Genomic DNA, 57,671 nt, shown 5'->3' with positions numbered 1-57,671 from the left:
CTCAACGGCGGCAAACACACCGTCATCGAACGCGCCGCCGCCGTCGAACAGTTCAGAATCCTCACCGTCGACGTTGGCGGCGACCTCACCCTCAACCACCTCACCATCACCGGCGGGCAAACCGACAGCGATGGCGGCGGAATCCTCGTCAACACCGGCGGGGCGCTCACCACCAAACACAGCACCATCACCCGTAACATCGCCGCGGACAACGGCGGTGGCATCGCCAACGAGGGCACCACCCTGGTCAAGCACTCCACGGTCAGCCGCAATACCTCTGGCATCCTCGGCGGTGGTATTTCCAGCTCCGGCGTGCTCGAAGTAACCGATTCCGGCGTACGCGCAAATGTCACCGCCGCTGGCGGTGGGGTGGCAACTTTGGGGAGTGCCCTGGTTCAGCGAAGCGCCATCTCCGACAATTCGGCCCAGGATGTTGTCGGTGGAATCATCGTGAACGGTGGTTCGGCGGTTGTCGAGGACAGTAGCGTTTCGGGCAACACGGCTAGCGGGTCGGTCGGTGGAATCCTTGCCAACGTAGGCACGCAGGTGTACCTCTCCTCGGTCACCCTCGCCGATAACGTCTCGGGCGAGCTGGCTGGCGCTCTGGCCACTGAGACCGGCGCCTCCATGTCTGTTGTGGACAGCGCCATCAAGGGCAACCGGGCGAGCACCAATGGTGGTGGAATCTACAACGCCGACGAGTTGACCCTACTGAACACGAAGATCGTCGGAAATCAGGCTGACCTGGGTGGCGGCATCTACAACGCCGCCACGGGGACGGCCGCGCTGTACAACACCAAGGTCATAAAGAACCTCGCGGTCACCGACGGCGGCGGCATCTTCAACGAGGCGGGTGGCACGGTCCTGCTGAACCCCGCCACCGGCACTGTGGTGATCAAGAACCGCCCGAACAACTGCTCCGGCATCGTGCCCAGCTGCGCCGGGTAGCGAATCGCGCACAACCCGATTCACGAGGGTCCCGTTTCGCCGTGTGCCGGCGACGCGGGACCCTCCGCCGTTCCCACCGTGGGTCCGTTCGCTCGGGGCGGCGGCTAGTCGAAGCTGTCCGGAAGCAGGCTCTGGCCCAGATGGATGTTGCGCACCGAATTGATAGCCACGTCGACTACCGACGGGCCGGGTTCGGCAAGCGCACGGGGGAGTACGTCGACCAGCTCCTCCTCGCTGGAGACCCGGTAGCCGTTCGCCCCGAACGACCGGGCATAGGCGGCGGAGTCGAGGAACCCCAGGTCAACACCGTAGTCGCGGCCATATTTGAGCCGCTCCTCGAAGCGGGTCATGTCGTAGGCGTCGTCCCGGAAGATGACATGCGTGAAGGTGAGGCCGAGGCGTACCGCGGTCTCGAGTTCCGCGCTGGAATACAGGAATCCGCCGTCGCCGGAGACCGACACCACCTGTCGTCCTGGCCGTACGAGGCAGGCGGCCATGGCCCAGGGCAGGCCGACGCCAAGGGTCTGTTGGCCATTGGAGAACAGCAGGTGTCTTGGCTCGTGCACGCGGAAGTGCTGCGCCATGTGCAGGTAGAACGAGCCAACGTCGCAGGCCACCGTGGCGTCGTCGGCCAGCAGCTCACGCAGTTTGAGGACGACCGCCGGCGGTTCGAGGCCGCGGGAGTCGTCCGAGGCGGAGCGCGCCTCCAGGTTGATCTCGGAGAGCGCACGCCGTTGGGCGTCCATCAGCTCCCTGAACTCGGGCTCCAGGCGGAGCCCGGCGAGCGGTCCGGCCAGCTGGCGGAGCGTGGCGGCCATGTCGCCCCGCAGTTCGAGCGTCGGTTGGTAGTGGTTGCCGAGTTCCGCGGGGATGGAGTCGATGTGCACGATGGTGCGCGTCGAATCGGTGTTCCATGCGGCGGAGGCGTACTCCACCTCGTCGTAGCCGACGGTCAGCAGCAGGTCCGCGTGCGCCATCACGACGTCGCCGGGCAGGTTGCGGAACACCCCGACTCGCCCGGCCCAGTGGTGGTCGAGTTCGCGGGGCAGCACCCCGGCGGCCTGAAAGGTCTCCACGACCGGAAGCTCTGTCTCGCCGATCAGGGCACGCAGGGCGTGGCTCGTCTCTGGTTCACCGGAGCGCATGCCCGCGAGCACAACCGGCCGTCGCGCCGAGCGGATGAGCCGTACCGCCTCGGCGACCGCCTCGGGCGGCGCCGCGTTCAGCCGGGGCATCGGCGCCGGCCGGTGCAGGGTCTGCGCGGTCGACGCGGCGAGTACGTCCTGGGGGAGCACCACCGCGGCGGCTCCTCGGGGCTCGGTGGTCGCCGTCCGGATGGCCTTGCTCAGCGCCTCGCACACGTTGTCCGGGTCGGAGACCTCGCCGGTGTATCTCGTCACCGTGGCGAGCAGGGCGGCGGAGTGGAATGACTGCTGCGCGCGTTTGAGCCGGTTGGCGCGGGACGCCGCGCCGCAGAGGGCGATGACCGGATCCTGCTCCGTCGACGCCGTCAGCAGGCCGGTGGCGAGGTTGGCGGTGCCGGGCCCGGACGTCACCAGCACGACACCGGGGGTGCCGGTGAGTCGGCCGACCGCCGCGGCCATGAACGCCGCGTTCTGCTCGTGTCGGCACACGATCAGCTGGGGCCCACCGTCCGCCAGCGCGTCGTACATCGCGTCGATCTTGGCTCCGGGGACTCCGAAGACGTACTGCACGCCGTACGCCTGCAACACCTCGACGACGCGCTGGGCAACGCGAGTCGGTTTCGATTCCGTCGTATCCACCGTCGGCCTGCTCCCCTCACCCGCCGTCTCAACGCCCACCCCAGACAAGTGCGTCGGAGACGTACCCGAAGTGAGTGCACCTACGCGGTCCGCGGAGTCAGAACTCCGGTGAACCCGGCAGTCGTACGGTGGCCGTCAGTCCCTGCCCGGGTGCCGAGTCCAGCGCCACGGTGCCGCCGTGCGCTTCGACGATGTCGCGGACGATGGCCAGGCCCAACCCGGTGCCGCCGGGTGCGGCCCGCCCGGGGTCGGCGCGCCAGAACCGGTCGAAGGCGTGCGCGAGCCCCGGGGCGTCGAGCCCGGGCCCCTCGTCGCGCACGACGAGAACGGCGTCCGCGTCGGCGCGGTGGACGCGAACCTCGACCGCCGTGCCGGGTGGGGTGTGCCGAACCGCGTTGCCGACCAGGTTCTGCACCACCTGGCGAAGTGCGGTCGCATCGCCGGTGACGGTGACCTCCTCGTCGGCGGTGAGGATGAGTCGATGGTGGGCGGCGGTGACCCGGAGGCTGTCCAGCACGTCCGCGCAGACGCGGCCGAGGTCGACCGCGGCGCGCGCCAGCGGCTGGTGCGCGTCCAGCCGGGCCAGGGTGAGTAGCTGCTCGACGAGGGCCCCCATCCGGGTGCTCTCGGTGCGGATCCGGCGCATCGCCTCGTCCACGCCGTCCCAGTCGGTGATGCCGTCGTTGAGGTAGAGGTCAGCCCAGCCGTGTACCGCGCTTAATGGGGTACGCAGCTCGTGCGAGGCGTCGGCGACGAAGGTCCGGGTCAACGCCTCGCTGCGTTCACGTTGGTCGAACGCCTCGTTCAGCGCGGTGGCGACGGTGCCGATCTCGGTGCGCGGGTCGCCCACGGGTACGCGTCGGCGCAGGTCGCCGCGGCCGATCTCCCGGGCGGTGTCCGCCACGGCGCGCAGCGGTCGTAGCCCGGTGGTGAGCACCAGCCGGGCCAGCGCCACCCCCAGGACGACGATGAGTAGCCCAGCGATCCCCTGGACCAGGACCAGCCGGCGCAGCGTCGCCGCGTTGTCCGCCAGGGACACCCCGACGACCAGCCCGGTCACCGAACGGACCTGCCCGTTTATCTCCACTGGGAGGGCCTGCTCGGGAGGTAGCAGCTCGCGGCGCACCCGCAGCGCCGTCTCCGGATCGGCGCCGATGGTCACCGGACCCGCCGGCAGTTCGTTGACCGGCGGCACCACGGGCGGCCGTGAGTCACCGTGCTGTAGTGGGAGCCGGGCCAGCACCAGGTCGCCCTCGGCGTCGTAGAGGGCCAGGTAGGCGTTGGCGGGTATGAGCTGTTCCATGCCGGCGGTGGGCATGGCCGGCCCGGCGAGGCGGGCGCGCGCCAAACCCCGGTCGAGGACCAGCTCGATGGTGTTGTCGACCCGTTCGTCGAGGAATCGCCGCAACGCCAGGTAGGCGGTGACATCGGCGGCGAGCAGCCCGACCACCAGCAGCGCGACCGTGCCCACCAGCAGCCGGCCGCGGAGGCTCCGCAGGGCCGGCCCCCTCATTCGGGCGGTTCCCGCAGGACGTAGCCGAAGCCGCGCACCGTGTGTAGCAACGGCGGGTCCGAGATGTTGATCTTGCGCCGGAGCTGGCTGACGAACTTCTCCACCACCCCCGGATCGCCGGGGAAGTCGTACTGCCAGACCTGGGCGAGGATCTGCTGCTTGGAAAGAACCCGGCCGGCGTTCTCCAGCAGGTGCCGCAGCAGCCGGAACTCGGTCGGCGACAGCTCGACCGGCGTGCCCGCCCGGGTGACCGTGTGCGCATCCTCATCGAGTTCCAGATCGGCGACGGCGAGCCGGTTGGCCGCACCGGGCCGCCCACCGAGGCGGCGCAGCACCGCGTTCACCCGGGCGACCACCTCCGCCACGCTGAACGGCTTGGTGATGTAGTCGTCGCCGCCGAGGTTCAGCCCGGTGAGTCGGTCCTCCAGCGAGTCCTTCGCGGTCAGGAAGACCACCGCGAGCTCCGGGAGCCCCCGGCGCAGGTCGTGGACCAGGTCGAAGCCGGAGCCGTCGGGCAGCATCACGTCCACGATCGCCAACTCCGGAGCCAGCTCACCGGCGACGGCCAGCGCCTCGGACCGGGAGCCGGCGGACCGGGCGTCGAACCCGGCGACCCGTAACGTGCGTAGCAGCAGCTCGGCCAGCGCCGGCTCGTCGTCCACCACCAGCACGCGGGCCCGCCAGACCGAGCTCAGCTCGGCGGTTGAGCCCGGCCGCGGTTGCCGGGCGGAGCGCCCTGTCGATCCAGCCATGGCGTCAGTATCTCCGGCGCGGGGACCGGGGAACCTGCCAATCGGCTGCCGAACGGCTGACGGTTTGCTGAAGGCCCGACGGACCACCCCGGGTGGAGGCCAGGTCCGGGTCGCCCGATTCGGATCGTCAGCAAACCGGAAGGTACGCCGGAGGGGACCGGCAGGTCGGTGCGGTTGCCTTGGGGCATGAGCCGGACTGATCTGCCGACCAAGGCCCGCCGACCGAGCCGGACCAGGCCCCGCCGTACCGACCGCTCGCTGGCCCGCCGGTTGCGGTTGCCGCTGGTGCTGGTCGTCGTCGCGCTGGTGCTCTCCTACGGCGCCGATCGGTTCCTCGCCGCCGCGGTCGAACGGCGGGTCTCCGCGGCGGTCGGTTGTCGCCTCGACGGCGCCGAGCTGACCACCTCGCTGCCCGGCCCGATCATCACTCCGCGACTACTCACCGGGGACCTGGGCGACGTGACCGTGCAGGGCTTCATCGACACCGAGGCCGGGTCGACCCACCTCCAGCTCTCCCTGCACGACGTGCACGCCCGGCCGTTCACGGACGAACCAGTTGACGTCGCCGGCGCCGAGGCGACGGTGACCCTGCCGTACGACCAACTGCCCGGCACCGAAGCGGGCCAGCAGCGGTTCGAGAACGCCGGTGACCAACTCGCCGTGGTCCGGCCGGGCGTGGTCCTGGGCGGCGACATCCGCGTACTCATGGATCTCGCGTTGGCCGGCGAGGAACTGGTGCTCACCCCGGCCACGGTGGAGGTGGCCGGGCAGCAGCTGCCAGTGGACCTGGTCGCCCCGCTGCTCGGCGTACGCGACCCGGCGCTCGCGGGGCAGCTGGAGCCGCGCCGCGTCGCCCTGCCGGGCCTCCCGAACGGTCTGACGCCCGACCACGTCGCCGTCGGCCCCGACGGCCTGACCCTGCAGGCCAGCCTCGACACCAACGAGCTCACCGCCGCGGGCGACTGCCGCGCGTGACGCCCCTCGATCCAGCGACCCAGGCCCACCCCACTCCTTTCGGAGGTTTCCTTGCGTACCGCTCTGTACTCGTACGGCCGGCTGGCTGCCCGCCGGCCCTGGCAGCTGCTCACCGCCTGGCTCCTGGTGGCCGCGGCCGTCGTCGGCACCTGGGTGATGGTGGGCACGAGCATCGACGACGGCATCACCATCCCGGGTAGTGACAGCAGCCGCGCGCAGGAGATCCAGAACGCGGTGTTCCCCGCCTCCGCGCTCGGCAACGGCACCCTGGTGTTCCACGACCCGGAGTCCTCGGTCACCGCGCCCGAGGGGCGGGCGGCGATCGAGGCTTCGCTGCTGGCGGTGCGGGACGTGGAAGGGGTGACGCAGGTGGTGCCCCCATTTCCGCAGGAGCCCGGCCAGCCCGCGCCGCGGATCAGCGCCGACGGGCACACCGCGTACGCGCAGGTCTACTTCGACGTGCCACCCGCCGCCCTCAGCGAGCAGGATGCCGACCGCGTGTTGGCCGCCGCCACCCCGGCCGTGGACGCCGGGCTGGAGGTGCTCCCCGGGGGGCAGCTCGCCCAGGCGGCGGCCGGCGATCCGGGGCACCGCAGCGAGTTGATCGGTCTGGCCGTGGCCGCCGTCGTCCTGCTGGTGGCCCTCGGCGCGGCCGCGGCGATGGCCCTACCCCTGCTCTCCGCGCTGGTCGGGCTGGTGCTCGGGCTCGCCGCCATCGGGCTGCTCAGCCAGGTAGGAGCGATCCCGGACATCGCGACGACGGTGGCGAGCATGATCTCGCTCGGGGTCGGTATCGACTACGCGCTCTTCATCGTCGTGCGGTACCGCACGGCCCGGCAGGAGGGGCAATCACACGAGCGGGCGTTGGGGGTCGCGGTGGCCACCGCGGGCGCGGCGGTGCTCTTCGCCGGCGCCACCGTTGCCGTTGGCCTGGGTGGCCTGCTGCTGGCCGGGCTGCCGCTGCTGACCTCGCTGGGCTGGACCGCCGCCGTGGCGGTCGGGCTGTCGGTGGTGGCCGCGGTCGGCGTGCTGCCGGCCGTCCTCGGGGTCGTCGGCTCGCGGCTCGACGTCGGGGCGCTGCCCCGGCGTCGCTCGAAGGAGGCATCGAAGGCGGGCTGGTGGCACCGGATCGGCGAGCGGACGGCCCGGCGGCCGTGGCTGGCGGTGGTCGGCTCGCTAATGGTGCTGGCGGTCTTCATCGCGCCGGTGGCGGACTTGGAGCTCGGCCAGCAGGACGGCGGCCACGACCCGGTCGGTACGCCCACCCGGCAGAGTTACGACCTGCTGGAGTCGGCGTTCGGCCCGGGCGTGAACGGGCCGTTGCTGGTCGTCGCCGACCTGGGTGACACCGCCCAGACCGACCCGGCCACGGTCCAGCGGCAGGCTCTCGCCCTCAGCGCCGCCCTGGCGGACGTGCCCGGTGTGCAGTCCGTGCAGGGGCCGCGGGTCTCCACCGACGGTAGTGGCGCGCTCTGGCAGGTGGTGCCGACGACCGCGCCCAGCGACCCGGCCACCGGTGACCTCGTCACCCAGCTGCGCGAGGAGATCCTGCCACCGCTGGCCACCGACGGTACGCAGCTGCACGTCGGCGGCCAGACCGCCGCGAAGATTGACTTCACCGACCAGGTGGCGGAGCGGCTGCCGCTGGTGTTGGCGGTGGTGATCGCGCTGAGCTTCCTGCTGCTGGTCGTCCTGTTCCGCTCCTTCGTGATCCCGCTGACCGCCGCGCTGATGAACCTGCTCTCCGTCGGCGCCGCGTACGGCATCCTCACCTTCGCCTTCGCCGAGGGGCACCTCACGGGGCTGCTCGGGCTGGACGGGCCGGTGCCGATCGAGAGTTACATCCCGCTGATCCTCTTCGCCATCCTGTTCGGGCTGTCGATGGACTACGAGGTCTTCCTGGTCTCGTCGATCGCCGAGCGGTGGCACGCGGTCCGGGACAACCGGCGTGCGGTGGTGACCGGGCTCGGCTCGGCGGGACGGGTCGTCACCGCGGCGGCGTTGATCATGTTCAGCGTCTTCATCAGCTTCGCCGGCCAGGACAATCCGCTGATCAAGATGTTCGGGGTGGGGCTCGGCGTGGCGGTGCTGCTCGATGCGGTGGTCGTCCGGGGGTTCCTGGTGCCGGGGATCATGGTGCTGCTCGGCCGCGCCAACTGGTGGTTCCCCCGCTGGCTGGACCGGCTCGTGCCCCGGGTCGACCTGGAGGCGTCCCCCGTGACTGACGAGACGCCCGACGAGACGCCCGACCGGCTCCCGCCGGCCGACGCCCAGGCCGCCCTCGAGGCAGCCGACCCGGGCGGCGTGCGGTAGGCGAGGTGGAGGGGTGCCGGCGACGCCGTGGCCGGCGGAGCGGCGGGCTCACTGATTGACCCGTACGACTTGTGCGAGTTGTGCGCTAGGGGGTCATGAGTGAGCCCGCCCCGATCCCGCTTCACCTGGGCCATCGCAGCGATGTCTACGACGCGCTCTGAAGTGGCTACCGGGTTGGGCTGCCGGCGGGTCCGGCGGTGTCCATTGGGCGGGATGCGCAAGGATAAGTGTGCCGCTCACCCCTTACCCACGGGAGTCATCTGTGACTACCGACCTGACCGCTCCGGCCCGGATCCGGTCGGATGTGGCGCCGATCCAACGGCGCACCCTGGGCCTGCTGTTCGGCACCCAGATCATCGGTGGCATCGGCGTCACCATCGGGGTCGCGGTCGGGGCGCTGCTCGCCGCCCGGATCGCTGGCACCGCGGTCGCCGGTCTGACCCAGAGCGCCGCCGTGGTGGGCGCCGCGCTGCTCGCCATCCCGATCACCCGGATCACGAACGGGCACGGGCGTCGTCCGGGACTGGTCGTCGCCTACCTGGTCGGCGCGGTCGGCGCGGTGCTGGTGGTGCTCGCCGCGGTCACCCGGATCGTGCCGCTGCTCTTCCTCGGCAATCTGCTGTTCGGCGGCGGCACCGCCGCGAACCTCCAAGCCCGCTACGCCGCGGTGGACCTCGCCGAGCCGGCGCGTCGGGGCCGGCAGCTCGCCCTGATCGTCTGGGCCACCACCATCGGGGCGGTGGCCGCGCCGAACTTCGCGGCGCTCGCCAACGCGGTCACCGGCGGGTGGGGGCTGCCGCCACTGGCCGGCCCGTTCGCCTTCAGCGCCGTCGCCTTCGTGCTGGCCGCCGGCGCACTCTTCGCACTGCTGCGGCCCGACCCGCTGCGCACCGCGCGGCGACTTTCGGCGGCCGAGCCCACGCCGCCCCCGAGCCCGGTGGCCGAGCCCACGCCGCCCCCGAGCCCGGTGGCCGAGCCGATGACGCCCCCGCGCCCGGCGGCCCGGCGTGGCGCGGGGATGCGCGCGGCCTGGCGGGTGGTCCGCGACCGCCCGGCGGCCCGGCTCGGCGTCGCGGCGGTGGCGGTGGGGCACGCGGTGATGGTGGCGGTGATGTCGATGACCCCGGTACGGCTCGGCGAGTCGCACGGCGACGCGGACGTCCTACGGGTGGTCGGGATCGTGCTGAGCCTGCACATCGCCGGCATGTACGCGCTGGCCCCGCTGGTGGGCTGGCTCGCCGACCGGCTCGGCCGGCCGGCGGTCATCCTCGGCGGGGTGGGGCTGCTGCTCGCCGCCTGCGCCGTCGCCGGCACCGCCGGCCACCACACGCCGCAGCTCTCGGTGGGTCTGGTCCTGCTCGGGCTGGGCTGGTCCGGCACCATGGTGGGCGGCTCCACCCTGCTGTCGGAGTCGGTGCCGGCGGCGGTACGGCCGAGTGTGCAGGGCTTCTCTGACCTGACCATGGGGCTCGCCGGCGCCAGCGCGGCCGCGGTCAGCGGGTTCGTCATGCGGGCGGCCGGCTATCCGGTGCTCACCCTGCTGGCGGCGATCGTGGTGGTGCCGTTGGTGGCGTTAGCGTTACGTCGGGGGCCCGCCGGGGTGCCCGACCGGGAGGGTGACACGTGCGGCTGACCGACTTTTGGGCGCGGCTGGAGGAGGCGTTCGGGCCGGGCTACGCGGCCAGCATCGCCAGCGACCAGGTCCTGGCACCCCTTGGCGAGCGGACGATCGAGCAGGCGCTCGCGGCGGGGGAGGAGACCCACGTCGTGTGGCGTGCGGTGGTCGCCGCGTATCCGGACCGGGTGCCCGCGCGGCTGCGTTGAGTAGTCATTTCGTTACGTTCGCGGGTCGCGCCGCTGCTCGTACACCTGTTCGGCTATTGTCCACAGCGAGGCGCTCGTCCACAGCTCACGGCATGGTCGCTGGTGTTCTGTCGGACCATGCGCCTAGCGTGTCCGCGTGACGCGAAGCTCAGCGAAGTCGGCGAAGGCAGGGGTAGCGACGATGGCGGCAGTGCCTGATCGGGAGAGGGCACTCGACCTTGCTCTCGCTCAGATCGACAAACAGTTCGGCAAGGGTTCGGTGATGCGACTGGGGGAGCGCCCGGTCGTGCAGACCGCGGTGGTTCCGACCGGGTCCATCGCGTTGGATGTGGCCCTCGGCGTGGGCGGCTTGCCCCGGGGGCGGGTCATCGAGGTCTACGGCCCGGAGAGCAGCGGTAAGACGACGGTGGCGCTGCACGCGGTGGCCAACGCCCAGCGCTCCGGCGGCATCGCCGCCTTCGTTGACGCCGAGCACGCCCTCGACCCGGAGTACGCCCGGGCCCTCGGCGTCGACACCGACGCCCTGCTGGTCTCCCAGCCGGACACCGGCGAGCAGGCCCTGGAGATCGCGGACATGCTGGTCCGCTCCGGTGCGCTCGACATCATCGTCATCGACTCGGTGGCCGCGCTGGTGCCGCGCGCCGAGATCGAGGGTGAGATGGGCGACAGCCACGTGGGTCTCCAGGCCCGGCTGATGAGCCAGGCCCTGCGCAAGATGACCGGTGTGCTCAGTCACACCGGCACGACGGCGGTCTTCATCAACCAGCTCCGCGAAAAGATCGGCGTCATGTTCGGCAGCCCCGAGACCACCACCGGTGGGCGGGCGTTGAAGTTCTACGCCTCGGTCCGGCTCGACGTGCGCCGCATCGAGAGCCTCAAGGACGGCACCGACGTGGTCGGTAACCGCACCCGGGTCAAGGTCGTGAAGAACAAGGTGGCCGCGCCGTTCAAGCAGGCCGAGTTCGACATCATGTACGGCAAGGGGATCTCCCGCGAGGGGTCGCTGATCGACGTCGGCGTCGAGCAGGCGATCATCCGGAAGTCCGGCGCGTGGTACACCTACGAGGGCGACCAGCTCGGCCAGGGCAAGGAGAAGGCCCGCGAGTTCCTTCGGGAGAACCCGGACGTGGCCGCCGAGATCGAGAAGAAGATCCTGGAGAAGCTCGGCGTCGGTGCCGGCGCGGGTGACGCCGCTGGCGGTCCGGAGTTGCCGCCGGTCGACTTCTGAGTAAGGGCCGGTGACGTCACGACGAGCCCGTGCCGGGCGGGGGTGGGACGCCAGCCCACCGCGCACGGGTGACGCCGCCCCGGCGGCCCCCCGCCGCGGCCGACGTAACGCCGATGCCGCGACCAGCTCGGCCTCGCCCACAGACGAGGCCGAGCTGGCGCGGGAGTTCTGCCTGCGGCAGCTCGCCGTGCGTCCGCGTACCCGGGCCGAGCTGGCCCGGGCGCTGACCCGGCGAGGCATCTCGGCGGAGGTCGCCACCGCGGTCCTCGACCGCTACGACGATGTCGGCATGATCGATGACGCGGCCTTCGCGCGGGCCTGGGTCTCCAGCCGGCACGCCGGCCGTGGCCTCGCCCGCCGTGCTCTCGCCACCGAGCTGCGTCAACGTGGCGTCGATGGTGACGTGGCGAAGGCCGCGCTCGGCGAGCTGGACGACGAGACCGAGGCGGAGACGGCCCGTGCCCTGGCGGAGCGGAAGCTGCGTGCCACCCGGGGCGAGCCGGACGCGGTGTTTCGGCGACTGGTCGGCATGCTGGCCCGGAAGGGCTACTCGCCGGGGGTGGCGATTCGGGCGGTGAAGGAGGCGCTCGCGGCGCAGAGCGCTGAGGCGGCCGAGTTCGCGGAGCAGATCGACGCTGAGGTGTTCAGCGACGTCGAGGTCGATCCCTGACAAGGGCTTACGTGAACGATTGGTCGCCGTCCCGCCAATCAAAGGTAATTACATCCCTTTTAGATGCTTTTATCCGATCATTGATCAGCGCTGCGTAATGCTGTAAATTCTCTCCGTTCGGATGTATTGATCATGGTTTCCTTGACCGGACCGGCTCCGGGGACCTAGCCTCGCCATAAGGCTCACATTGCCCGACCAGCGCAGGCAAAGCGCACAACATAGATCGTGTAACAGAACCGCATCACTTTGGCCGATTCGTTTGGCCCTGTGTCCGCTCCGGACCCGGCCGGTCCGGAGCTGACGCGACAACTGCAGCTGCCGTCGGCAGTGCCGTCGCGGCACCGCCGACGGGAGGGCTTCCCTTTCGGTCAGCCGCTCCGGTCGGGCGTCCAGAGTCGCGGGAGCGCGCCCACCGCACGTTGCCGGCGGCGCGACGGTCAAGGGGAGGCGCGCGATGGCGAGGCGGCAGGGGTCGACAGGAAGTTCACCATGAACGGGTTCGACGCGATCCTCCTCGTGGCCGTCCTGTTGCTCACCGTCGTCGTGGTCGGTGCGGTGCTGGTGGGCGTCCGGGCCGTCCGCGGCATCGCCGGCACCTCGCGCCCCGAGGACCCGGCCTTTGTCGCGGAGAAAGACCGCCAGGAGCAGTCCCTCGCCGCGCTGCGGTCGGCCGCCGACGAGGCGAACAGCACCATCGATGCGGCGAAGTCCGCCGCCGCCGCGGCCCGCACCGAAGCCGCCGCCGCCCGCGCCGAGGCCAAGGCCGCCCGCGCCGAAGCCCGGCGGGTGCTCGACGGTGCCCGCGCCGAAGCCGACGCCATCCTGGAACGGGTGCACAAGCAGGCCGAGGCCGAAGCCGAACAGCTACGGACCGCCGCCCGGCGCGGCGGAGAACGGGAAGCCGCCGTCCTCGCCGCGACCACCCGGGAACAGGCGGCCGAGGTGGAGCGGCGGGCCGCCCGGATGGACGACCGGGAGCGGCTGCACACCGAGGAGGTCGAGCGGCTCGCCGAGCGGGATCGGCAACTCGGCGCTGCCAACGCCGCTCTGGAGGCCCGGGAGTCGGCGCTCGCCGAGCGGGACCGGGAGCTGGAGCAGGCCGAGCAGCAGCGACGCCGCGAGCTGGAGCGGGTCGCGGGGCTCACCGCGGAGGCGGCCCGCGGCGAACTGGTCGAGGCGATCGAGGCGCAGGCCAAGCGGGAAGCCGCGCTGCTCGTACGGGACATCGAGGCCGAGGCGCGCAGCACGGGCGAGGAGCGCGCGCGGCACATCGTGGTCGACGCGATCCAGCGGGTGGCCAGCGAGCAGACCGCGGAGAGCGTGGTCAGCGTCCTGCACCTGCCCGGTGACGAGATGAAGGGTCGGATCATCGGTCGGGAGGGGCGCAACATCCGCACCTTCGAATCGGTCACCGGAGTCAACCTGATCATCGACGACACGCCGGAGGCGGTGCTGCTCTCCTGCTTCGACCCGGTGCGTCGGGAGGTCGGCCGGCTCACCCTGGAGAAGCTCGTCCTGGACGGGCGGATCCACCCGCACCGGATCGAGGAGGTGTACGACCTGGCCCGGCAGGAGGTGGCGCAGCTCTGCCAGCGCGCCGCCGAGGATGCCCTGGTCGAGGTCGGCATCACCGAGATCCACCCCGAGCTGGTCAGCCTGCTGGGCCGGCTGCGCTACCGCACCTCGTACGGGCAGAACGTGCTCAAGCACCTCGTCGAGAGCGCCCACATCGCCGGGATCATGGCCGCTGAGCTGCGGCTGGACGTGCCGACAATCAAACGGTGCGCGTTCCTGCACGACATCGGCAAGGCGCTCACCCACGAGGTCGAGGGCAGTCACGCCATCGTCGGTGCTGATGTCGCCCGCAAGTACGGCGAGAGCGAGGACGTCGTGCACGCCATCGAGGCGCACCACAATGAGGTGCCGCCGCAGACCGTCGAGGCGGTGCTCACCCAGGCCTCGGATGCCTGCTCCGGGGGGCGGCCGGGGGCCCGCCGGGAGAGCCTGGAGGCGTACGTGCGGCGGCTGGAGCGAATCGAGGAGATCGCGGGGGACAAGCTCGGTGTGGAGCGGGTCTTCGCGATGCAGGCGGGCCGGGAGGTCCGGGTGATGGTTCGGCCGGACGACGTTGACGACATCAGCGCCTCCGTGCTGGCCCGGGACGTGGCCAAGCAGATCGAGGAGGAGCTGACCTATCCGGGGCAGATCCGGGTCACGGTGGTCCGCGAGTCCCGGGTCACCGAGATCGCCCGCTGACTGCGGCGCGCGGGCCGCGCCAGTGTTGTTCGGGTGCGCCACGGTGTGGGGCGGCGGAAGCCGTTCGGGGGCCGAAGCTGGTCTGCGTCGGGTGGAACCGGCAGTGCCCCCTCGGCGATGCGCCGAGGGGGCAAGATCGGGGCTGGTTCACCCCGGGTCAAGCCGGGAGCCGTGCCCGATCTGTCGTCCCGGGCCGGTTCGATGAGCTTGTTCAGCCCTGCGGGTTGGTGGCCGTCGTGCCGCCCTCCGGGGCGGAGTCGACGGTGGCGAACAGCCGTGGTCGTTTGGCGGGCCGGGTACCACGGGTACTGGTGCGCCGATCGAGCCAGCCGGCGAGGGCGGTGAGCAGCGAGTTGATCACGATGTAGATGACGGCCACGACCATCGCTGCCGCCAGGATGTTGCCGTAGTTGGCCGCGAGGTCGTTGACGCCGCGCTGCAGCAGCTCCGGGTAGGCCACGATGTAGCCGAGGGCGGTGTCCTTGAGCAGCACCACGAGCTGGCTGACGATGATCGGGAGCATCGCGCGGGCGGCCTGTGGCATCAGGATGAGCCGCATAACCTGGCTCTTGCGCATGCCGATCGCGTACGCGGCCTCGGACTGGCCCCCTGGCAGCGAGCGGATGCCGGCCCGGAACGCCTCGGCCAGCACCGACCCGTTGTAGAGGGTCAGGCCGACCACCACGGCCCAGAAGGCCGGCACCGGACCCTGGATGAGGAACGGCACACCGTAGAAGATGAAGAAGATCATCAGCAGGAGGGGGACCGCGCGGAAGAACTCCACGATCGCGCCTGCCGGAACGCTGATCCACCAGTGCTCAGAGAGCCGGCCGACCGCGAAGATGAGGCCGAAGGCGAGCGAGAGAACCATGCCGACCGCCGCCGCCTCCAGCGTGGCCCGGAGGCCGGGGAGGATGAACTGGGTCCAGGTCTTCGCTTCGGTGAACGGTGTCCAGAGCCGGGCTTCCCACTGGCCGGCGGCGTCGAACTTCGAGTAGATCCACCAGAGCAGCGCCACCAGCCCGACGGCGAAGACGACGCCGAGTACGTGGCTGCGGAGCCGGGCCCGGGGGCCCGGGTGGTCGTAGAGGACGGAGCTGGAGCTCATCAGCGCTTCACCGCCAGGCGATTGGCCAGCCAGCCGAAGAGGTAGCCGGTGGGGATGAGGAGCGCGGCAAAGGTGCCGGCGAAGACCAGGAAGATCGGGATCACCGCGTCGCCGTTCTCGTTCAGCAGGTCCTTCATGACGCTTGAGGCCTCAATCACCCCGATGGTGCCGACGATCGTGGCGTTCTTGCACAATGCGATGAGGATGCTGCCGAACGGCGCGACCACCGAGCGGGTCGCCTGCGGCAGGATCACGATCCGGAGCGTCTGGGTGAAGGTGAGCCCGATGGCGCGGGCCGCCTCGGCCTGGCCGGCCGGGACGGTGTTGACCCCGGACCGCACGGCCTCACAGACGAACGCGGCGGTGTAGGCGGAGAGCCCGACCACGCCCAGCCAGTAGTTGTTCAGGTCGAGGCTGTCGGCGAGATTCAGGCCCAGCGTCGAGTAGAGGCCGAAGTAGCAGAAGAGCACGATCAGGGTGAGCGGGGTGTTTCGGAAGATGTTGACCCAGGCGGCGCCGACGCCGCGCAGCACGGGAACGGGGGAGACCCGCATCGCCGCCAGCAGCACTCCGAGTAGCAGGGCGAGGCCTGCCGACGCACCGGTCAGTTTCAGGATCCAGAGAAAACCCGACAGGTACGCGTCGAAATTCTTCGGGTCGGTGAATACGTGCATGCTTGTGCTCCCGTGGCACGTCGGGGCGGGGACGACCGGCCGGGGCCGGCATCCCGGTACGGATGCCGGCCCCGGAACGGATCAGACGCTGCCGCAGTGGGTCAGCTTGGTGGTGTCCAGCTCAGGCGCGGCCGTGCCGCTCTTGCCCAGGGTCTTGTCCCACGCTGCCTGGTAGCTGCCGTCGGACGCGGCCTCGGTGAGGATTTCGTTGACCTTCTCGCAGCCGGTGGTGTCGTCCTTCTTGAGGCCGATACCGTACGGCTCGTCGGAGAAGGTGGAGCCGACCAGCTTGAACTTGCCGGCCCACTGGTCCTGAGCGGCGTAACCGGCGAGGATGATGTCGTCGGTGGTTACCGCGTCGACCTGGCCCTTCTCCAGCTCCGGCAGGCACTTCGAGTACGAGTCGAACTGCTGCAGCTCGGCGTTCGGATAGTCGGTCTGGATCCGCTTGGCTGGCGTGGAGCCGGTCACCGAGCAGACCTTCTTGCCGTCGAGCTGGTTCGGGCCGGTGATCTCCGAGTCGGCCTGGACCAACAGGTCCTGCCCGGCGACGAAGTACGGGCCGGCGAAGTTGACCTTCTCCTTCCGCTCGTCGTTGATGGTGTAGGTCGCCACCACCAGGTCGACGGTGCCCTGCTGGATGAAGGGCTCACGGTTGGACGACACGGTGGTCTTCCACTCGATGTTGCTCTCGTCGACCCCGAGACCCTTGGCGATGATCTTGCCGATCTCGATGTCGAAGCCCTCGTACTCGGTGCCGGTCTGCAGGCCGAGGCCCGGCTGGTCGGCCTTGACCCCGATCACGAGCTTCTCCTGGCTCTCGGCCTTGCCGACGATGCCGTCGGCGGAGTCGTCATCGCCGCCGCAGGCGGCCATGGCGAATGAGAGGGCGGCGACGGCGGCGACCGTCACCGCGCGCTTGGTACGCATATCTGTCTCCTTCTTCGACGGGGCGGGCCGGGGGCGGCACGCCCACAACGGACGCCTAGTGCGTGAGGATCTTGGATAGGAAGTCCCTGGCCCGCTCGCTGCGCGGGTTCGCGAAGAACTCCGTCGGGGGTGCGTCCTCGACAAGTTGCCCGTCGGCCATGAAGACCACCCGGTTGGCCGCGTGGCGGGCGAAACCCATCTCATGGGTGACCACGACCATCGTCATGCCCTCGCGGGCCAGGGAGGTCATCACGTCCAGCACCTCGCCGACCATCTCCGGGTCGAGGGCGCTGGTCGGCTCGTCGAAGAGCATCGCCTTGGGCTGCATCGCCAACGCCCGGGCGATCGCCACCCGCTGCTGCTGACCGCCGGAGAGCTGGGCCGGGAACTTGTCGGCCTGGTTGGCGATGCCAACCCGGTCCAGCAGGGCCAGGCCGCGTTCGCGGGCCGCCGCCGGCTTCTCCCGGCGGACCTTGACCGGCCCGAGGGTCACGTTCTCCAGGATGGTCTTGTGCGCGAAGAGGTTGAACGACTGGAACACCATCCCGACCTCGCTGCGCAGCTTGGCCAGGGCGCGGCCCTCGGCCGGCAGCGGCTGACCGTCGAAGGTGATGCTGCCGGAGGTGATCGGCTCCAGTCGGTTGATGGTGCGGCAGAGCGTCGACTTGCCGGAGCCGGACGGCCCGATCACCACGACCACCTCGCCGCGCCCGACCGACAGCGAGACGTTGTCCAGTACGTGCAGCGGCCCGAACCACTTGTTGACCGATTCCAGCACGATGAGCGGTTCGCTCGTCGTCACGTCGTCCACCGTCCCTGTCGTCACGGGTGGGAGGCCGAATGACCTCCGGTTGGCAAACTCTAGGCGGGGAGATGTGGCGTGTGGCGGCCCAGATGGTCACGGAGCCGTAACACCCTGCCGTGATGAGCCGGGGAGCCCTCTCTTCCGGACCGCGTGGGGGCTTCGTGGGGCTGAATTGACTCCGTGTCGTGCGGTATGGCGCTGCCTTATACCCGATAAAGTGTCATCTTCCGGCTGGTCACCGCACCATCACTCGAGGGAATTTTGCCCGGAATGGTCACAGACCGGTAACTTGCCCCCGGCTAGGCCCAAATGCCCCCCACCATCGTCAGTAAGGCCCGATCCGGGGCTGGTGGGACGATCGCAGCGAGGAGGCGGCATGACCGAGCTGTGGAACTGGAGAATCGACCAGGTACGGCCGACGGACGTCTGGCCGGCGCTGGCGGAGGCGCTCGGCCGGGTGGTGATGCCGCTGGCCGTCGCCGACCCGGCGCGCCTGCCGAGATACGCCGTGGTCTGCGATGTCTGGCAGGCGCCGGGAGAGTTCGCCACGATCGTCGACTGTTACGGCGTGCCGGACACCCTCGCCGAGCTGCCCAGCATCGCGACCCTGGCCCGGCTGCTGGGCCGCAACTGCGTGCTGCGCGACGACACCCTCGACGAGACCCGGCACCTGCTGGTGGCGCCGGACGGAACGATCCGCCCGGTGCACTTCGACGTCCGGGAGACCGACGACGGCGAGGTGCTCAGCCGCCAACGGCTCTGCACCGAGGCCAACCCGGGCTGCCGCGGCTGGTCCCGGTGTCACCGCTCCCGCTGGGCCCCCGACTCGGTGCTCCCCGCCCTCGCTGCCGCCTGACCTGGGCGAGTCGCGACGTGTTCCGGTGCCATCAGAATCGCCGACGCCCGCCAGCCAGAACCGTACGATCAGCGCCCATGATCGAAGTGTCGGCGCGCCGGGTTGGTCAGGTCCTGGTGGTCGGTGTCGAGGCGGAGGTCGCTCGGGCCGCCGCACACGTCACCCAACCTCCCGCTGATCCCGGCCGGACCACCGTGCGGGTTGTCGGCGACGACACCTGACTGGGAACCGCTCGCCCCGACCCTCGCCGCGCACACGTCGGATTTGGGCACCTCGGTGCGCCTGGTATCGCGGCCGGCGATGAACCCGCGGTCGACAGCGTCCGCGCGTGGGACGTCAGGCCGCGTCCGATCCTGGCTGGGCGGCCAGCGGTGAGCTGCTGGGTTGTGACGAGACAGGGCGACCGTATCGGCCGGAGTAGCCGTTTACCGACAGGTCTGTGCGGTGTCTCTGGCCAGGCGCCCGGCTAGCGGATCACCGCCGTAGCCTCCGCTGCCGTCGGCAGATAGCAGACCAGCCCCGTGCCGTCCTCGGTGGTCACCACCCATGGATGACCGAGGAAGGTCCCTTGACGGTGGGACTTCCCGGGGATGATGTCCCCATAGTGCTGGCGTTCCCCGCTCTGGTCGACCCAGTACAGCCGGACCGTCGCCTTGCGTTCGTTGCGAAATATCAGGACCGTCGTGGCGCCGCCGCTCACCGACTTCTGGCACGCCTCGCTGGAGGTGGGAAGTGCCGGCAGCCCACGTGGCGTCGGCGATGCCGGCGCCGGGGAGGTCCGCGGCGGAGTTTTGGACGGCGCCGGTGGGGTGGCCGTCGCTGTCGTGGTGGGAGTCGGCGTCGGTGTCGGTGTCGGTGTTGGTGTTGGTGTTGGGGACAGGGATGGGGGCGGCGACGGCGCGGGTGACACCGTGTTCAGCGTAGGTTCGGCGCTGGGGGTCGCGTCGGCGGCGACGGGAGGCGACGATTCCACCGGTGAGCGCTGGACTGCGCTAACGGCGAGTGCGGCCAGGATGACCACCACAGAGCCCGCGGCAACGACGTGTTGACGCCGCAGCCGCGTCGGGGCCGAGCGGCGATGGCGTGGGGTGCTGAGATCGGCGTCTTTCGGCTGCGGTGGGCCACCGCCGTGGGGTGGGTCGCCCAGGTGGTCCAGTTGGTTGTCGACTTCCGCGCCTGAGTACGTCGTGCCCGCCTTCGTGGTGTCGGGTGGTGGTGCTTCGGCGGGTTCCTCGGGCCAGCTAGTGTCCGGCGGTGACCACTCCAGTGGGCCGGCAGCGGGCTTGTCCGCAGGGGTGTCGCCGGAAGTGGATGACTCGGTCATGGGCTCCGATCCCGGGTATTGGGGTGATCATAGGTGACGACGCGAGACCGATTGTGGGCTGAACATGAGATTTGGTCAATTGAATCCGGTTTGCTGGGTGAGCGCGCTACGATGATCGACATCATCTGATGACCCGCCCAGAATGGGGTGAAATGGTTAGGCTGACGTGGTGCAGCAGCTGCAACCCACGAGCCGTACCCGCCGATCCCACCCGACCTGGTGGGATCGCCTGAAGCCACCGACCCTGGCGCCGGAGACCTCAGGGTCTGGTTGTTGACCATGCGGATCGGAGTGCTCATCCTGCCCTCCTCGCCCTGGGACCAGGCCCAGCAGATGTGGCGGAAGGCCGACGAGATGGGCTTCGCCCACGCCTGGACGAGCGATCACATCGGCTGGCAGGACATGGTCGGCAAGGAGTGGTACGCGGCGGTGCCGACCCTGGCCGCTGCGGCGGTCCGCACCCGACGGATCAAGCTCGGCACCCTCGTCTCGTCGCCGAACTTTCGGCACCCGGTGCCGTACGCCAAGGAGGTCGTCACCCTCAATGACCTCAGCGGCGGGCGCTTCATCCTGGGTCTTGGCGCCGGCGGGAGTGGTATCGACGCCACCGCCCGCGGTCAGGACCCGGAATGGACGCCCGTCGAACGTGCCGAGCGGTTCGCCGAGTTCGTGGAGCTGACGGCGGAGCTGCTGGCCAACCCCGTCACCGATGCCGATGGCAAGTACTACCAGGCGCGCCAGGCGCCCATCTGGCCGGTGGACACCTCGCCCGCCCACATCCCGTTGGCGATCGCCGCCAACGGTCCCCGTGGCATGGCCCTGGCCGCGCGCCACGGCGACATCTGGGTGACCAACGGCCGGTCGCCGCGTAACGGGGTCGTCCCCCCGGTGGCCCGGCCCGACGACGTCGCGGGACAGGTTCGCCAGCTGGCCGACAGCTGCGAGACCGCCGGCCGCGACCCGGCAACTCTGCGCCGGCTGTTGATGTACGTGAACCGGGAGCCGACGGCGCTCGCCTCCCTCGACGTGTTCCGGGAGACCGTTGACACGTACCGCCAGGTCGGAATCACGGACCTGGTGGTGCCGTTTCCCGGGCAGGAGCCCTTCGACACCAGCATGGCGGTGCTCGAACAGGTGGCCGGGATTCTGTCCGACCTGTGAGGCGGTAGCTCGACTCCGGTCCATCCGGGCGGCCCGGATAGGCTGTCGAGGTCATGACTACCGCAGCGGCGAGCAGCCCCCGCACCTACCAGGTGCGCACCTACGGCTGCCAGATGAACGTGCACGACTCCGAGCGCATCTCCGGCCTCCTTGAGCAGGCCGGCTACCTGCGGGCCGGGGCCGCCGACGACACCCCGGACGTGGTCGTCTTCAACACCTGCGCCGTGCGGGAGAACGCCGACAACCGGCTCTACGGCAACCTCGGTCAGCTGCGTCCCCGCAAGAACCAGCACCCGGAGATGCAGATCGCGGTGGGTGGCTGCCTGGCGCAGAAGGACCGCAGCGAGATCGTCCGTCGGGCGCCCTGGGTGGACGTGGTCTTCGGCACGCACAACATCGGGTCGTTGCCGGTGCTGCTGGAGCGGGCCCGGCACAACGCCGCCGCCGAGGTGGAGATCCTCGAGTCCCTCGAGGTCTTTCCGAGCACCCTGCCGACCCGGCGGGAGTCAACCTACGCCGGTTGGGTATCGATCTCGGTTGGCTGTAACAACACCTGCACGTTCTGCATCGTGCCGGCGCTGCGCGGCAAGGAGCGGGACCGCCGCCCCGGCGACATCCTCTCCGAGGTGCGCGCCCTGGTCGACGAGGGTGTGTTGGAGGTGACCCTGCTCGGGCAGAACGTCAACTCCTACGGCATCGAGTTCGGCGACCGGTACGCGTTCGGCAAGTTGCTGCGCGCCTGCGGCGACATCGACGGTCTGGAACGGGTGCGGTTCACCAGCCCCCATCCGAAGGACTTCACCGACGACGTGATCGCCGCGATGGCCGAGACACCGAACGTCTGCCCCTCGCTACACATGCCGCTGCAGTCCGGCTCCGACGACGTGCTGCGGGCCATGCGACGTTCGTACCGGTCGGAGCGGTTCCTGGGCATCATCGAGAAGGTGCGGGCGGCGATGCCGGACGCGGCGATCACCACGGACATCATCGTCGGCTTCCCCGGCGAGACCGAGGCCGACTTCGCACGCACCCTCGACGTGGTCCGCGCGGCCCGGTTCTCCTCGGCCTTCACCTTCCAGTACTCCAAGCGCCCCGGCACCCCCGCCGCGACGATGGCCGACCAACTGCCGAAGGCGGTGGTGCAGGAGCGCTACGAGCGACTGATCGACTGCGTCGAGGAGATCACCTGGGCGGAGAACCGGCGGCTGCTGGGGAAGACCGTCGAGGTGCTGGTGGCCGTCGGTGAGGGACGCAAGGACGAGCGCACCGGCCGGCTGTCGGGGCGGGCCCGCGACGGCCGACTGGTGCACTTCGACGCCGGCAGCCGCACCGGGCAGATCCGCCCCGGCGACATCGTGCAGACCGTGGTCACCTACGCCGCCCCACACCACCTCAACGCCGACGGTGAGCCGCTCGCGCACCGGCGTACCCGGGCCGGCGACGCGGCCGAGGCAGGGCACCGACCCCGTACGGCCGGGGTGTCGCTCGGGCTGCCCACGGTCGGCGCCCCGCCGCCGATGCCGCCCGCGGCCTCGTCGGCCTGCTCCTGCTGACACCGAGGCTGATGCTGCGGGGTTGACCCCTGCGCCTCCCGCCACCCGGGGCTGAACATGCTCGGGGCCCCGGTTCACGAGGAACCGGGGCCCCGAGTGGCCTAACGGATCAGCTCGACTGCTCGGCCAGGCTGAGGAACTGACGCTTGGAACTGAGGGCCTGCTCGGCGTCCCGGACCCGCCGGGCATCTCCAGCGGCCTTCGCCCGGGCCAGCCGCTCCTCGGCCTCGGCGACCTGCGCCCGCATCTGCGCGAGCAGGGGGTTGTCCTGCGGAGCGGTGCGCCGCCACGCGGAGTCCATCACCTCGCGAACCTTGTCGTCGACCGTGCGCAGTCGACGCTCCAGACCCCCCGCTGCCTCCCGGGGCACCCGTCCGGCCTCGTGCCACTGCGCCTGGATCTCCCGGAGTTTCGCCTGCGCGCCCTTCGGGTCGCCGTCGACATCCAGCGCCTCGGCCTCGGCCAAGAGGGCCTGCTTACGATCCAGGTTGGCGCGCTGCTCGTTGTCCCGGGCGGAGAAGACCTCGCTGCGCCGGGTGAAGAACGCGTCCTGCGCGGCCCGGAACTTCTCCCAGAGCCGCTGCTCGGCCTCCTTCGACGCCCGGGGCGCGACACGCCACTGGCTCATCAGCTCCTTGAGCTGGCTGGCGGTGTGGGCCCACTCGGTCGAATCCGAGAGCTTCTCGGCCTCGACGACCAACTCTTCCTTGATCGCCTGCGCCTGCTTTCGCTGCGCGTCCAGCGAGGCGAAGTGGGCGCCCCGGCGGCGGGTGAAGCCATCCCGGGCCGCCGCGAACCGCTTCCACAGCTCACCGTCGGTCTTCCGGTCCACCCCGCGGATTGACTTCCACTCCGCCAGGATCTCCTTGAGCCGGTCGCCGGCTGTCTTCCAGCCGGTCGACTCGGCGGCCAGCTTCTCGGCCTCCTCGACCAGCGTGGTCTTGCGGGCGAGGGCCTCGCTCCGGGCGGCGTCGCGGGCGGCCCGAGCCTCGGTGGCCTTCTCCTCCGCGAGGGTGGCGAGCCGATCCAGCCGGTTCGCGAGGCCGTCGATGTCGCCGACGACGTGCGCCTCGGCCAGCGAGGCGCGCAGCCGGCGGATCGTGCTGAGCGAGTGGTTCGCATCTGCCGCGCCCGAGTTGAGTCTCGCCTCGGCCAGCCCCACCTCGGTGATCAGGTCGGCGAACCGGCGGGCGAAGTGCGCCAGCCCCTCCTCCGGTGCACCCGCCTGCCAGGAACCGACCACCCGCTCGCCCTCAGCGGTTTTCACGTAGACGGTGCCGTCCGCGTCCACCCGTCCGAAGGCAGTCCAGTCGCTCATGTGCCCATCCTCGTTCTCCCGGCGTCACGGGTCAGTCCCGCGAGCGCCGCCACGGCGCAGCCAACGTTCTCCACGGCATTGTCACAGGTGTGCCCCCGCCTCCGTCGAGCGCCTATCGCCGACCGTGACCATACGGTGTCCTAGCGCCTCGGAGGGCCGGGATGGGGCGAGTGTCGGAAACCTCCCTTCGGGCGTACTCGTCAGTATCCGGAACTCCGGGGTCCCGGCCGCGGGAAGGCGCGCTGCGGTGCGTTCGGACCAGCCGCTACCGTGACCCTCGTGCCCCTGGTCGCCGCCGCCGTCTGTCCGCATCCGCCGCTGCTCGTCCCCGAGGTGGCGGGTGCCGCATCCGCCGAGTTGGACGAGCTGCGGGCCGCCTGTGACAGGGCTGTGGCCCGGCTCCTCGCCGCCGAGCCGGACCGGATTGTGCTGCTCGGGTGTGGGCCAGCGACCGCGACCTTCGGCGCCGCAGCGCACGGCTCGTTCCATCGGTACGGGATCCGCCGGCGGGTGCCGTTGTCGCCAGCAGACCCCCGGGAGCGTACTGATGCGGCCGCTGTCGGGCCGGCGCGGCTGCCGCTGAGCCTGACCGTCGGGGCATGGCTACTCGGTCGCGCTGGCACGGCGCTGCCCCGTTCCGCGGTGGCGGTCGCGGCCGACGAGCCCGCCGCCCGCTGCGCCGCCCTCGGCGCGGGCCTGCTCAACCCAGGCCGGTCCGCTGCGGACCCGCTCAACCCGGGCCGGCTCGGTTCGGTGAGTGGGAACGCGTCGGGTGGTGATCCGTCCGGCCGGCTCGGGCTGCTCGTCCTGGGCGACGGGTCGGCCTGCCGGGTGGAGTGGTCACCCGGCTACGACGATCCGCGCGCCGAGCCCTATGACCAGGCGGTGGCGCGGGCACTGGCCGGCGCGGACACGGCCGCCCTCGGTGCGTTGGACGCGGAGCTGTCGGCGGGGCTCAAGGCCACCGGCCGCGCGCCCTGGCAGGTGCTGGCCGGCGCGGTTCGGGCAGCCGGGGGCTCGTGGCGTGGGGAGCTGGCCTACGCCGCGGCACCCTACGGGGTGACCTACCTCGTCGCCTCGTGGACGCCGACGGGAGCGGCCCGGTGAGCGCCGACGGGAGCGGTCCGGTGGACGCCGACGGGAGCGGCCCGGTGCGCGCCGCCGACGCGGTTGACGGTGCTCGCCTGGCGGCGGACGCAGCCGCTGACGCGGCTGGCCTGGCAGCGGGCACGGCCCCGGCTCGCGATGTCCCGCCAGCCGCGGGCACGGTGGTGGGCGTGGTCGGCCCGACCGCAGCCGGGAAGTCGGCCTTGAGTATCGCCCTCGCCCACGCGCTCGACGGTGAGGTGGTCAATGCCGACTCGATGCAGCTCTACCGGGGCATGGATATCGGCACCGCCAAGCTGACCATCGGCGAACGTGCGGGGGTGCCGCACCACCTGCTGGACATCTGGCCGGTGACCGAGCCGGCGAGCGTCGCCGAGTACCAGCGGCTCGCCCGCGCGGCGATTGACGACATCTTGGCCCGGGGGCGAGTGCCGCTGCTGGTCGGCGGTTCGGGCCTCTACCTCCGCGCCGTGCTGGAACGCTTCGAGTTCCCCGGCACGGATCCGGTGCTCCGGCAACGGCTGGAGGCGGAGCTGGCGGAGGCCGGCCCGGCTGCCCTGCACGAGCGACTGCGCGCGGTTGACCCCGACGCGGCGGCGAACATCCTGCCCGGCAACGGCCGGCGGATCGTCCGTGCGTTGGAGGTGGTCGAGCTGACCGGTGCGCCCTTCGCCGCCGCGCTGCCCGACCCCAGCCCGTACTACCGGTCGGTGCAGGTCGGTGTCGACCTGGACACCACTCAGCTCGACGAGCGGATCGCACTGCGGGTGGACCGGATGTGGGCCGACGGCCTGGTGGCCGAGACCCGGGTGCTGGCTGACCAGGGGCTGGCCGCGGGCCGTACGGCCAGCCGCGCCCTCGGTTACCAGCAGGTCCTGCGGTTCCTGGCCGGAGAGCTGACCGAGTCCGAGGCGTACCAGGAGACGATCCGCGCCACTCGCCGGTTTGTCCGTCGCCAGCGGTCCTGGTTCCGCCGGGACCCGCGGATCACCTGGCTCGACTCGACCGGAGCCGGGCTGGTGGCAGAGGCGCTGCGAGTGGTCCGGCCCACTGCGCGATGATGGGGTCGTGGAGTTCACCAAGGGGCATGGCACCGGCAACGACTTCGTGATCCTGCCCGATCCCGACGGCACCCTGGAGCTGACCCCGGACCTGGTCGCGGCCCTGTGCGATCGGCGGCAGGGGATCGGAGGGGACGGCGTACTGCGGGTGGTCCGCGCCGCACGGCACCCCGACGGGGCGGCCCTCGCCGGTGCGGCCGAGTGGTTCATGGACTACTGGAACTCCGACGGCTCCGTGGCCGAGATGTGTGGCAACGGCGCCCGGGTCTTCCTCCGCTACCTGCTGGAAACCGGGTTGGCGGTGCCGTCGGACGTGGCACTGCCGGTAGCCACCCGCGCCGGTATCGTGCGGGCGCGGGTGGAGGGGGAGGAACTGGCGGTCGAGATGCGGCGGCCCCGGTTGGCCGACTCCTCGTTCGCGGTGCTCGGCGGGCTGGCCCTGCCCGGCACGGCGGTTGATGTCGGCAACCCGCACCTGGTCTGCCCGGTGCCGGCCGGGCTGGAGCTGGCGGCTCTCGACCTGACCCGGGCCCCGGAGTTCGACCCGGTGATCTTCCCGGCCGGGGTCAATGTCGAGTTCATCAGCCCCGGGAGCCCGACGGACGGCCTCGATGGCCACGTTCGGATGCGGGTCTACGAGCGGGGTAGCGCGGAGACGCGCTCCTGCGGCACCGGTGCGTGTGCGGTGGCCGCGGTCGTCCTGCGGGACGCGGGCCGGGACACCGGCGTGGTCGCCGTGGACGTGCCCGGTGGTCGTCTGGTGGTGACCCAGACCGCCCAGGGCTGCTGGTTGGCGGGGCCCGCCGTACTGGTGGCGAGCGGCGAGGTGACGCTCGCGGCGCTGGCCTGACCCGCGACCCAATCGACGGTGGGTCTTGCCGCTGGCGCTTCTCGCGTTGAACGACATCGGTGTCACGTCGTGCGCCGCAGCTCCCCGAGCAATCGCGCCACCCGGTCCCGGATTTCGTCGCGGATCGGGCGGATCGCCTCGACCCCGAGGCCGGTGGGATCGTCAAGATCCCAGTTCTCGTGGCGTCCGGTTGGGAAGTCGGGAAGGTCACTGCGGCGCCCGATGGTGATGATGACGTCAGCGGACGCGGCGGTCGCGGGCTGCAGCAGCGCCGGCACCTGACCGGTGATGTCGATGCCGACCTCCCACATGGCCACCGCGGCGGCGGGGTCGACCTGGCGGGCGGGGGCGGAGCCGGCGGAGCGGACCTCGATGGTGTCGCCAGCGAGCTGGCGTAGCCAACCGGCGGCCAGCTGCGAGCCGCCGGCGTCGTGGACGCAGACGAACAGCACCGAGGGTTTGTCGACCCCGAGGTGCTCCGCATCGATCTGGTGCGCGTTGGGCGGTGGCTTGGCCGGGGAACGGCGGCGGTCCGCTCGACGGGTCGGCGGCCCCTGGTATCCCGTCGCTGCCGGCTCCGCGGGGACGACGACCTGGTCGGCGGCGGCACCAGCGTCGGGGTAGAGGGCGGTGAGCAGGCCGACGCCGACGGCGAGTCCAGCCACCTGGGCCAGGACGAAACCGGGCACCGAGGTGGGGGCGATGCCGGCGAAGGTGTCGGAGAACGCGCGGCCGATGGTGACCGCTGGATTGGCGAAGGAGGTGGACGAGGTAAACCAGGACGCGGCCCCGATATAGGCGCCGACGGCGGCCGGGGCGACCGACGCACGTCCGGACCGGGCGAGGGAGAAGATCAGTAGGACCAACCCGGAGGTGGCGACAACCTCACCGACCCAGAGGTGCCAGGCGGCCCGCTCCTTGCCGGCGAAGTCGATCGCGGCGAGGTCGAACATCAGGTGCGCCAGCACCGCACCGGCGACCCCGCCGAGGACCTGGGCCGCTCCGTAGGCACCCAGGTCGCCGGCGGTCAGACCGGTGCCGGCGCGCCGCCCGAGGAACCAGTCGGCGGCGGAGACGACCGGGTTGAGGTGGGCCCCGGAGACCGGTCCGAAGATCAAAATCAGCGTGCCGAGGGCGAAGGCGGTGGTGATCGAGTTTGCCAGCAGCTGAAGGCCGACCTGGTCGGGGGCGAGGGTGGTGGCCATGATTCCGGAGCTGACCACGGCGGTGACCAGCAGGGCGGTGCCGGTGAACTCAGCCAGCAGGCGTCGCCACAGGGCGCTGGTCATCGCTTGGTATCCCACCATCTGCGGTTTTGCCGAGGACGGGCGAGCTTCGATTACCAGCTGTGGTGCGGCCCAAACCACCCGGATCACCTGCTCGTCGAGGTAATCCGGTGCGGTGGAAGGCGGCGGCCTAGGGGGTGGCGCTGGCGTTGGCGGCGATCTCGGGCAGGTCGACCGGGCCGGGGTCGGCGGCGGGTGGTGGGGTGGCCGCCGGGTTCTGTGCGGCCGCGCGAACGGCCGCGGCGACGGCTGGGGCCACCCGGGAGTCGAAGACGCTGGGGATGATGACCGTCGGATTGATTTTCTCCTCGCCGACGACGTCGGCGATGGCCCGGGCCGCGGCGATCGCCATCTCCTCCGTGAAGCCCTCCGCGTGCGCGTCCAGCATCCCCCGGAACACGCCGGGGAAGGCCAGCACGTTGTTGATCTGGTTGGGCTGGTCGGAGCGGCCGGTGGCGACCACGGCGGCGTGCCTGCGCGCCTCCCGCGGGTCAACCTCCGGGTCCGGGTTCGCCAGCGCGAACACGATCGCGTTCTTGGCCATGGCGGCGATGTCGTCTCCGGTGAGCAGATTGGGGGCGCTCACGCCGATGAAGACGTCCGCGTCCCGTACCGCCCCGGCCAGGTCGCCGGAGTAGTTTTCCCGGTTCGTGTGCTCGGCCAGCCACTGCCAGGCCGGGTTAAGCCCGGTCATCCCACGGTGCAGCGCACCCTGCCGGTCATACGCGATGATGTCGCCCACGCCCTGGCGCAGCAGCAGCTTCATGATCGCGGTGCCGGCGGCGCCCGCGCCCGAGACCACCACCCGTACCTGCGCCAGTTCCTTGCCGACGACGCGGAGCGCGTTGGTCAGCGCGGCCAGCACACAGATCGCCGTGCCGTGCTGGTCGTCGTGGAAGACCGGAATGTCCAGCGCCGCACGCAGCTGTGCCTCGATCTCGAAGCAGCGCGGCGCGGCGATGTCTTCCAGGTTGATCCCGCCGTACGCGGGTGCGATCGCCTTGACGATCGACACGATCTCGTCGGTGTCCTGGGTGTCGAGCACCACCGGCCAGGCGTCCACCCCGCCGAACCGCTTGAACAGGGCCGCCTTGCCCTCCATCACCGGCAGCGACGCCGCCGGCCCCAGGTTGCCCAGGCCGAGCACGGCGGAGCCGTCGCTGACCACCGCCACCGTGTTGCGTTTGATGGTCAGGCGCCGCGCGTCCGCCGGGTTCTCCGCGATGGCCTGGCAGACCCGGGCCACCCCCGGGGTGTACGCCCGGGACAACTCGTCCCGGGTGCGCAGCGCGACCTTCGGGCTGACCTCGATCTTGCCGCCGAGGTGCAGCAGGAACGTGCGGTCGGAGACCTTACGCACGTCAACCCCGTCGAGCGCGGTGAGCGCATCAACCACCTGGTCGGCGTGGTTGGCGTCGGCGGTGTCGCAGGTCAGGTCGACGGTGACGTGGGTGTGGTCGGAGTCGACCACGTCGAGCGCGGTGACGATTGCTCCGGCCTCGCCGACCGTGGTGGTCAACCGCCCAATGGAGGAGGCATCCGCGGTTACTGCGATCCGGACGGTGATCGAGAATCCGGCACTCGGCAGTCGGGTGGTGGCCACACAGTTCCTTCCGATGACGCTGAACGACTCGCCCCGCATTTCTACTCGCCCCCGGTGTCGGCACCGCATCCGACCCCGTTACCAGCGGGTAGGCCGGGCATATTGCCGATGCGGGTGGCGTTGTCACATGTCAGGATTGCTGGGAGCCGGTCGCAATTTTCCCGGCAGCACGGTGGGCAAACAGCCAACCGACGGTAACCAGACAGGGGGCGCGGTTTGCGAGAGCAGGAGACCTTCCTTCCCGACGAGGGCGACGAGTTCGACGCCACCACCGGTGAGTTCGAGCTGTCGGAGCGGCAGGCGCTGCGGCGGGTCCCCGGCCTCTCCACCGAGCTGACCGACATCACCGAGGTCGAGTACCGCCAACTCCGACTGGAGCGGGTCGTCCTGGTCGGGGTGTGGACCGAGGGTTCGCAGCAGGACGCCGAGAATTCCCTCGCCGAGCTGGCGGCGCTGGCCGAGACGGCCGGTTCGCAGGTGCTTGAGGGGCTGATCCAACGCCGGCAACGGCCCGACCCGGCCACCTACGTTGGCCGGGGCAAGGTGGTTGACCTGGGGGCGGCCGTGCTCGCCAGCGGTGCCGACACGGTGATCTGCGACGGTGAGCTCAGCCCGTCCCAGCTGCGCAACCTGGAGCAGCGCACCAAGGTGAAGGTCGTCGATCGCACCGCCCTCATTCTGGATATCTTCGCCCAGCACGCGAAGAGCCGGGAGGGTAAGGCGCAGGTCGAGTTGGCCCAGCTGGAGTACCTGCTGCCCCGACTGCGGGGTTGGGGTGACACCCTCTCCCGGCAGAGCGGTGGATCAGGCCGCGGCGGTGGCGCTGGCGGCGGCGTGGGCTTGCGTGGCCCGGGTGAGACCAAGTTGGAGACCGACCGCCGGCGGATCCGGCAGCGCATCGCCCGGCTGCGCCGGGAGATCAAGGGCATGCGCACGGTACGCCAGACCAAGCGTGCCCGTCGCTATCGCAACGCGGTGCCCGCGGTGGCCATCGCGGGGTACACGAACGCCGGCAAGTCCAGCCTGCTGAACCAGCTGACCGGGGCCGGGGTGCTGGTGGAGAATGCACTCTTCGCCACGCTGGACCCGACGATCCGGAAGGCGACCACTGCCGACGGGCGTCACTTCACCTTCTCCGACACGGTGGGCTTCGTCCGGCATCTGCCGCACCAGATCGTCGAGGCGTTTCGCTCCACCCTTGAGGAGGTGGCGGAGGCCGACCTGGTGGTGCATGTCGTTGACGGCACCCATCCGGACCCGGAGGAGCAGGTTCGTGCCGTCCGGGCGGTCCTCGCCGAGGTGGGCGCCGACCGGCTGCCGGAGCTGCTGGTGGTCAACAAGACCGACGCTGCCGGCGAGGAGACGCTGCTCCGGCTCAAGCGGCGCTGGCCGGAGGCGATCTTCGTCTCCGCGCACTCCGGGTCCGGCATCGCCGACCTGCGTGGTGCGGTCGAGGCCCGGCTGCCCCGTCCGGCCGTGGAGGTCCGCGCGGTCCTGCCGTACGAGCGGGGTGACCTGGTGGCCCGGGCGCACCAGCGGGGTGAGGTGCTCAACACGGTGCACCTGCCCGAGGGCACCCTGCTCCAGGCCCGGGTCGACGCGGCGCTGGCCGCCGAGTTGGCGCCCTTCCAGTCGCCGGAGGCGGCTGGTTCCGAGCCGGCGATGGAGCCGGCGGCGGCGGGTGTCGGGGCGCGTTCGTAGCTGTTGCGGGTGGGCGGCGGTGGACCACCGCCATGCGACACTGTGCTGATGCGTCGCTTCCTCACCCTGACCACGGGTGCTCTCAGCCTGCTGGGGGCAGCCGCGGTTGCTGTCGGTGTAATCCTGGTCATGGTGCCGTCGCCGGCCGCGGCCGAGGGGCAGAAGCGTTGCACCGTCACCGACGATCGGCTGCGGGAACTGTCCGGGCTGGTGGCCACCGAGACCGGCTACATCGTGATCAACGACAGCACGGACGTGGAGAGCCACAAGCGGGTCTTCTTCCTGGACGCCGACTGCGAGGTCGCCGGGGACCCGGTCAGCTACTCCGTCAGCGGCCCCCTGGACACCGAGGACCTGGCGTTGTCGCCGGACGGAAAGACCGTCTGGGTCGCCGACACCGGCGACAACGTGACCAGCAGCAACCGCCGGGAGCGGGTCGCGGTGTGGAGCATGCCGGTGAGCGGTGACGAAAGGCTGACGCTGCACCGCCTCGCCTACCCGGACAACGAGCCACGGGACGCCGAGGCCCTGGTCATCGACGATGACGGCGTCCCGATGATCATTACCAAGGTCGCCTCGGGCAAGGCCGAGATCTTCACCGTTGATGGGGAGCTACCCAGCGGTGACACCGAACCGGGGAAGATGAAAAAGCTCGGCGAGGTGGAGTTGCCGACGACCGAGACCGAGAACGCGTTCGGGGCGCTCGGGCGCACGGCGATCACCGGGGCCGCCCGTTCCCCGGATGGCGCTCGGGTGGTGCTGCGCACCTATGCGGACGCCTTCGAGTACGACGTCGTCGACGGCGATCTCGTGACGGCGCTGACGACGACGGAACCGCGGGTGACTCCGCTCGCGGATCCGTTCGGTGAGGCGATCACCTATACCCCGGATGGCAAGACCTTTCTGACCGTCTCCGACGGCGGCCAGCTCGACGACGGCGAGCCGATCGACGTCTTGTCGTACCCGCCGACGGCGAAGCCGGAGTCCGGTCCGGAGACGAACGCCGACGGAGCGGAGGAGTCGACGGCCTCCTGGTTCGGCAGCCTCTCCCTGCAGGAGAAGGTGTATCTGTTCGTCGCCGCCGTGGGCCTGATCGGTGTGGGGCTGGTCGGGGCGGGCATGGCGGGCGTCGTACGGGCCCGGCGGCGACCAGCGGAGACCACGGGCGCCGGTGGGCCGGCCGCTGACCGTGGTCCACGCGACGCCACCGACCGCCGCGGTGCTGTCTACGGCGGCGCGCCGCCCGCCGGGGGCCATGGGGCGCGTCGGGAGCCGGGCCGGGCGGCGGCTCCGGCCGACAAGCGTGAGCATGGCAGTGGCCGTCCGGCGGAGGGGGGCCGTCCCGCCGCTGGTGTCTACGGCCGACGGCCCGCCGGAGGTGCCGGTGGGTCCCGTCCCGCCGCGGGCGGCGGTCAGGGCGCCGATGGCGGTCGTTCGGCCGGCGGGGGGCGTGGCGGCGGGGTGTACGGCGGGGGAGCCGGTGGTGGAGCGAACGGTGGGGGAGCCAATGGTGGCGTGCACGGCGGTGGTCGTGCCCGGCCACCGCGCCGTGACGGCGGCGGCGGGCACGGCCGCTACTGAGCCGGCGGTACGGCGGCTACCACGGGTCAGATGCGGCGGAGCACGGTGACGACCCGGCCCATGATGGTGGCGTCGTCGCCCGGGATTGGGTCGAAGGCCGGGTTCTGCGGCATCAGCCAGACGTGTCCGTCCCGCCGCCGGTAGGTCTTCACCGTCGCCTCGCCGTCCAGCATGGCAGCCACGATGTCGCCGGATTCGGCGGTGGGTTGCTGTCGGACAACGACCCAGTCGCCGTCGCAGATCGCCGCGTCCAGCATCGAGTCGCCCTTGACCTGAAGCATGAAGACGTCCCCCTCGCCGACCAACTCGCGGGGGAGGGGGAAGATGTCCTCGATGGCCTGTTCGGCGAGGATTGGACCGCCGGCGGCGATCCGGCCCAGCATCGGCACATAGGCCGGGGCTGGCCGCTGCGCGATCGCCGCCTCGTCGTCGAGGGCGTCGCTGGGCGGCCGGACGTCAACTGCGCGTGGGCGGTTTGGGTCGCGGCGCAGAAAGCCCTTCTTCTCCAGCTCTTTGAGCTGGTAGGCGACGCTGGACGGGGATACCAGCCCGACCGCCTCACCGATCTCGCGCACGCTTGGTGGGTAGCCGTGCCGCTCGACCCAGGTGCGAATGAACTCCAGGATCCGCCGTTGCCGGGTGGTGAGGTCGACGGTCGCCGGTTCGGGGTAGGCGCTGACGATCGGGGTGACCGGACGCACAGCGGGCGCACCGGTGCGGCCCCGCGCGGCACGTCGACGACGGGTGCTCGCCGGCCCTTCGGTGATCTGCTGTGGGCCCTTCGGCCGGTTGGTCCGGTCCTCGGTCACGTCCGTCCTCCCTGGTCGGCGCTTGGATGCCCCGTCGCTCGTGGTGTTGACTCACGGTGGAAGCCGTCGTGAGCCGGTCGTCCCTGACCGTATAGGCGAGATCAGCCTTCTTCAAACATCTGTACGACCTTGGTCGGCGTGTCGGGGTGGCTCTCGCCTGGGTCGTACCCCTGTTCTGGTAAATAGTACGACGGGTCGTACTTGTGTGCTAATTGTGGGCCGCAGGGGGCGGTTGTGCTCGGCGCCCGTAGCGATTCGGGGTCGACGGGGGTTGAAATTCTCGGTGGCACTGGCCCGGTCGGGTGGTCCGCGTGGGTGGGGGGTGATCCAGGTCGCTTGGTGACGCGCCGGACAGGCTCGCCAACTTGACCTCAGTTCTCCGGCGGCATACGGTCAACCCCTAGATGTAGTAGTCATTGGGCCTTAGTTGCCTATAGGTTGGGTTCGACTACGGACCGCACTTCATCCGCCAGCACGGCGAAGACCGTCGAAAAGACGGCTCCGCCGTGGTGCGGCGTGTCCGGGTGCGGGCCCGTTCGGCCCCACGGCCGACGAAGGAGGTCGGGCTCCATGCGGTGTCCGTACTGCCGGCACCCCGACTCCCGGGTCGTTGACTCGCGGGAGGCCGACGACGGCCAGCTGATCCGGCGCCGGCGCTCCTGCCCGGAGTGCGGCAAGCGGTTCACCACGGTGGAGGAGGCCGTCCTCGCGGTCGTCAAACGCAGCGGGGTCACCGAACCCTTCAGCCGTACGAAGATCATCGGCGGGGTGCGCAAGGCGTGCCAGGGTCGTCCGGTTGACGACGACTCCATTGCCCTGCTGGCGCAGAAGGTCGAGGAGACCGTACGGGCCAAGGGCGCCGCCGAGCTTCCCAGCCACGAGGTCGGGCTGGCCATCCTGGGGCCGCTGCAGGACCTGGACGAGGTCGCCTACCTCCGGTTTGCCAGTGTCTACCGGTCGTTCGAGTCGCTCGCCGACTTCGAGCGGGAGATCGAGACGCTGCGGACCGCGGCGCAGGTCCGCGAGGGAGGCTGAGGCGGTCGGGGCAGCTGGCCGCACCAGAGTGTGCCGCGGGTGAGACGCGGCTGGGTTTGACGGTCGGGCCGCGCGTGGGACCGCGGACCGGTTTGACGGTAGGGCCGCGGGTGAGACGCGGCTGGGTTTGACGGTAGGGCCGCGGGTGAGACGCGGCTGGGCTTGATGGTAGGGCCGCGGGTGAGACGCGGCCGGTTTGACGGTAGGGCCGCGCGTGGGGCGCGGACGAGGGGCGATGAGATGCCGGGGGACGGTGTGACAACGAGCAAGTCACGGAGCAAGGCGGCAGCGGGTCTGAAGGTCGAGCGGGTGTGGACCACCGAGGGGATCCACCCGTACGACGAGGTGACCTGGGAGCGTCGGGACGTCATCATGACGAACTGGCGGGACGGGTCGATCAACTTCGAACAGCGCGGCGTGGAGTTCCCACAGGAGTGGAGCGTCAACGCGGCCAACATCGTGACCACCAAGTACTTCCGGGGCGCGGTGGGAACCCCGGAGCGGGAGTGGTCGCTTCGACAGCTGATCGACCGGGTGGTGGCCACCTACCGCACCGCCGGTGAGGAGTACGGCTACTTCGCCACCCCGGCCGACGCCGAGATCTTCGCCCACGAGCTGACCTGGATGCTGCTGCACCAGGTGTTCAGCTTCAACTCGCCGGTCTGGTTCAACGTCGGCACGTCTTCGCCGCAGCAGGTCAGCGCGTGCTTCATCCTCGCCGTTGACGACTCGATGGACTCCATCCTGGACTGGTACAAGGAGGAGGGGCTGATCTTCAAGGGCGGCTCCGGCTCCGGAGTCAACCTCTCCCGGATCCGCTCCTCGAAGGAGTTGCTCTCCTCCGGCGGCACCGCCTCCGGACCGGTCAGCTTCATGCGCGGCGCCGACGCGTCAGCGGGCACCATCAAGTCCGGCGGCGCGACCCGGCGGGCGGCCAAGATGGTCATCCTCGACGTCGACCACCCGGACATCGAAGAGTTTGTGGTCACCAAGGCGCGCGAGGAGGACAAGGTCCGTGCCCTGCGCGACGCCGGCTTCGACATGGACCTGGGCGGCACGGACATCGTCAGCGTGCAGTACCAGAACGCCAACAACTCGGTCCGGGTCAGCGACGAGTTCATGACGGCGGTGCAGGACGGCGGCACCTTCGACCTGCGTGCCCGCCTCGACGGTACGGTGATCGACACGATCGACGCGAAGCCGCTGTTCCGGACCATCTCGCAGGCGGCCTGGGAGTGTGCCGACCCCGGTCTCCAGTACGACGACACCATCAACGACTGGCACACCTGCCCGGAGACCGGTCGGATCACCGCGTCGAACCCCTGCTCGGAGTACCTGCACCTGGACAACTCCTCGTGCAACCTGGCCTCGCTCAACCTGATGCGGTTCCTCCGTGCCGACGGCGGCTTCGAGGTGGAGAAGTTCGTCCGCTCGGTCGAGCTGGTCATCACCGCGATGGACATCTCGATCTGCTTCGCCGACTTCCCCACCGAGAAGATCGGCGAGACCACCCGGGCGTACCGGCAACTCGGGATCGGGTACGCCAACCTCGGTGCCCTGCTGATGGCCTCCGGACTGCCGTACGGCTCGGACCAGGGTCGTACGCTGGCCGCGGCGATCACCTCGCTGATGACCGGCACCGCGTACCGGCGCTCCGCCGAGCTGGCCGGCATCGTCGGCGCGTACGACGGCTACGCCCGGAACGCCGAACCGCACAAGCGGGTCATGCGCAAGCACGCTGCCGCGAACGACGAGATCAAGCCCACCGGCGCCGTGGCCACGGCGGTGCAGCGGGAGGCGACCCGGCAGTGGACCCTCGGCAACAAGGTCGGCGACCGGAACGGCTGGCGTAACTCGCAGGCCAGCGTTCTCGCGCCCACCGGCACCATCGGCCTGATGATGGACTGCGACACCACCGGCGTCGAGCCGGACCTGGCGTTGGTCAAGTTCAAGAAGCTGGTCGGTGGCGGCTCGATGCAGATCGTCAACCAGACCGTGCCGCGTGCCCTGCGCAGCCTCGGCTACCCGGAGGAGCAGGTCGAGGCGATCGTCGAGCACATCGCCGAGCACGGTCACGTGGTGGACGCCCCGGGGCTCAAGCCGGAGCACTACCCGGTCTTCGACTGCGCGATGGGCGAGCGTTCCATCGCCCCGATGGGCCACGTGCGGATGATGGCGGCCGTCCAGCCGTTCATCTCCGGCGCCATCTCCAAGACGGTCAACATGCCGGAGCAGGCCACCGTCGAGGACGTCGAGAAGATCTATTTCGAGGGCTGGCGACTCGGCCTCAAGGCGCTGGCGATCTACCGCGACAACTGCAAGGTCGGCCAGCCGCTGTCGGTGGCGAAGAAGGAGAAGGCCACCGCCCCGGTGGAGGTGGTGCCCGCCGCGGTCGAGAAGGTCGTGGAGAAGGTCATCGAGTACCGGCCGGTGCGGAAGCGGCTGCCGAAGAAGCGCCCCTCGGAGACGATCTCCTTCTCGGTCGGCGGCGCGGAGGGCTACCTCACCTCGTCCTCCTACCCGGACGACGGCCTCGGCGAGGTCTTCCTCAAGATGTCGAAGCAGGGCTCGACCCTGGCCGGCGTGATGGACGCCTTCTCGGTGGCCATCTCCATCGGTCTGCAGCACGGTGTCCCGCTGGAGACGTACGTCAGCAAGTTCACCAACATGCGCTTCGAGCCCGCCGGCATGACCGACGACCCGGACGTGCGGATGGCGGCCTCGGTGATGGACTACATCTTCCGTCGCCTGGCCCTGGACTTCCTGCCGTACGAGCGCCGTGCGGAGCTGGGCATCTTCACCGCCAAGGAGCGGGCCGCCCAGCTCGCGGCGGAGGCGGAGGCGGAGGCGAACACGGCGGACCTCACCGCGATGGCCTCCTCCGCCCCGGTCGAGACGCGGCCGGAGGAGCCGAAGGTCGGCCCGGTCGCCCAGCCGGCGCAGGAGCTGGCCGACGTCGCGGCGGCGCAGCCGGCGCCGTCGGTGGGGTCGAGCACCGAGCTGCTGGAAGCGGTGATCGGTAAGGCCGCCGACGCGCCGCTCTGCTTCACCTGCGGTACGAAGATGCGCCCGGCCGGCAGCTGCTACGTCTGCGAGGGCTGCGGTTCCACCAGCGGTTGTAGCTGACGTACGTGCACGTGTGGCCTCGGGCGAGGGTGCCCGAGGTCACACGGGGCGGTGACCGGAGCGGGGCCCTGCCTCTCCCCTGTGGTGCGATCCTGTGGGCGTGACGGCAGCCGATACCTATCGCACCTTCGCCACCCGGGAAGCGGGTGGCGTGTCACCGGTGTACGAGCGCTTGGCCCTGGCGGTGTCCGGTGACGCCAAACTGCTCGCGTTGATCGAGCGGCTTCCGCCGGCCAAGCGGCAACCGAATCTGCTCTTCGGCGTGGTACGGCTGCTCGGTGGCCCGGTCGAGGACCCGGCGGCCTTCCACGCCTACGTCCTGGCGAACTGGCCGGCGATCGAGGTGGAGATCCAGCGTAGGGCGACCCAGACGAACGAGGCGGGGCGGTGCGCCGTCCTGCTGCCGCTGCTCGCCGCGCTACCCCAACCGCTCGCACTGTTGGAGGTCGGTGCGTCGGCGGGGCTCTGCCTCTACCCCGACCGGTACGCGTACCGCTACGACCGCCAGCTCCTGGGCGACGGCCGCCCGGTCCTCGACTGCACACTCACCGGCGCCCTGCCGCCGAGCCGGCTCCCCACCGTGGTGTGGCGGGCCGGGCTGGACCTCAATCCGCTGGACGTGACCGACGTGGATGATCTCGCCTGGTTGGACGCTCTCATCTGGCCGGAGCATGCGCACCGGCGGGCGCGGCTGCGGGCGGCGGCGCAGCTGGTCGCGGCCGATCCACCGCTGCTTGTCCGCGGCGACCTGGTGGACGACCTGCCGGCGGTGGCCGCACTGGCCCCACCCGAGGCGACCCTGGTGGTGTTCCACACGACGGTGCTGTACCAGGTGCCGCAGCGCCGACGCACCGCCTTCGTCGAGTTGGTTCGTGGTCTGCCCGGCACCTGGATCGCCGTGGAGTCGCCGCGAGCGCTGCCCTACGAGGGACTGCCCGAGCCGCCCGGCGCCGGCCTCAACACTGTGCTCGCGCTCGATGGTAAGCCACTGGCGTGGGCCCAGGCGCACGGGCAGGCAGCGGCCTGGTTCGGTTAGCCACCAGGCCCCTACACTGCCCGGCGTGGGTGGGGAGCGAAAACCGTTGGCGAATCGGCCGTTGACCGAGCCACACCCGTCCCGGTTGCCGCCCGAGGACCCGCAACGCGAGCGGATCTGCGCCGCTCACGCTGCTGCCCTCGCCGCCGGTGAGGCCGGCTACCCCGACCCGACCACCGGTCTGTTCGTGCTTACCGCCGGCTTTCTCGCTCGCCGTGGCACCTGCTGCGGTCGGGGCTGCCGCCACTGCCCGTACCTCGACTGAACCCTCAGCCGGGTCGGTGCGGTGCGTGGCTGCCGAAGTCGCGTCAGCCGGCGGCGACGAAGACCCGGGAGGCCACCTCGCGGGGAAGACGGACGCTGTCGCCGTAGCGGTCGATCGACACGCCGTCCCGCTCCTGGGCGACCGTCACCGTGGCGCCTGGGTCAACCCCGGCGGCGTGCAGCTGGCGCAACACGTCCGAGTTGCTCTGTAGGCTCTCGCAGATCCGCCGGACCACGACCGTGCCGGAGAGGCCGGGAAACGCCAGGTTGCGCTCCCCCTCGGCGGGCTCCGCGGCGGAGGGGCCCGCCGATCCCAGCGCCTCCAGCCCGGGGATCGGGTTGCCGTACGGCGAGCGGGTCGGCCGGTTGAGCAGGTCGTAGACCCGCTGCTCGACAGCGTCGCTCATGACGTGCTCCCACCGGCAGGCCTCCTCGTGGGCCTCCTCGTAGGGCATGCCGATCACGTTGACCAGCAGCAGCTCCGCCAGTCGGTGTTTGCGCATCACGGAGACCGCCGCGTCGCGGCCGGTTTCGGTGAGCGTGAGGTGGCGGTCGCCCTCAACGGTGAGCAGGCCGTCCCGCTCCATCCGGGCGACGGTCTGGCTGACCGTGGGACCGCTCTGGCGCAGCCGCTCGGCGATGCGGGCACGCAGCGGCGGCACCCCCTCCTCCTCGAGCTCGAGGATGGTCCGTAGGTACATCTCGGTCGTGTCGACCAGTGAGTGCGCGATGATCTCAATCACCCGTTAACGAGAAACAAATCGGACGGCAAGTGTCTCACGCACGACCCCTGATCATCCACGTGACCCGCTACCGCAGGTTGTGGTTGACCATGGCAGTCGCGGCCCCGATCTGGGGTTTCACGGTCACCCGGCCTTCGGGTTCGGCGTGAGACACGTCGATGTTACCCGCGCCGGTGGTGCCGGCCGCCGAGGCTGGCCCCTCGGGCATGAGTTGCACGGCAGGAAAGCACGTATGCCAGATCAGCATGAAGTTCACTCCTTCCGTCTTCGACGGCATCCCCAACCCCTGTCAAGGTCGAGTCCGGCCTGATCGGCACTCTCCGTGGTCGGGTCAACGACAAGTAGGGAGTCACGATGACGATTTCGACACGGCGGGTGATCGCCGCAGTCGCCGGCGCGACGGCACTCATCCCGCTGTCCGCCTGCGCCACCGCGGACGCGACCGGGGAGCGGCTGTCCGGCAGCGCGGTGACCGTCGGTACCTCAGCCGCTGCCGACCTGCACCACGAGTTCCGGCAGCTGGAGGAGAGGTTCGACGCGCGGCTGGGAATCTACGCGGTCGACACCGGCACCGGTCGGACGGTCCGCTACCAGGCCAACGAGCGGTTCGCCTACGGCTCGACCTTCAAGGCGCTGGCCGCCGCCGAGGTCCTCGACGCGACCACCGACGCCGAACTGGAACAGGTGGTGCGGTACTCGGCGGACGATCTGGTGGACTACTCGCCGATCACGGAGCAACACGTCGCCGAGGGCATGACGCTGCGGGCCATCGCCGACGCCGCCGTTCGCTACAGCGACAACACCGCCGGCAACCTGCTGCTGCGCCACCTTGGCGGGCCGGAACTGTTCGAGCAGGAGCTGAAGGAAATCGGCGACAACGTCACCGACGCGGCTCGCTACGAGACCGAACTCAACGAGGCGACCCCCGGCGACCCACGAGACACCAGCACCGCCCGAGCCCTGACCGAAGACCTGCGGGAGTACGCCGTCGACGACGCCCTCGAACCCACCGACCGCGACATCCTCAACGCCTGGTTGCGGGGCAACACCACCGGCGGGGAGCTGATCCGCGCCGGCGTCCCCGACGGCTGGGTCGTTGGGGACAAGACCGGAGCGGCCGGGTACGGCACCCGCAACGACATCGCGGTGATCTGGCCGCCGGACCGCGCGCCGATCGTCCTCGCCGTGCTGTCCAGCCGGGACGAGCCGGACGCCAGCTACGACAACGCCCTCATCGCCGAGGCCACCGAGGTGGTCATCGCCCGGCTGGGCAGCTAACCCCACCATGGCGGGGCGCCCGTGCGCAGATAGCCGTGCAGCACCCGCGCGACATGCGCCATGGTCGCCTCGCTGCCCGGCTGCGCGACGGCGGGTACGCGGGAGGCGGTCAACGCGGCGACCGCGTACGACTGCCCGTCGGCGTGGTCCACCACCCCCACCTCATGTCGCAGATGCAGCAGGGTGCCGGTCTTCGAGGACCAGCGCGCGGCGTCGGAGGTGAAGTCGGGTGCGAGTCGATGCCGGAGCACGTTGTCGGCCATCAGATCGCGTACCCGGGCGGCGGTGGTCTCGCTGATCGCCGTGGGCCGCCAGAGGGCGTGCAGCAGGTCAACGAAGGCCCGGGCCGAACCGGCGTTGGCGCGGGTGACGTCGAGTTGGGCGACCGGGTGGCCGCTCCCGGCGGTAGCGGCGCCGATGGCGAGAGCCTGAGCCAGGTGCGCCTCGTCGGGTCGGAGCCGTTCGCTCGGTGTGTCGGTGAGGTCACTGATCCGGTGTCGTACGGCGATGCCCTCGATCTGGAGTCGCCGCAGCTCGGCGGCGACCACAGCCGGTGGGGTGCGGTCGAACAAAGCGTCCGCGGCGACCCCGTCGCTGATGGCGATGCTCAGGTAGAGCAGGTCGTCCAGGGCGACCCGGGCCGGGTGGCGGAACCGGCTCAGCCCGGTGGTGCCCGGTGTGGTGACCAGGCCGGGTGCGATGTCGACCGGCGTCGCCGGGTCGAGCTCGCCGCGCGCCACCCGTTCCAGGACAGCTACTGCCAGCGGCACCTTCACCAGCGACGCCGCCGGAAAGGGGACATCCGCGTCGAGGCCGATCTCAGCGCCGGTGTCGAGGTTGCGGACGAGGAAGGCTCCGTGCAGCCCCGCCTCCCCGAGGAGTTCGCGCGCGTTGCGCAGCACGGTGGAGACAGTCACCTCGGCTCCCGCGTCGGTGGCTTGTCCGGCAGCCGACCCCCGACTCCCCCGGGGTCGGCGGGGGCGCCCAGGCAGCGGGCAATGTCCGCGTGCAGGGCAGTCCGCAGCTGTTCGAGGTCCTGGTGCGCGCCGGCGGCGATGTCGTAGCCGCGTTGGAGCCGGGGATCAGCCAGGGTGCACCAGTGCAGCCCGAAGTCCTCGGCCTGCTGCGGCGAACAGAGCAGCAGGTCCGGCGAGCTTAGGGCGTGGGCGGCGGCATCGACCAGGGATGGCGTGACCGCCACCTGGGTCGGTGCCAGACCGACGGACTGGCCGGTACGGGTCAGCGGGTCCCGCAGGTGCGCGACGTCGTCCTCGGGTTGGATGAGGATCCGCCGTCGCGCCGCCGCGCCGGTTCGGCCGGTGCGCAGGGTCTCCAGGAACACCGTCCGGGCGGGGAAGGCGGTCCGGGAGGCCAGCCCGAGCGGAACCCGCCAGACGGCCGCCTCGGCCGGAACCGCGACGATCCCGGCGCTGACCTCCAGGGTCCGACAGAGCTGTTCGCGCCCTGCCGGGTCGGCCGGCCGTACCTCCAGCTGGGTCCGTTGCCGCCGCCCGGCGGCCACCAGGGTGGCCAGGCGGTGGGGTGGGCAACTGTCGGGTACGGCGATTCGCAGTGGGCGTAGCCGAGCCCGCTCGGCGTCCTCGGTCATCGCGTCGGCGAGGTCGACCAGGCGGCGTGCCGTGCGCAGCATGTCCTGCCCGAACGGCGTCAACCGGACCGCCCGGGACGACCGGTCGAAGAGCCGGGCGCCAAAGTGTTCCTCCAGAGCGGCGACGCGCCGGCTGGCCACCGACTGCGGGATTCCCGCCGCGGCGGCGCCGGAGGTGAAGCTGCCGTGGCCGCTGACGGCCACGAAGGCCCGGCAGGCCGCCACCACATCCACCCGCCGATTTTACGCCCGAGTGAATTCGCGCCTTCCGTGACCACGGGTGGAGGACAGCCGTCGCAGGGTGGTTCACCCGCTGGGGAACTCCACCGTCGACGCCTGCCAGCTATCAGACGTCGTCTCAGGTCCTGTGTTCTGGTCGGCGTCGGTGGGTGGCGAGGGTCAGGGCCGCGCCGGTGAGGGTGAGGAGGAAGCCGGCGGTGAGGATGGTGGGCAGGTTGGCGCCGGTGACGGGGATGGTGGGTTTTGGGCTGGTGGGGTTGGGGATGGTGACTGTGGTGGGGTTGGAGGTGGAGGCTGGGCAGTTGTTGTCGCCGTTGTAGCGCGCCTGGATGTGGTGTGTGCCGGGTGTCAGGTGTGTGGCGGTGAGGGTTGCGGTGGTGGTGGGGTTTCCGGTCAGGGGTGTCGTGTCCAGGGTTGTCGTGTCGTTGTGGAAGGTCACGGTTCCGGTGGGGGTGCTGCCGGTGCAGGTCACGGTGGCGGTGAGGGTGAGGGGTTGATCCGGTGTCGGGTTGGGTGGGGTCGCCTGCAGGGTCGTGGTTGATGTCGACGGGACGACAGCCAGACTGTGGCGGTTGCCGGCGGCGGCGGCGGTGATCGTGGTGCCGGCTGGCAGGTCCACCGCGACGGGGGTCCTTCTGCGGGTGGCGGTGGTCCCGTCGCCCACCTGGCCGAAGGCGTTGTAGCCCCAGCCCAGCATGGTGCCGGTGGAGGTCACCGCCAGACTGTGGAAGGCGCCGGCGGAGATGGTGGTGATCGTGGTGCCGGTTGGCAGGTCCACCGCGATGGGGGTGCTGCTGTCCGTGGTGGTGCCATCGCCTAACTGGCCGAAGTTGTTGTGTCCCCAGGCCAGCAGGGTGTCGGCGGAGGTCACCGCCAGAGTGTGGACGGCACCGCCGGAGATGGTGGTGATCGTGGTGCCGGTTGGCAGGTCCACCGCAACGGGGGTGCTTCTGTCCGTGGTGGTGCCATCGCCCACTTGGCCGTAGATGTTGTAGCCCCAGGCCAGCAGGGTGTCGGTGGAGGTCAACGCCAGACTGTGGTAGGAGCCGGTGGCCACGGTGGTGATCGTGGTGCTGGCTGGCAGGTTCACCGTCACGGGGGTGCTTCTGTCCGTGGTGGTGCCATCGCCCAACTGGCCGTGACTGTTGTCGCCCCAGGCCAGGACGGTGCCGGTGGAGGTCAGCGCCAGATTGTGGCGGTCGCCGGCGTCCATGGCGGTGACCGTGGTGCCGGTTGGCAGGTTGACCGCGACGGGGGTGCTTCTGCGGGTGGTGGTGCCATCGCCCAGCTGGCCGATGAAATTTTCGCCCCAGGCCAGCATGGTGCCGGTGGAGGTCAACGCCAGACTGTGGCGGTCGCCGGCGGCCACGGCGGTGACCGTGGTGCCGGCTGGCAGGTCCACCGCAACAGGGGTGCTTCTGTCCGTGAAGGTCCCGTCGCCCAACTGGCCGGCACTGTTGTCGCCCCAGGCCAGGACAGTGCCGGCGGAGGTCAACGCCAGACCGTAGGCGGTACCGGCGGCGATAGCGGTGATCGTGGTATCGGTTGGCAGGTTCACCGCGATGGGGGTGATGCTGTCCGTGGTGGTCCCATCGCCCAACTCGCCGTCACCGTTGTTTCCCCAGGCCAGGCCGGTACCAGGAGGGCCCGCTGCCGCCGACGGCACGCTGTGCGCGAGCACGCGCGCCGCACCGACCGAGGTTATGCCCAACACGAGCGCCACCATCAGCGGCACCGCGAACAGCCCCCGCAGGCTTACGGGCCGTACCAAGCTTCTTCTCACGTCCGTAGCCTCGCCGGTCCAGCTCTCCACTACCCCCACCCCTCTGTCGTCTCCCCGCCACCGGCCCGTGTCCGACCACGGCCTGTACAACGACTCCGGACGGCCGCGGCATCGGGGCTGTCTCGCTTAGATCAACACTCCCCCGCTGGTCAGGTCTGGTCTGGTTGCCAGCCCTGCTTGACTGACTGTTGGCACTGGTTGGGTCGTCTCCGGTGGCGGTGGAGAGCGTGGTCAGCAGGAGGGGGCCGTGGGCGAGGGTCGGCCGGGGTAGGGGGCCGGTGGCGACGAGGGAGACCAGGCCGTGGGCGACGGCCCAGCTCTGGGTGGCCAGTTCGAGGGGGTTGGTGTCGGCGCGGTAGCGGTCGGCTCCGGAATACATAACATTGCCGTGTTATGTTTAGGTGGTTGAACCGACAGCTCCATGAAAGGGAGTCAGCATGACCATCACCCTGGTGAACCCCGAAGGGCTTCCGAAGGTCGACCTCTATTCCCAGATGGCGGTCGCCACCGGGTCTCGGCTGGTCTTCCTCGCCGGCCAGGTATCCGTGGACCCTGACGGGAACACGGTCGGCGTGGGTGACCTCGCCACCCAGGTCGAGCAGTGCTACCTGAACGTCGCCACCGCCCTGGCCGAGGTCGGCGGCTCCTTCGATGACGTGGCGAAGGTGACCGTGTACGTCGTCGACTGGACGCCCGACAAGATGGCGCTGCTGGGGGAAGGAATCGCGCGGGCGGCGGCGAAGCTGGGCGTCACCCTGGCCGCCCCGTTGACGGGCCTGGGCATCAGCGCCCTCGCCGGCCCCGACCTGCTGGTCGAGGTGGAGGCCACCGCAGTCCTGGACGGACCGGGCCGAGGAAAGGGTCCCAAGCGGGACTGAGAGTGACACGACGCGGCCGAACCGTCACGGGTAACCGTCGATGTTCGGCCGCGTCGGTAGCAACTCACCCGGACTGCCTGAGCCCGACTATCCCGCTGACCCTGGCCGGCCTGCCGCACCGGGACGCACGGCCACAGATCGGGGAGTGGGTAACGGATCCTCCTGGTGGGACTGGCGTAACTGCGCACCAGCTACGGCAGTGCGTTGTACCCACCTTTGCGACGTTAACGCCGTTCTGGCCGCCGTGGCCTCGATTCCACGATCCGCACAGGTGCAGACACCGGCGCTGGCGACCAAAAGCGATGTGTCAACGAGGCACACGACAACCGTAGACGGTGTCGTGGCCGGGCGGCCGACTACCGTACGGCGGGCTTCCCAGCGTTGGGGCGCCACCGGTGGAGCGCCGAGGACTTCGCCACCATCGCCAGTGCCCCTGATCTGCTATAGGCCCCTCCCAATGGGATGTGTGCCAGCATTTGACCATCAATCGAGGAGATGGCCATGAACCACACCCACCGCTCCCCAAGTGTCCTAGACAGCCTCGTCGCCGGGAAGTCCTGGGTTGGCCCGATCATGGACCCCACTACTGTCGACTGGCCCGTCCGTCCGGCCCATGCGGCGCTTCCGTTCCGCACAATCGGCGGTCGTCCGGTCACGCCGGCCCCGTCAACGGGTCTCCGTTACGAGCGGAACGAACTCGGATATTGGGGCGAGCGGCTTCGCACGAACGCCCTGGCTGCCGCCGAGGTTGTTGGCTCTACCGGCGTAAGGCGCCGATGGATTGTCATGATCGAGCGGTTAGACGGGTGCGGTTGGGCGCTGCCGGGTGGCTACATTGGTCCAGAGGAAGACCCGTGTGATGCCGCGAGGCGAAAGCTGTGGGAAGTAGCGCAACTGGTTGTGGAACCGTCTCCGGAGCGCCATCTCATGCTGGCCCGCTACATACCCGACCCCCGGGCACCCGACGAGGTGTGGATGGCCACTGTTACATCCTGCGTGAGCCTGGGCACCTACGACAACCACCGGCAATTGCCTAAGGTGGTCGGCGCGCTCGATGCCAGGCGCGCGCGGTGGGTGCCGGCACACACCTATACGGCGGTCTTCAAATACCTGGCCAGTAACTACGACGGCGACGTATTCCCGGCTGACCGGGCCTTGCTGGCTGAGGTGCTGGGATGAAGTGCTCGCCAGTCAGGAAGCAAGGTGGCACTTCGCCCCGGCGGTTGAACCCAGCGAGCTGGCGGTGTGGGACTGAATGCCGGCCAAAAGCATCCACCCAAGCCTAAGGCAACGGCCTCCGCCGGTAGCGGATGGTGTTGACTGAACCTCATGTCCGGTACCGAAAACCTGCTCGTCGAGGTAGACCAGCTCGCCGCCGAGATGCACGGTGACGACCCGCCGACCCTGCTCGACGTCCGCTGGCGCCTGACCGGCCCACCCGGGCGCGACGACTACGCCACCGGGCACCTGCCCGGGGCGATCTTCGTCGACCTGGACACCGAACTGTGTGGCCCGCCCGGCGTCGCCGGCCGGCACCCGCTACCCGAACCCGCCGCCCTCCAGGCCGCGCTACGGGCCGCCGGCGTCCGAGCTGGGCACCCGGTCGTGGTCTACGACGGTGGGGACGGCATGTCCGCCGCCCGCGCCTGGTGGACGCTGCGCTGGGCCGGTCACCGGTCGGTACGCCTGCTGCACGGCGGCCACCCCGCCTGGGTGGCGGCGGGGCTGCCCACCTCCACGGAGGCAGCCACCCCACGTCCCGGCGACGTTGAGGTGCGCCCCGGCGCCCTGCCGGTGCTGGTCGCGGCCGAGGCCGCCCAACTGGCCGCGGCCGAGGCGGGGACGCTGGTTGACGTCCGCGCCGCACCGCGCTACCGGGGGGAGTCCGAGCCGGTCGATCCGGTTGCCGGGCACGTGCCGGGTGCGGTCAACCTGCCGGCACCGGAGTACGTGACCGAGGGTCGCTTCCCCGCGGTCGACGTGCTGCGGGAACGGTTCGTCGCCGCCGGAGTGGTCGCCGCCGAGCCGGTCGGCGTCTACTGTGGCTCCGGCGTGACCGCCGCGCAGGCGGTCTTCGCCCTGCACCTGGCCGGTCGCCCGGATGCCGCCCTCTATGTCGGGTCCTGGAGCAACTGGGTCGCCGACCCGTCCCGCCCCGTCGTGGTCGGGCAGGAACCCGGGACCAACCCAGCCTGACCCCGCGGTCCCCAAGGCGCCGGCGCGGCGGCCCAGGCCGCGGCTGACCGCTCACTCTTCCGGGTACCGACCGCCCACGCCGTGCGACACCGGCGGCGTGGGCAGCGCGTGCGACGGGCCGGCCGAGTCCCCGTGCGACGATAGGCACCATGTCGGACGACACAGTGGTGGTGTGGGACGAGACGCTGCTCTCCTACAACCTCGGCGACCACCCCCTCGACCCGGTACGGGTCGAGCTGACCGTCGCCCTCGCCCGAGAGCTGGGGGTGCTCGGGCGTCCCGGGGTACGGCTGGTCGAGCCGAAGCCCGCCGACGACGAGCTGCTCACCCGGGTGCACGACCCGGCCTACCTGGAGGCCGTGCGAGCTGCCCCGCAGGATCCGCTCCGCACCGAGTTCGGGCTCGGTACCCCGGACAATCCGGTCTTCGCGCAGATGCACGAGGCCAGCGCGTTGGTCACCGGGGCCACCGTCGCGGCAGCCGAGGCGGTCTGGCGGGGCACGGCACGTCGGGCGGTCAACGTGGCAGGCGGGCTGCACCACGCGATGCCCGACCGGGCAGCCGGCTTCTGCGTCTACAACGATCCCGCCGTGGCCATCGCCCACCTGCTCGACCTGGGCGCACGCCGGGTCGCCTACGTCGATGTGGACGTGCACCACGGCGACGGGGTGCAACAGGTCTTCTGGGACGACCCCCGGGTACTCACGGTGAGCCTGCACGAGACCCCGCTCGCGCTCTTTCCGGGCACCGGGTTTCCCGACGAGACCGGCGGTGCGCCGGCCGAGGGAACCGCGGTCAACGTGCCGCTGCCACCGGGAGTCGAGGACGCCGGTTGGCAGCGGGCGTTCCACGCGATCGTGCCGTCGGTGCTGCGTGCGTTCCAGCCGGAGATCCTGGTCACCCAGTGTGGCGCGGACGCGCACCGGCTCGACCCCCTGGCTGACCTGCGCCTGTCGGTGGACGGGCAGCGTGCCACCTACCTTGCTCTGCGGGCGCTCGCCGACGAGCTCTGCGCCGGCCGCTGGGTCGCCACCGGTGGCGGGGGATACGCGTTGGTCGAGGTCGTGCCCCGGGCCTGGACCCACCTGCTCGCGGTGGCCACCGGTGCACCGCTCGCGCCGGCCACGCTCTGTCCACCCGCCTGGCGCGAGCTCGCCCAGGCCCGCCGTCCGGGGGAGGAGGTGCCGTTGCGGATGACCGACGACGTCAATCCGTCGTACGAGTCGTGGCAGCCCTCCGGGGAGCCGAACTCGGTGGACCGGGCCATCGTGGCCGCCCGCAAGGCGGTGTTCCCGCTGCTCGGGCTCGACCCGTACGACCCGCGCGACTAGGGCCCGTGTCGAGTCACCCGCCGGTCGCGCTGACCTTCGACGACACGAGCCCGAACGCGGCCGGGAGGAAGGACGCTCGCGTGACCACAGGTAACCTGACCACAGCTGAACAGCCAGTGGACGTGCTGCTCAGCGACGGCACCACCGTCCAGTTGCGGCCTATCCGGCCGGCGGACGCACCGGGCATCGTCGCCATGCACTCGCGTTTCTCCGAGCGCACCCGCTACCTGCGCTACTTCTCGCCGTACCCCCGGATTCCCGAGCGCGACCTGCGGCGGTTCGTCAACGTTGACCACCACGACCGGGAGGCGTTCGTCGTGCTGGCCAGCGACCAGATCGTCGCGGTCGGCCGGTACGAGCGGCTGGGTCCAGCCGCCACCGAAGCCGAGGTCGCCTTCGTGGTTGAAGACGCATACCAGGGCCGGGGCATCGGATCGGTGCTGTTGGAGCACCTCGCCGACGCGGCTCGGCGGGTCGGCATCCCGACCTTCGTGGCGGAGGTGCTGCCGGCCAACAACGCGATGCTCCGGGTCTTCGCCGACTTCGGCTATCAGGTGCGGCGTCAGTTCGCCGATGGTGTCGTGCACCTGAGCTTCCCGATCGCGCCGACCGAGGCGACCCTTGAGGTGCAGCGGGGCCGCGAGCACCGCACCGAGGCCCGATCGGTCGCCCGGCTGCTCGCGCCCCGGGGAATTGCCTGCTACGGGGCCAGCGCCACCGGGCAGGGGGTCGGGGCGGCGGTCCTCGGGCACCTGCGCGACTACGGGTTCACCGGTGCGGTGGTGCCGGTGCATCCGAGCGCGCGAATGGTGGCCGGGCTGCCCGCGTACCCGTCGGCCGTCGAGGCGGGCCTGCCGATCGACCTGGCGGTGGTGGCGGTGCCGCCGGCGGCGGTGGAGACGGTCGTCGCCGATGCGGCCGCCGCTGGAGCGCACGGCCTGGTCGTGATCAGCGCGGGTTTCGCCGAGGCCGGTGCGGACGGTGCGGTCGCCCAGCGCCGGCTGGTTCGGGCGGCGCACGCGGTGGGCATGCGGATCATCGGCCCGAACTGCTTGGGGATGGCGAACACCAGCACCGAGGTACGCCTGAACGCCACGCTGGCCCCGCGGCTGCCGGTCCCCGGTCGGGTTGGTCTGTTCAGCCAGTCCGGTGCGTTCGGGGTGGCGCTGCTGGCCGAGGTGGAACGGCGGGGACTGGGGCTGTCCAGCTTCGTGTCGGCCGGGAACCGGGCCGACGTCTCCGGCAACGACCTGTTGCAGTACTGGCAGGACGACCCGAACACCGATGTGATCCTGCTGTACCTGGAAACCTTCGGTAATCCCCGTAAGTTCGCCCGACTGGCCCGGGGCATCGGGCGGGAGAAGCCGATCGTCGCGCTCGCGCCGTCGGCCCACGCCTCCGGCCCCGGCCCGTCAGCGGAGGTCGCCGCGGCTTCGCCGTCACCGTCCCGGGACCGGCGCGCCGCCGGTGTGGCGGCGGCGAGTCACGGCGCGGTGGGCCCCGACGCGGCAGGTCCGGACGAGGCCGCCGTCAGCGCTCTCTTCGCCCAGTCCGGGGTGATTCGGGTGGCCACCGTCGCCGAACTACTCGATGTCGGTGTGCTGCTGGCCAACCAGCCGCTACCCGCCGGCGACCGGGTGGGGATCGTCGGTAACTCCTCGGCGTTGACCGGGCTAGCCGCCTCCGCCGCCACCGCGGTGGGGCTCGCCGTCGCCGACGGCTACCCCCGCGATGTCGGGCCAGACGCCGGGGCGGCCGACTTCGCCACCGCCCTCGGCGCCGCCGTGGCCGACGACGGGGTGGACGCGCTGGTGGCGGTCTTCGCCCCGCCGCTGCCGGGTCAGCTGCCCGACGCCGAGACCGACTTCACCGCGGCACTGCCCGCGGTGCTTGCCGGCGGCAAGCCCACCGTGGCGACGTTCCTGGCCGGACGCGCCCCCTCCGGGGTGCCCGCGTACCCGAGCGTGGAGGAGGCGGTGCGTGCCCTGGGGCAGGTGACCGCGTACGCCGGATGGCTGCGTCGCCCCACCGGCGCGCACCCGGAACTGTCAGACGTGGACCGGAACGCGGCCCAGGCGGCACTGCGGCCGGAGGCGTTCGATCCGGCCGGGCTGCTCGCCGCGTACGGGATCAACGTGGTCGAGTCGGTGCTGGTGGCCTCGGAGCAGGAGGCCGTCGCGGCGGCGCGAAAGCTGGGATACCCGGTGGCGATAAAGGCCGCCGCCCCTGGTCTGCGACACCGGCTGGATCTTGGCGCGGTCCGCCTCGACCTGCCCGACAAGGCGCGGGTACGACGCGCGTACGCGAAGATGGCGGCGGAGTTCGGGGCAGACGTCCTGGTCCAGCCGATGGTTCCGCCCGGAGTGGCCTGTGTGGTGGAACTGGTGGAGGACCCGGCGTTCGGGCCGGTGGTGGGCTTTGGTGTGGGGGGTGTCGCCACCGAGCTGCTCGGCGACCGGGCCTGGCGGGCGGTGCCGTTGACCGACCGCGACGCCGCGGAGTTGGTAGACGAGCCCCGCGCGGCCCCACTGCTGCGCGGTCATCGCGGGGCGGCGCCGGTGGACCGGAAGGCCCTGGCCGAGTTGCTACTGCGGGTCGGGCGGCTCGCTGACGAGCAGCCTCGGGCCCGCACCCTGACGCTGAACCCGGTGCTGGCCCGGCCGGACGGCTTGTCGGTGCTGCACGCCAGCGTACGGCTCGGTTCCGCTACCGTCCGCCCCGACACCGGGCCCCGCCGGCTGTGATTCGCCTTCGCGCGGCGTGGCCTCGGGAGCGCGGCCCCGGAGCCGGTCGCGTGGGTCAGCAGGCGTACGCCTCCAGGCGCTGTGCCCGCTCCGGGGCGCGTAGCTTGTGCAGTGTCCCCTTCTCGATCTGGCGGATCCGCTCTCGGGAGAGGCCGAATTCCCGACCGACCTCGTCCAGGGTGCGCTGCCGCCCGTCGTCCAGCCCGAACCGGAGCCGGATCACCGCCTGCTCCCGCTGGGAGAGAGTGGCGAGCACCCCCCGCATCTCCTGGCGCAACTCGCCGCAGCTGGCGGTGTCCTCGCTTCCGGCCGTCGAGTCCACCGCGGCGACGAAGTCGCCGAGCGGGCTCTCGCCGTCTTCGCCGACCGTCTGGTCCAGGCTCACCGGCTCCCGGTCGTAGGAGATCAGCTCGATCACCTGGATCTCCGGGACGTCCAACGCCCGCGCCACCTCCGCGACCGTGGGTTCGCGGCCCAGCGTGACCGACAGCTCGCGCCGGGTCCGCACCATCCGGTTGACCTGCTCGACCATGTGTACCGGGATGCGGATAGTGCGGGCCTGGTCGGCCATGGCGCGGGTGATGGCCTGGCGGATCCACCAGGTGGCGTAGGTGGAGAACTTGTAGCCCTTGGTGTAGTCGAACTTCTCGACGGCGCGGATCAGGCCGACGTTGCCCTCCTGGATCAGGTCGAGGAAGGCCATCCCACGGCCGGTGTAGCGCTTGGCGATGCTGACGACCAGGCGGAGGTTGGCCTCCAGCAGATGGTCCTTCGCCGCGCACCCCTCGGCGGCGACGAGCTCCAGGTCAGCACGGAGTGCGACGGAGACCGGTGTGCAGGTGGCCAGCTTGGTCGCGGCGAAGAGCCCGGCCTCGATCCGGCGGGACAGTTCGACCTCCTGGGCGGCGGTCAGCAGTTTCGTCCGGCCGATTCCCTGGAGGTAGGCCCGGACCAGATCGGTGGAGACACCGCGTTCGTCAGTGGCATCCAGATCGGTGAGGGTGTCGGCGCCGCTGGTGGGGCGTATCCCGTGATCCATCATCTGTAGAGCCATCTTTCGTCTCTCCCCGTATCCACGTTCTGTGCCGTGAGCCGGCGCGGTTCCGCCGGTTGACAGTCAGCTTGGTGCGTGGGGCGTGAAACGGGAGTGAGGCGCGATCCCGGGCGGGACCGGATCCGAGTGCTCGTGGTCACACCCAGCCTTCTCGGGCCGCGTACCAACCGAGCTGCATCCGGGACGCGGCCCCGGCGAGGTCCATCAGGTGGCGCAGCCGTCGCTGCAGGGTGCGCAGCGACAAGCCGAGTTGGCTGGCCACCACCGGGTCGGTGAGCCCGGCCAGGAGCAGGGTCAGGATCTGGCGGTCCAGGTCGGTTGGGCCGTCGGCGTCGGAGTCTTCGCTCAATGGGCCGTCCGCCGACAGGGTCAACGGGTGGGCACATCGCCACACGGCTTCGAACAGCGCGTCCATCGCGGCCAGCAGTCCGGTGCGATGTAGCAGCACCGCACCGGGCTCGCCCTCGGTTGTGGCCGTCAACGGGACCAGGGCCAGCGCGGCGTCAGCGATGATCAGCTTGATCGGTAGTGCCTCCGTCACCCGGATCTGTACACCGTCGCGGAGGGACTCCAGGGTCTCCGCGACCACGCCGGGCTCTGCCAGCGCCGGGCGGTCGATCACCACCCGGAACCGTACGCCCTGTCGCGCTGCCACCGACTCCACGGTGTTGGCGCCCGGTGGTACCGCGACGAAGGGAGGGGTGACGAAGCTGCGAACCTCCCGCCGGGCGGCGTGTTGCACCTGGGCGAACCGGTGACGGATGGCGTCCACCCCGGTGATCACCTCGATCAACTCGCCGAGGGAGCGTTCCGCGCTCGCCCCGCGGTACTCCTCGGCGAGCGTGACGAGGGCCAACTCCGCAGCGCGCAGCGCGGACTGCTGCTCGCCGATCAGCGCTCCGAGCGCGACCGCGGGCGGTGCCACCGAGAACGTCTCCTCCGATGCCTGCTTGGTCAGGCCGCGGTCGGTGAGGCGGGACAGCGCCGCCGTCACACCCGAGACGGGCATCCGCAGGGCGTTGGCCAGCTCAACCGGCCCGGCCTGACCCTGCCGGACCAGCAGGCGGTAGATCGCCTCGTCGTCGGGGCTGAATCCCAACACGCCCAGCATGAGTGGCTTCCTCCCTCGGCCCGCTGCGGCAGGGCGGGCATGAGCCATCCGGATCCACCTGGAACGGTCGTCCGCGCTGGCCGGAGGCCCCGGCGGGGTCCCCGGACGATACCGGTCCGGGGGCCCCGCCGGCCACTTCATCGCAGGCCGTAGGCGCGGATGAGCTCCTGTCGGATGGCGAAACCGGCGTCGGTTTCGGCGGCGGCGCGGAGGGAGATGAAGCCGTCGGGTTGCTTCGGCAGTTTCAGGGTTCCGGTGTGGCGGTTGTTGTCGCCGGGGGTGAGGGTGACGGGTTGCCAGGTGGTGCCGTCGTCGTAGGAGACCTCAAGCTCCACTGCGGTGATGGTGCCGGTGCCGGAGCCGCCGGGCTGTGGTTTGGCGGTGATGCTGATTTCTTGTTTGGCGCCGGCTTTGACGTCGCCTCGTAGGTCGGTCTCCAACTCGTAGTCGAGCTGCAGCAGGGTAAGCGGCTCCGGGGCGTGTCGGTCAGCATCGTTGGTGCTGGAGATGAAGTCCCACTCGGTGTGGGTACGGGTCGACAGTCGCCACTCCTCGGCTGGGCGCGACGCATCCAACACCAGCCGGTACGGCAGCGTCCCGGCCGGCACCTCCTTGTTTGGCAGGTAGGCGCCGATGGTGTTCTCGTGCAGCAGGGTGTCACCCTGGTAGAGCTTCATCTTGGTCGGCACCGAGCCGTAGCTCAGGTTTCCGGCGTGTTCTAGCTGGGTGCCCGAGGGGCTCCAGGACTGTACGTTGAGGAGCATGGTGTCCTGGTACCGGCTGTTGCTGACGCTGTAGCCGCGACCGAAAGCGGGCCGGACGGCGGGCGCGAACCAGTCCAGGCGGGTGGTCGTGCCCTTGGCGTACGTGTCGGTGAACGCCCGGTCCTCCCAGTCGCCCTGGGTGTGGCTTTCATGCCATTCCGTGTCTGGGGTGACCCATTCGGTACGGGTGCCGGGGTACTGCTCGCGCTCGGGGAACCCGATCGCGGGGATGAAGGTCAGGTCGTAGCGGTAGCCCCCACCCGTGGTGTCCTTGGCAGCGTGGTAATGGGCGTCGATTCGGGCCAGGTCGTGGCGGCTGGGGTGGTAGGTGAGGGGCTGGTCCGGTACCTGCTCTGACCAGGCCTGGCTCAGGTCGTAGATGGTGTCGGCGTACTCCTTCTGGGTGACCTTCAGGGGCGGCATGCCGTGTCTGGCGAATTTGATCAAAAGGTTTCCGATGTCCCGGTGGACGCTGGCGACGGGGATGGGGGAGTCGCCGACGTACCTGGAGTGGATTCCGGGGCTGTCGTTGACGACCAGGAGGAGTGCGGCTCCGGCGGCTGCTGCGGCGGCGGCCCGATCAGGTGCGCTGATGTCGTCGCTGCGGGTGACGACGGCGATTGTGCCGTCGGCGTCGAGGTCGGCGTACTCCTCGGGGGTGCCGGTGCCGGCGTGGACGGGGCGTAGCCATTGGGTGCCGGTGGTGATGGTGCTGCCGGCTTGGGCCACGGCGTCGATGGGGAGCAGGCCGAAGGCGCGCAGGCTCAGGACCGGCTCACCCTTACGCCACCGAGCCCCCAGGGTGAACGAGCTCTCGGCGGGCTTCTCGGTCGGCAGGACGTACAGGTCGTCGTACCAGATCGGAACTCGGTAGGCGAACCGGAAGCTGTCGGCGTTGGGGTAGTCGACGGCATAGTTGAGAGTGCGCTGTCGGTTCTCGGTGCGTTGGGGGGTGGCGGTGTCGAGGAGCCGGGCCTTGCTGGCGTCCAGCGTTACCTCGGTTGGTTTGTCCAGCCCAATCCCTGGGGCGACCAGGAGGGCGAGGCCGAGGGAGTCAGCTCGTTCACCCGCAACGTCGAAGTCACTGCTCAGGGTGTAGGTCCCGGGTGCGAGGCGCAAGGTCCGCTCACCGTCGACGGCGATGTATCCGGCGAACCTTTCCCCGGCCTCGTTTAGCAGGACGGTCGCGCTGGTGGGTTCGCCGTTGCGGTCGCGGAGTTTGATGGTGAGGTCGTAGCGCTCGTCTTCTTTGATGAGGCCGAGGCTGGTGCGGGTGACGGTTTCGCCGGTGGTGGGGTCGGTGCCGATGAGGTAGCCGGTGTGTTGGCCGATGTCGGCTGTCGTTGGGTCGCCGGTTACCGGGACGTCTATCTGGCCCTCGGCGGGCACGGTGATGGTGGCGTCGTTGAGGGTGAACGCGTCGATGCCGTTGAGGTTGAGGTTGAGGGTGACGGGGGTGGTGCTGGTGTTGGTGAAGGTGACGGGTTTGGTGACGGGGGTGTCGGTGGGCTGGTGTGGCCAGTCGAAGTAGCCGAAGTAGGTGGAGCCGGTGGCTTGTACCGGGTCGTCTACCGCTGCTGCCACGTCGAGGCGGCCGGTGCCGACCTGGTATGCGGAGTAGCTGTCGCTCAGAGCTTTGGTGCTGCTCATGAGGGCGTTCTTGAGTTGGGCGTTGGTCCAGATGGGGTGTTGTTGGGCGAGGATGGCGGCGGCTCCGGCGACGTGTGGGGTGGCCATGGAAGTGCCGTCGAGGCTTTGGTACATGCCGTCGCCGGTGCTGTGTTGGGAGCGGGCGGCGTTGATGGCGACGCCGGGGGCGGTGAGGTCGGGTTTCAGTGCGCCGGTGCCGGCCAGTGGTCCGACGCTGGAGAAGTAGGCGAGTTGGTCCTGCTTGTCGACCGCGCCGACAGTTAAGGCGCTGGCTGCGGTGCCAGGGGTGCCGATGGTCGTTCCGTTGTTGCCGGCGGCGATGACGAAGAGCGTGTCGTGCTGCGCGGAGAGGTTCTCCACCGCCAGGGTCATCGGGTCGAGTCCGTCGGTGCGGGACGGGTCGCCGAGGCTCATGTTGACCACGTCGGCGCCGGATTCGGCGGCCCACTGCATGGCGGCGATGATCCAGGAGTCGTAGCCGATGCCGTGGTTGTTGAGGACTTTGCCGATGATCAGGTCGGCTGCGGGGGCGACGCCGGTGTTGTCGCCGTTGGAGGCGGCGCCGGTGCCGGCGATGGTGGAGGCGACGTGGGTGCCGTGCCCGTTGACGTCGGTGGTGTTTTCGTTGGGGACGAAGCTGACGCTGTCCTGGATTTGGTCGGTGAGGTCGGGGTGGGTGTGGTCGATGCCGGTGTCGAGGACGGCGACGGTGACGCCGTCGCCGTCGTAGCCGGCTTTCCAGGCTTCGGGGGTGCCGACCTGGGGGACGCTGTCGGCGAGGGTGGCGTGTACCTGGCCGTCGAGCCAGAGCTTCGCGCCGCCGCTGCTGCTTTCCGCGC

Annotated in this window: 48 protein-coding genes and 1 pseudogene (1 of these 49 cut by a window edge); 29 read left to right on the top strand and 20 right to left on the bottom strand. The window is 70.6% G+C overall.

Annotation, left to right across the window (positions count from 1 at the left end; translation table 11 throughout):
- Positions 1-948, top strand: the 3' portion of a protein-coding gene (locus SALPAC3_RS0107335; RefSeq protein WP_018220606.1) for an autotransporter outer membrane beta-barrel domain-containing protein. The gene continues 480 nt to the left of window position 1, outside the view; the window shows 948 of its 1,428 coding nt (coding positions 481-1,428); the start codon falls outside the window, past its left edge; its stop codon occupies positions 946-948.
- A gap of 104 nt (positions 949-1,052) precedes the next feature.
- Here the strand turns inward: SALPAC3_RS0107335 and alsS are convergent, their stop codons facing one another.
- The 3 genes from alsS to SALPAC3_RS0107320 form a co-directional block, all read right to left on the bottom strand.
- On the bottom strand, positions 1,053-2,732 hold the full coding sequence (gene alsS, locus SALPAC3_RS0107330; protein WP_026185317.1) for an acetolactate synthase AlsS: 1,680 nt from the start codon (positions 2,730-2,732) through the stop codon (positions 1,053-1,055).
- Positions 2,733-2,829: 97 nt separating this feature from the next.
- Positions 2,830-4,245, bottom strand: coding sequence for a sensor histidine kinase (locus SALPAC3_RS0107325; protein WP_018220604.1), 1,416 nt, complete (start codon positions 4,243-4,245; stop codon positions 2,830-2,832).
- Positions 4,242-4,997, bottom strand: coding sequence for a response regulator transcription factor (locus SALPAC3_RS0107320; RefSeq protein ID WP_018220603.1), 756 nt, complete (start codon positions 4,995-4,997; stop codon positions 4,242-4,244). The genes SALPAC3_RS0107325 and SALPAC3_RS0107320 overlap by 4 nt, the downstream gene beginning before the upstream one ends.
- Positions 4,998-5,183: 186 nt before the next feature.
- Between SALPAC3_RS0107320 and SALPAC3_RS0107315 the strand changes: the two genes are divergently transcribed.
- The 7 genes from SALPAC3_RS0107315 (at position 5,184) to rny (ending at position 14,263) form a co-directional block, all read left to right on the top strand.
- Positions 5,184-5,972: an LmeA family phospholipid-binding protein gene (locus SALPAC3_RS0107315; protein WP_018220602.1), complete on the top strand. Its 789-nt coding sequence runs from the start codon at positions 5,184-5,186 to the stop codon at positions 5,970-5,972.
- 51 nt (positions 5,973-6,023) lie between these two features.
- Positions 6,024-8,285, top strand: coding sequence for an MMPL family transporter (locus tag SALPAC3_RS0107310; RefSeq protein ID WP_018220601.1), 2,262 nt, complete (start codon positions 6,024-6,026; stop codon positions 8,283-8,285).
- A 262-nt stretch (positions 8,286-8,547) separates the two neighbouring features.
- Complete coding sequence (locus tag SALPAC3_RS0107305; RefSeq protein WP_018220600.1) at positions 8,548-9,918, top strand: MFS transporter; 1,371 nt, start codon at positions 8,548-8,550, stop codon at positions 9,916-9,918.
- Entirely contained in the window at positions 9,909-10,109 is a 201-nt protein-coding gene (locus SALPAC3_RS0107300) for a DUF3046 domain-containing protein (RefSeq protein WP_018220599.1), read from the top strand. Before SALPAC3_RS0107305 ends, SALPAC3_RS0107300 begins: the two co-directional genes overlap by 10 nt.
- A 181-nt stretch (positions 10,110-10,290) precedes the next feature.
- Positions 10,291-11,337 (top strand): recombinase RecA, encoded by a 1,047-nt coding sequence (gene recA, locus SALPAC3_RS0107295; RefSeq protein WP_018253569.1) that lies wholly within the window; start codon positions 10,291-10,293, stop codon positions 11,335-11,337.
- A 10-nt stretch (positions 11,338-11,347) separates the two neighbouring features.
- Positions 11,348-12,007, top strand: coding sequence for a regulatory protein RecX (locus SALPAC3_RS0107290; RefSeq protein ID WP_018220597.1), 660 nt, complete (start codon positions 11,348-11,350; stop codon positions 12,005-12,007).
- Between the two features lie 489 nt (positions 12,008-12,496).
- Positions 12,497-14,263 carry a ribonuclease Y gene (gene rny / locus SALPAC3_RS0107285; protein WP_018220596.1) on the top strand — a complete coding sequence of 589 codons (1,767 nt, stop codon included), beginning with the start codon at positions 12,497-12,499 and terminating at the stop codon, positions 14,261-14,263.
- Positions 14,264-14,474: 211 nt separating this feature from the next.
- On the opposite strand, the gene SALPAC3_RS0107280 is transcribed toward rny, so the two are convergent.
- The 4 genes from SALPAC3_RS0107280 to SALPAC3_RS0107265 all read right to left on the bottom strand — a co-directional run bounded on the left by SALPAC3_RS0107280 (position 14,475) and on the right by SALPAC3_RS0107265 (position 17,786).
- Positions 14,475-15,371: an amino acid ABC transporter permease gene (locus tag SALPAC3_RS0107280; RefSeq protein ID WP_018220595.1), complete on the bottom strand. Its 897-nt coding sequence runs from the start codon at positions 15,369-15,371 to the stop codon at positions 14,475-14,477.
- Positions 15,371-16,045: an amino acid ABC transporter permease gene (locus SALPAC3_RS0107275; protein ID WP_018220594.1), complete on the bottom strand. Its 675-nt coding sequence runs from the start codon at positions 16,043-16,045 to the stop codon at positions 15,371-15,373. The genes SALPAC3_RS0107280 and SALPAC3_RS0107275 overlap by 1 nt, the downstream gene beginning before the upstream one ends.
- A gap of 81 nt (positions 16,046-16,126) precedes the next feature.
- Complete coding sequence (locus SALPAC3_RS0107270; RefSeq protein ID WP_018220593.1) at positions 16,127-16,975, bottom strand: glutamate ABC transporter substrate-binding protein; 849 nt, start codon at positions 16,973-16,975, stop codon at positions 16,127-16,129.
- 55 nt (positions 16,976-17,030) lie between these two features.
- Positions 17,031-17,786, bottom strand: a complete 756-nt coding sequence (locus SALPAC3_RS0107265; protein ID WP_018220592.1) for an amino acid ABC transporter ATP-binding protein — start codon at positions 17,784-17,786, stop codon at positions 17,031-17,033.
- 370 nt (positions 17,787-18,156) lie between these two features.
- On the opposite strand from SALPAC3_RS0107265, the gene SALPAC3_RS0107260 reads away from it, so the two are divergent.
- The gene (locus tag SALPAC3_RS0107260) at positions 18,157-18,636 is read left to right on the top strand and encodes a hypothetical protein (RefSeq protein ID WP_018220591.1); all 480 of its coding nucleotides are present in this window, start codon (positions 18,157-18,159) and stop codon (positions 18,634-18,636) included.
- Positions 18,637-18,713: 77 nt separating this feature from the next.
- Positions 18,714-18,966: pseudogene (locus SALPAC3_RS29175) on the top strand (hypothetical protein); the annotation flags it as partial.
- A gap of 136 nt (positions 18,967-19,102) precedes the next feature.
- Here the strand turns inward: SALPAC3_RS29175 and SALPAC3_RS0107250 are convergent.
- Complete coding sequence (locus tag SALPAC3_RS0107250; protein ID WP_018220589.1) at positions 19,103-19,336, bottom strand: VHL beta domain-containing protein; 234 nt, start codon at positions 19,334-19,336, stop codon at positions 19,103-19,105.
- Here SALPAC3_RS0107250 and SALPAC3_RS28640 point away from each other — a divergent pair.
- The 4 genes from SALPAC3_RS28640 to miaB all read left to right on the top strand — a co-directional run bounded on the left by SALPAC3_RS28640 (position 19,320) and on the right by miaB (position 22,674).
- Entirely contained in the window at positions 19,320-19,685 is a 366-nt protein-coding gene (locus SALPAC3_RS28640; RefSeq protein ID WP_018220588.1) for a hypothetical protein, read from the top strand. The two genes, SALPAC3_RS0107250 and SALPAC3_RS28640, sit on opposite strands and share 17 nt — an antisense overlap.
- Complete coding sequence (locus tag SALPAC3_RS28635) at positions 19,679-19,816, top strand: hypothetical protein (RefSeq protein WP_232430581.1); 138 nt, start codon at positions 19,679-19,681, stop codon at positions 19,814-19,816. Before SALPAC3_RS28640 ends, SALPAC3_RS28635 begins: the two co-directional genes overlap by 7 nt.
- Positions 19,817-20,239: 423 nt before the next feature.
- The gene (locus SALPAC3_RS0107235; RefSeq protein WP_018220586.1) at positions 20,240-21,121 is read left to right on the top strand and encodes an LLM class flavin-dependent oxidoreductase; all 882 of its coding nucleotides are present in this window, start codon (positions 20,240-20,242) and stop codon (positions 21,119-21,121) included.
- Positions 21,122-21,174: 53 nt separating this feature from the next.
- Positions 21,175-22,674, top strand: a complete 1,500-nt coding sequence (gene miaB / locus SALPAC3_RS0107230) for a tRNA (N6-isopentenyl adenosine(37)-C2)-methylthiotransferase MiaB (protein WP_018220585.1) — start codon at positions 21,175-21,177, stop codon at positions 22,672-22,674.
- 109 nt (positions 22,675-22,783) lie between these two features.
- On the opposite strand, the gene SALPAC3_RS0107225 is transcribed toward miaB, so the two are convergent.
- Positions 22,784-23,992 carry a DUF349 domain-containing protein gene (locus tag SALPAC3_RS0107225; RefSeq protein WP_018220584.1) on the bottom strand — a complete coding sequence of 403 codons (1,209 nt, stop codon included), beginning with the start codon at positions 23,990-23,992 and terminating at the stop codon, positions 22,784-22,786.
- 270 nt (positions 23,993-24,262) lie between these two features.
- On the opposite strand from SALPAC3_RS0107225, the gene SALPAC3_RS0107220 reads away from it, so the two are divergent.
- Genes SALPAC3_RS0107220 through dapF form a run of 3 tightly spaced genes read left to right on the top strand, consistent with a single transcriptional unit; the run spans position 24,263 to position 27,010 of the window.
- Entirely contained in the window at positions 24,263-25,099 is an 837-nt protein-coding gene (locus SALPAC3_RS0107220) for a class III extradiol dioxygenase subunit B-like domain-containing protein (protein WP_018220583.1), read from the top strand.
- A complete protein-coding gene (gene miaA, locus SALPAC3_RS0107215; protein WP_026185314.1) occupies positions 25,096-26,160 on the top strand; it encodes a tRNA (adenosine(37)-N6)-dimethylallyltransferase MiaA in 1,065 nt (354 codons plus the stop codon). Before SALPAC3_RS0107220 ends, miaA begins: the two co-directional genes overlap by 4 nt.
- 7 nt (positions 26,161-26,167) lie before the next feature.
- Positions 26,168-27,010, top strand: a complete 843-nt coding sequence (dapF, locus tag SALPAC3_RS0107210) for a diaminopimelate epimerase (protein WP_018220581.1) — start codon at positions 26,168-26,170, stop codon at positions 27,008-27,010.
- 62 nt (positions 27,011-27,072) lie between these two features.
- On the opposite strand, the gene SALPAC3_RS0107205 is transcribed toward dapF, so the two are convergent.
- Complete coding sequence (locus SALPAC3_RS0107205) at positions 27,073-28,299, bottom strand: phosphatase (RefSeq protein ID WP_018220580.1); 1,227 nt, start codon at positions 28,297-28,299, stop codon at positions 27,073-27,075.
- Positions 28,300-28,426: 127 nt separating this feature from the next.
- On the bottom strand, positions 28,427-29,938 hold the full coding sequence (locus tag SALPAC3_RS0107200) for an NAD-dependent malic enzyme (RefSeq protein ID WP_026185313.1): 1,512 nt from the start codon (positions 29,936-29,938) through the stop codon (positions 28,427-28,429).
- A 177-nt stretch (positions 29,939-30,115) separates the two neighbouring features.
- On the opposite strand from SALPAC3_RS0107200, the gene hflX reads away from it, so the two are divergent.
- Positions 30,116-31,600 carry a GTPase HflX gene (gene hflX / locus SALPAC3_RS0107195; protein ID WP_018220578.1) on the top strand — a complete coding sequence of 495 codons (1,485 nt, stop codon included), beginning with the start codon at positions 30,116-30,118 and terminating at the stop codon, positions 31,598-31,600.
- Positions 31,601-31,648: 48 nt separating this feature from the next.
- Entirely contained in the window at positions 31,649-33,181 is a 1,533-nt protein-coding gene (locus SALPAC3_RS25475) for an SMP-30/gluconolactonase/LRE family protein (protein WP_033774969.1), read from the top strand.
- A 26-nt stretch (positions 33,182-33,207) separates the two neighbouring features.
- Here SALPAC3_RS25475 and lexA read toward each other — a convergent pair whose 3' ends face one another.
- Complete coding sequence (gene lexA / locus SALPAC3_RS0107185; protein WP_018220576.1) at positions 33,208-33,990, bottom strand: transcriptional repressor LexA; 783 nt, start codon at positions 33,988-33,990, stop codon at positions 33,208-33,210.
- 570 nt (positions 33,991-34,560) lie between these two features.
- On the opposite strand from lexA, the gene nrdR reads away from it, so the two are divergent.
- From nrdR to SALPAC3_RS0107165, 4 genes are all read left to right on the top strand, one after another.
- On the top strand, positions 34,561-35,025 hold the full coding sequence (gene nrdR / locus SALPAC3_RS0107180; RefSeq protein ID WP_018220575.1) for a transcriptional regulator NrdR: 465 nt from the start codon (positions 34,561-34,563) through the stop codon (positions 35,023-35,025).
- Between the two features lie 240 nt (positions 35,026-35,265).
- On the top strand, positions 35,266-38,151 hold the full coding sequence (locus SALPAC3_RS0107175) for a vitamin B12-dependent ribonucleotide reductase (protein ID WP_018220574.1): 2,886 nt from the start codon (positions 35,266-35,268) through the stop codon (positions 38,149-38,151).
- 94 nt (positions 38,152-38,245) lie between these two features.
- A complete protein-coding gene (locus SALPAC3_RS0107170) occupies positions 38,246-39,187 on the top strand; it encodes a DUF2332 domain-containing protein (RefSeq protein WP_018220573.1) in 942 nt (313 codons plus the stop codon).
- Positions 39,188-39,212: 25 nt separating this feature from the next.
- Positions 39,213-39,452, top strand: coding sequence for a DUF5522 domain-containing protein (locus tag SALPAC3_RS0107165; RefSeq protein ID WP_018220572.1), 240 nt, complete (start codon positions 39,213-39,215; stop codon positions 39,450-39,452).
- A 43-nt stretch (positions 39,453-39,495) separates the two neighbouring features.
- On the opposite strand, the gene SALPAC3_RS0107160 is transcribed toward SALPAC3_RS0107165, so the two are convergent.
- Both SALPAC3_RS0107160 and SALPAC3_RS0107155 read right to left on the bottom strand, forming a co-directional pair.
- Complete coding sequence (locus tag SALPAC3_RS0107160) at positions 39,496-40,194, bottom strand: iron-dependent transcriptional repressor DtxR (RefSeq protein ID WP_018220571.1); 699 nt, start codon at positions 40,192-40,194, stop codon at positions 39,496-39,498.
- A gap of 67 nt (positions 40,195-40,261) precedes the next feature.
- Positions 40,262-40,441: a hypothetical protein gene (locus SALPAC3_RS0107155; protein ID WP_232430472.1), complete on the bottom strand. Its 180-nt coding sequence runs from the start codon at positions 40,439-40,441 to the stop codon at positions 40,262-40,264.
- A gap of 107 nt (positions 40,442-40,548) precedes the next feature.
- On the opposite strand from SALPAC3_RS0107155, the gene bla reads away from it, so the two are divergent.
- Entirely contained in the window at positions 40,549-41,472 is a 924-nt protein-coding gene (gene bla, locus SALPAC3_RS0107150; RefSeq protein WP_018220569.1) for a class A beta-lactamase, read from the top strand.
- Here the strand turns inward: bla and SALPAC3_RS0107145 are convergent.
- From SALPAC3_RS0107145 to SALPAC3_RS0107135, 3 genes are all read right to left on the bottom strand, one after another.
- On the bottom strand, positions 41,469-42,389 hold the full coding sequence (locus SALPAC3_RS0107145) for a serine hydrolase (protein ID WP_018220568.1): 921 nt from the start codon (positions 42,387-42,389) through the stop codon (positions 41,469-41,471). The genes bla and SALPAC3_RS0107145 overlap by 4 nt on opposite strands.
- Positions 42,386-43,315, bottom strand: coding sequence for a LysR family transcriptional regulator (locus SALPAC3_RS0107140; RefSeq protein WP_018220567.1), 930 nt, complete (start codon positions 43,313-43,315; stop codon positions 42,386-42,388). The genes SALPAC3_RS0107145 and SALPAC3_RS0107140 overlap by 4 nt, the downstream gene beginning before the upstream one ends.
- 124 nt (positions 43,316-43,439) lie before the next feature.
- Complete coding sequence (locus SALPAC3_RS0107135) at positions 43,440-45,134, bottom strand: RCC1 domain-containing protein (RefSeq protein ID WP_456300019.1); 1,695 nt, start codon at positions 45,132-45,134, stop codon at positions 43,440-43,442.
- A gap of 407 nt (positions 45,135-45,541) precedes the next feature.
- On the opposite strand from SALPAC3_RS0107135, the gene SALPAC3_RS0107125 reads away from it, so the two are divergent.
- From SALPAC3_RS0107125 to SALPAC3_RS0107105, 5 genes are all read left to right on the top strand, one after another.
- Positions 45,542-45,982: a RidA family protein gene (locus SALPAC3_RS0107125; protein ID WP_018220564.1), complete on the top strand. Its 441-nt coding sequence runs from the start codon at positions 45,542-45,544 to the stop codon at positions 45,980-45,982.
- Positions 45,983-46,483: 501 nt separating this feature from the next.
- The gene (locus SALPAC3_RS26775; RefSeq protein WP_232430471.1) at positions 46,484-47,161 is read left to right on the top strand and encodes an NUDIX domain-containing protein; all 678 of its coding nucleotides are present in this window, start codon (positions 46,484-46,486) and stop codon (positions 47,159-47,161) included.
- 150 nt (positions 47,162-47,311) lie between these two features.
- Entirely contained in the window at positions 47,312-48,178 is an 867-nt protein-coding gene (locus SALPAC3_RS0107115; protein WP_018220562.1) for a sulfurtransferase, read from the top strand.
- Between the two features lie 149 nt (positions 48,179-48,327).
- Positions 48,328-49,509 (top strand): acetoin utilization protein AcuC, encoded by a 1,182-nt coding sequence (locus SALPAC3_RS0107110; RefSeq protein WP_018220561.1) that lies wholly within the window; start codon positions 48,328-48,330, stop codon positions 49,507-49,509.
- Between the two features lie 5 nt (positions 49,510-49,514).
- Entirely contained in the window at positions 49,515-52,253 is a 2,739-nt protein-coding gene (locus SALPAC3_RS0107105) for a bifunctional acetate--CoA ligase family protein/GNAT family N-acetyltransferase (protein ID WP_080635133.1), read from the top strand.
- A 55-nt stretch (positions 52,254-52,308) separates the two neighbouring features.
- Here SALPAC3_RS0107105 and sigB read toward each other — a convergent pair whose 3' ends face one another.
- The 3 genes from sigB to SALPAC3_RS25465 form a co-directional block, all read right to left on the bottom strand.
- The gene (sigB, locus tag SALPAC3_RS0107100; protein ID WP_018828447.1) at positions 52,309-53,307 is read right to left on the bottom strand and encodes an RNA polymerase sigma factor SigB; all 999 of its coding nucleotides are present in this window, start codon (positions 53,305-53,307) and stop codon (positions 52,309-52,311) included.
- 136 nt (positions 53,308-53,443) lie between these two features.
- The gene (locus SALPAC3_RS0107095) at positions 53,444-54,418 is read right to left on the bottom strand and encodes a hypothetical protein (RefSeq protein WP_018220558.1); all 975 of its coding nucleotides are present in this window, start codon (positions 54,416-54,418) and stop codon (positions 53,444-53,446) included.
- Between the two features lie 137 nt (positions 54,419-54,555).
- Positions 54,556-57,671: S8 family peptidase (locus tag SALPAC3_RS25465; RefSeq protein WP_080635132.1), on the bottom strand; the 3,116-nt coding region annotated here is incomplete at its 5' end.

This window comes from Salinispora pacifica DSM 45544 (assembly GCF_000378845.1).
Classification (GTDB): Bacteria; Actinomycetota; Actinomycetes; order Mycobacteriales; family Micromonosporaceae; genus Micromonospora; species Micromonospora pacifica.
Note: the sequence above shows the minus strand (reverse complement) of the source record. Positions and strands in the feature narration are given on the sequence as shown.

Excerpts from the sequence above, each read along its gene's own strand:
- SALPAC3_RS0107175 (WP_018220574.1), top strand. The coding sequence starts at position 35,266 with ATGCCGGGGGACGGTGTGACAACGAGCAAGTCACGGAGCAAGGCGGCA.
- SALPAC3_RS0107200 (WP_026185313.1), bottom strand. The coding sequence starts at position 29,938 with ATGCGGGGCGAGTCGTTCAGCGTCATCGGAAGGAACTGTGTGGCCACC.
- SALPAC3_RS0107115 (WP_018220562.1), top strand. The coding sequence starts at position 47,312 with ATGTCCGGTACCGAAAACCTGCTCGTCGAGGTAGACCAGCTCGCCGCC.
- nrdR (WP_018220575.1), top strand. The coding sequence starts at position 34,561 with ATGCGGTGTCCGTACTGCCGGCACCCCGACTCCCGGGTCGTTGACTCG.
- SALPAC3_RS0107205 (WP_018220580.1), bottom strand. The coding sequence starts at position 28,299 with ATGACCAGCGCCCTGTGGCGACGCCTGCTGGCTGAGTTCACCGGCACC.
- SALPAC3_RS0107125 (WP_018220564.1), top strand. The coding sequence starts at position 45,542 with ATGACCATCACCCTGGTGAACCCCGAAGGGCTTCCGAAGGTCGACCTC.
- sigB (WP_018828447.1), bottom strand. The coding sequence starts at position 53,307 with ATGGCTCTACAGATGATGGATCACGGGATACGCCCCACCAGCGGCGCC.
- bla (WP_018220569.1), top strand. The coding sequence starts at position 40,549 with ATGACGATTTCGACACGGCGGGTGATCGCCGCAGTCGCCGGCGCGACG.
- SALPAC3_RS0107110 (WP_018220561.1), top strand. The coding sequence starts at position 48,328 with ATGTCGGACGACACAGTGGTGGTGTGGGACGAGACGCTGCTCTCCTAC.
- SALPAC3_RS0107280 (WP_018220595.1), bottom strand. The coding sequence starts at position 15,371 with ATGAGCTCCAGCTCCGTCCTCTACGACCACCCGGGCCCCCGGGCCCGG.
- SALPAC3_RS0107275 (WP_018220594.1), bottom strand. The coding sequence starts at position 16,045 with ATGCACGTATTCACCGACCCGAAGAATTTCGACGCGTACCTGTCGGGT.
- SALPAC3_RS0107325 (WP_018220604.1), bottom strand. The coding sequence starts at position 4,245 with ATGAGGGGGCCGGCCCTGCGGAGCCTCCGCGGCCGGCTGCTGGTGGGC.
- SALPAC3_RS0107235 (WP_018220586.1), top strand. The coding sequence starts at position 20,240 with ATGCGGATCGGAGTGCTCATCCTGCCCTCCTCGCCCTGGGACCAGGCC.
- recA (WP_018253569.1), top strand. The coding sequence starts at position 10,291 with ATGGCGGCAGTGCCTGATCGGGAGAGGGCACTCGACCTTGCTCTCGCT.
- miaB (WP_018220585.1), top strand. The coding sequence starts at position 21,175 with ATGACTACCGCAGCGGCGAGCAGCCCCCGCACCTACCAGGTGCGCACC.
- rny (WP_018220596.1), top strand. The coding sequence starts at position 12,497 with ATGAACGGGTTCGACGCGATCCTCCTCGTGGCCGTCCTGTTGCTCACC.
- SALPAC3_RS26775 (WP_232430471.1), top strand. The coding sequence starts at position 46,484 with ATGAACCACACCCACCGCTCCCCAAGTGTCCTAGACAGCCTCGTCGCC.
- SALPAC3_RS0107095 (WP_018220558.1), bottom strand. The coding sequence starts at position 54,418 with ATGCTGGGCGTGTTGGGATTCAGCCCCGACGACGAGGCGATCTACCGC.
- SALPAC3_RS0107155 (WP_232430472.1), bottom strand. The coding sequence starts at position 40,441 with ATGCTGATCTGGCATACGTGCTTTCCTGCCGTGCAACTCATGCCCGAG.
- SALPAC3_RS0107260 (WP_018220591.1), top strand. The coding sequence starts at position 18,157 with ATGACCGAGCTGTGGAACTGGAGAATCGACCAGGTACGGCCGACGGAC.
- SALPAC3_RS0107315 (WP_018220602.1), top strand. The coding sequence starts at position 5,184 with ATGAGCCGGACTGATCTGCCGACCAAGGCCCGCCGACCGAGCCGGACC.
- SALPAC3_RS0107270 (WP_018220593.1), bottom strand. The coding sequence starts at position 16,975 with ATGCGTACCAAGCGCGCGGTGACGGTCGCCGCCGTCGCCGCCCTCTCA.
- SALPAC3_RS0107225 (WP_018220584.1), bottom strand. The coding sequence starts at position 23,992 with ATGAGCGACTGGACTGCCTTCGGACGGGTGGACGCGGACGGCACCGTC.
- SALPAC3_RS25475 (WP_033774969.1), top strand. The coding sequence starts at position 31,649 with ATGCGTCGCTTCCTCACCCTGACCACGGGTGCTCTCAGCCTGCTGGGG.
- SALPAC3_RS0107320 (WP_018220603.1), bottom strand. The coding sequence starts at position 4,997 with ATGGCTGGATCGACAGGGCGCTCCGCCCGGCAACCGCGGCCGGGCTCA.